We start from the raw sequence: 57,671 nt of genomic DNA on the forward strand, positions 1-57,671 counted from the left end.
GGGCTCTCCGGCTCCGCCGAGCAGCCAGGTGTCCTTCGACCCACCTCCCCGCGACGAGTTGACGATCATGCTGCCGGCCGGCGCGACCCGGGTCAGGGCCACCGGCGCCACCTCCGCAGTCTCGCCGAGGAACACGAAGGCCCGCAGGTCAACGTGGCGAGGCGCGAGAGCCGTACCGTCGAAGGCCGGGTGGGTGGTGAGCGTGACCATCTCCTGGGCGATCCACCGGTGTGGGGCGGCGAGGATCTGCTCCCGGACGGCGTCCAGCTCCTCCGCGTCGGCGCGCGGGCCGATCACCACGCGGTCGCCGCCGTACCCGTCGACCGGCTTGAGCACCAGCTCGCCGAGCCGGCCCAGCACCTCGGCGCGCTGCTCGGGCACCCCGCACAGGTACGTCGGCACGTCGCCGAGCAGCGCCTTCTCCCCGAGGTAGTACTCGATCAGCCGGGGCACGTACGCGTACAGCGCCTTGTCGTCCCCGACGCCGTTGCCGAGCGCGTTGGCCAGCGTGAGCCGCCCGGCGTGCACCGCCGCGAGCAGCGGCCAGCCCAGCGGCACCCCGTCCGCGCCCGGGGCGTGCAGCAGGGCCTCCTCGTCCATCCGCAGGTAGATCACGTCCACCGGGCTGCGGTGGCCCTCCGTGACCATGTGCACCCGGCCGTCCTGGACCAGCAGGTCACCGCTCTCGGTCAGCGGCACACCCATCTCGTCGGCGAGCAGCCGGTGCTCGAACCAGGCCGGGTCACCCGGACCGCTGCTGAGCACCACCACGGCGGGGTCGTCGGCGGCGGCCGGCGCGGCGGCGACCAGCGCCCGGCGCAGCATCGCCGGCGTCTCGTCGGCGGGCAGCAGGTCGTCGGGCACCGGCAGCTCGGGCAGCACCGCCTGGGTGAGCCGGCGGTTCTGCACGGCATAACCGATGCCCGAGGGCACCCGCAGGTTGTCCTCCAGCACGTACCAGCCGCCGTCGGGGTCGCGCACGAGATCGGTTCCGGACACCTGGGCGCGCGTGCCGTGTCGGCCCATGAGCGCGCCGGTCGGGCGCAGCCCCGGTGAGGATTCGACCACCCAGGCCGGTACGACACCGTCGGCCACCACGGCCCGGTCGGCGTAGACGTCGCGCAGGAACGCGTCGAGCGCGCGGGCGCGCTGTACCAGGCCGGCCCGCAGCGTCCGCCAGTCGTCGGCCGGCACCACCCGGGGCACCAGGTCCACCGGGAAGAGGCGGGTGCTGGCCTCGCCGGCCACGCTGAAGGTCACGCCCCGGGCGCGTTGCTCCTCGTCCCGGTCGTGCTCGCGTTGACGCAGGCCGGCGGCACCGAGGGTGCGCAGGGCGGCGAGCAGCGGGCGGTACATGGGCGCCGGCCCCGCCGGACCGAAGACCTCGTCGCCGGCATCGGCGTACGTGGGCAGCGCGGGCGGTGTCGACGAGCCGGGCAGGGTCGGGCGCACCCGACCCCGGGTCTCGTCGAGCAGCAGGTCGACCACGTCGGCGAGGCGGCCCCGTCGCTCGTACGCCCGTCGCTGTCGGGCGGCGGAGCTGCCCCGCTCCAGCGCGTACCGGGTCAGCTCGCTGATCTGTTCCCAGTCGCCGGTCGCCTCCAACTGGGGGCGCAGATCGGTCACGAGGCGACGGACCGCCTCGGCGGCCGGCACCGGCCGGGCCGAGCGGGGCAGGTCGAGCAGGTCACCTTCGAGGCCGGAGCGGGCGGCCCGCCACACGGCGGCGCGCAGCACCGGCGGCCGGACGGCGGTGCGCTCGACACCGGCGCGCAGGGCGGCGACCTCCCGCCGCACGAGCGCCCGGAACAGGCCGGTGAGCAGGACGATCGTCTCGACGTCGGCGTTGGCGTCGGTGATGCGCAGCTCGACGGTGGGCACGTGCGCCGACGGCCGGACGTCGAAGTAGATCATGGCGGGGTCGGTGATGGTCTCGGACGAGATCAGCTCGGCGACCAGGGCCTCGTGGTCGGCCGCGCTGGTCACCTCGCCCGGGTCGCCGGCCGTGGGCCAGCGCTGCCAGACCAGCGAGCGGACGCTGGCGTAGCCGCTGTCCTGGCCCATCCAGTACGGCGAGCTGGTGGAGAGGGCGAGCAGCACCGGCAGCCACGGCTGGACGCGGCGGGTGACGGCCACCGCCAGGTCCCGGTCGGAGACGCCCACGTGCACCTGCGCGCCACAGATCAACTGCTCGCGGGCGAGCAACTGGTACTCGTCGACCATCCGCCGGTACCGCGAGGTGGGGGTGACGCTCGGGTCGCCGTCGGCGCGCAGCGGCACCGTACCGGCCGCCACGATGCCCAGCCCGGCCCGGTCGGCGACCTGGATCGCCGACTGCCGCAGCCGGGTCAGCTCGGCGCGGATCTCGTCCAGGGTGCGACAGACGGCGGTGTTGGTCTCCACCACGCTGCGGTGCAGTTCGGCGGTGAACGACGTGGCCGGTAGCCGGTCGAGCAGTTCGCCGGCCCGGGGCACCAGCTCCCGGGTGTGCAGGTCGACGACGTGGAACTCCTCCTCCACGCCGAGGGTGGCGAGGTCCGCCGGGTCGTCGTGCCCCGGTGGGGCCGGAGCCGGACGGGACGCGGGCACGGCCCGTCCGTTGCCGGACCGGCCCACCGGCCCGTCGAACGTCGCCGCGTTCGTGGTGTTGTCGACCATGGTCACCCCGGTTCGCGTGTCGGTGGTCTCGACTGTCCGACGAGCGTTCCCAGGCTTGGTACCGAGGGTGTTTCCGGCACGTTAAGGTGACGCGCCGTTCCGCCGGCAGGGGGTTCGACTACGCGAATGGCCGCTGATCCTCTTCGGACACCGGGCCGCAAGCCTCAGGCGCGGGCGTATTCGATGGCGGTGGCGACCCCGTCGGCCATGCCGCCGCCGAGTTCCCGTTCGGTGAGCCACAGTCCCAGATCGAGCCCGGCCGTAAGCGCACCCGCCGTGACACGGTCTCCGTCGTCGACGACGCGCTCGTCGAGGACTGTCACGTCGTAGCCGCGCAGTTCGTCGTACGCGTTGCGGTTGGTGGTCGCCCGGCGGCCGGTCAGCAGGCCGGCGGCCGCGAGCAGCAGCGCGCCGGTGCACACCGACGCCATCCACCGCGTCGACGGCGCGAGCGCGGACAGCCTCGCCGGAAGCTCACCGCGCTGCGCCTGCGCCCAGGCACCCTCGGCGGCCCGGTTGAGCCACCCGCCGCCGGGGACGATGACGCCGTCGGCCGGCCCCAGCACGTCCGGGACCCGGAGCTCGACCCCACGCATGCTGGTGACCGGGCCGGGCCGCTCGACGGCGACCAGTCGCACGTCCAACCCGGCGACCGAGAGCACCTCGAAAGGACCGAAGACGTCCAGTTCGTCGAAGCCGTCGAATACCACGATGTCAATTCGCACCCGGTCAGGATCACTCGTTGACCAGGGGCTGACGAGTGGCATCCTTGCCATCATGCGTAAGAGTTCCGCCACGCATCGGGTCGCCGTTCTCGCTCTCCCCCGGGTCGTGGCCTTCGACCTGACCATTGCGACGCACGTTTTCGGCCACGAGGGTCACGGCCGGTACGCGACGACGGTGTGTTCGCTGGACGACGGCCAGGTCGTCACCACCACCGCGGGCCTGAACCTGACGGTCGCGGCGACGCTCGACGCTCTCGGCGACGCCGACACGGTGATCGTGCCCGGGTTCCGTCGCGGCCCGGCACCGGCGCGCGCTCTCCAGGCGCTGCGACTGGCACACCGTCGCGGGGCGCGCATCGCGTCGATCTGCACCGGCGCGTTCGCGCTGGCTCAGGCCGGCCTGCTCGACGGCCGCCGCGCGACGACCCACTGGGTGCACGCCGAGGCGCTCGCCGGCGAACACCCCGAGGTGCTCGTGGACGCCAACGCCCTCTACGTCGACGAGGGCCAGGTGCTCACCAGCGCCGGACTCGCCGCGGGTCTCGACATGTGCCTCTACCTCGTCGGCCGCGACCATGGGCAGGCGGTCGCCATCGAGCGGGCCCGTCACATGGTCACCCCGCTGCACCGAGCGGGCGGCCAGGCGCAGTTCATCCCGGTCGGGGCGACGGGTGAGGGCGACGAACTGGCCGACGTCACCGCCTGGGCGAGCAGCAACCTGCGGCAGCCGATCACCGTCGCGGACCTCGCGCGACAGGCGGTGATGTCCACCCGCACCCTGCACCGGGCGTTCCAGAGCAAGTTCGGCATGGGGCCACGAGCCTGGCTGATCCAGCAACGGCTGCGCGCAGCCTGCACCCTGCTCGAAGTCGGCGGGATCAGCGTCGACGAGATCGCTCGGCGCACCGGGCTGGGCACCGCCACCAACCTCCGTGCGCATTTCCAGCGGGCCTTCGCCACCACCCCTACCGCGTACCGGCGAGCCTTCACATCCTGAACTGACGCTCCGGGGTTGGCTCTGGTGACCTGTAGGAACGCGTGGTGCGGGACAGTCGGCCGGTGGCCAGCGCGGCGAGCAGCTCGCCGCCTTGCGGACCGAAACGACGTCCTCGGCGCGGGCGGCGATGAGTTGCGGACTACTCTGCGGTTTCCTGGCTCAGCTGGCTCAGGACGGAAGGTCCCCACCCGGTCGGGTCGTCGCCCGGCGGCACCATCGCCAGTGCCTGCCAGAGCACAAGGATGTTCAACCAACCCGCCTCGGCCGGGGTCAGCGGATGCTCGGACTGGTAGCTGGTAAGGAATTCCGCGCGAACCTCGGCCGACACCGGCCCCCAGTTGTGGTAGCGGGTGCCGAGCAGGACCGCCGCGCGGGCCAGCTCGACGATTCGGTGATCATGCTGGGCCTCCTCGAAGTCGAGGATCGCAGCGACCTCGCCGTGGGCCCACAGGATGTTGGCGGAGCGGATATCGAAATGGACGAGTTGGCGGGGAAGCCGGTCGGGCGGCGCGCTGACGACCAGCCCGCGCAGCGTGTCACAAGCGGCCGTCGGCAGATGGTCCGCGTGGAAGTCCAGCCAGTCGGTGACCCGGGCCGTCAACGGCTTGAACGGAACGGCGGAGGCGAAAACCTGATCAGCGTCCGGGTATGCGGCCAGCGCGTCCTGCAGTTGGGCGAGTATGACTCCGGCCGCCCGCACCTGGTTGAGATCCGTGGTGTCGAGGAGGTCGCCCACGACCTCGCGCTGCAGGCCCATCGAGACACGGTCAACCTCGACCTGGAGGAGGCCTTCTCGTGCGGGAACCGGCGCCGAAACCGGCATTCCTCGACCGTGGAGCCAGTCCGTGAGACGCGCCGTCTCCATCAAACGCGGGAATCGCTCGAGCAATACCGACCATTTCGCGAGCAGTCGGCCGGACGGCACACCGACCCAAGCTATCGCGTTGCCCCCGCTCATGACTATTCGCTCGCAGGAGTCGATGCGAATGCCCCAGTGCTCCTTCAGCATTGCGGCGACCCAGCGGCCGGCCGACTCTGCATCACCGAAGCCGAACCGTTCGTCGAGCGCGTGGCGAGGGTCGTGCGGCTCCCACAGCATCTCCAACATCGGCGCCTGCGATTCGATCATGTGTCGTATCCGATCACGGGGCCGCGCGTGGGTGATCGACACGTGATCGCCGATGTCGGGGCATCCCACTGGCCCGGATACCCCGACATCGGCGATCTGGAGTTGATCAAGCGCGCGGCGGGGTCAGCGCATGTTGGCCACCACGAACGGCGCGTGACCGTGCAGGTAGTTGTTCCATCCGCCGGTCACCGGCGCGCCGGGGCTGAGCAGGTTGGTGGTGTCGGTGCCGACGTCGAGCTTCCAGGCGGTCCAGGAGATGCCGTTCGCCCTCATCCAGTCGATCCAGGACTGCGCCTCCGGCAGGCAGGCCCGGCCGTCGAGGCCACCGTCGGCGTTGCTGGCGCCCCACTCGGTGACGAACAGCGCCAGGCCGGCCCGGATCGCCGCGTCGCCCTTGGCGCGCAGCGACGCGCCGTGGGTGCAGGAGTAGAAGTGCAATGTGTACATGAGGTTGGCGCCGGAGAGCGGGCTGGCCGCCGCGACGTCCACGTCCTGCGACCACGTCGGCGTTCCGAGCACCACGATGTTGTCCGGGTCGGCCGCGCGGATCGCGGAGACGACCGCCTGGTGGTACGGCTTGATGACGCCGGTCCAGCTGAATTGCAGCGGCTCGTTCCACGTCTCCCAGATGACGTTGGGCAGGTGACCGTAGCGGCGTGCCAGGTCACCGAAGAACGCCACCGCCTGGGACTGGTTGTTCTGCGCCTCGTGGGCGTGCCAGTCGACGATCACGTAGACCCCGGCGCTGACGGCGTTGTTGATGATCGTCTCCACCTGCGCCCGTGCCCTGCCCGGATCGCTCAGGTACGCCCCGGCCGGCTCGACGCCCATCGCCGCGCGGATCACCTGGAGGTTCCAGTTGTCCCGCATCCAGCGCAGCGCGGACAGGTTCTCGGCGTAGGGGGCGGTCTCCCAGTTGAGCCACATGCTGCTGACGCCGCGCAGTTGCACCCGGGCGCCGGACCTGTCGCACATCGTCGTGCCGCAGACCCGGAGCTGCCCGTACCGCTCGACCGGCGTACCGGTGGTCGGTGGCGGGGTGGTCGGCGGCGGCGTGGTCGGCGGCGGCGTGGTCGGGGGCGGGGTGGTGGGTGGCGGGGTGGTGGAGGGTGGGGTCGTCGGGGGTGTGCCGCCGGAGCAGGACACACTGTTGCCGTTGACGGTGCAGTTCACCGGCGTGCCGGAGCCCTCGACGAGGAAGCCGAACGAGGTCGACGCGCCGGCACCGAGCGCGCCGTTCCACGACACGTTGCTGAACGTGTAGTGGCTGCCGGAGGTCGTCTGCTGGGCGTTCCACGACTGGCTGATGCGCGACCCGGCCGGCAGGTCGAACTCGACCCGCCAGCCGCTGATCGGCGCGGAGGTGTCGTTGGTGACCGTGACCTGGCCCTGATAGCCACTGCCCCAGCTGTTGGTCACGGAGAACGCGGCGGTCGCCGCGCTGGCCGGCGTGGCGATCGTCGCCACCGCGCCGGCGAGCAGGCCGGCGACGGCCAGCGACGTGACAAGTCTCAGTGTGCGCATGCGGAACCCGCTTCGGATCGACGGTGGTGGTCTGCGGCGGGGCGGCGCCTTCGCGCACAGTATCGATGGTTGACGATGCCATGCAAGCCGGGTCGGACGGCTCAGCGCCGCCAGCCCCAGCGACGCGAACCGGCCGCGCCCCGCGACCCACCCTTCTCCCGGGCCAGCATCTCGGCCGCGACGCGTAACTTCTGGGCCGGCTCGGCGGCGGCCGGACCCAGCGTCTCGACGAACCGGTTGCCCATCGCCAGCACCATGGCCGCCCGGTCCAGGTCCCCGATCAGGACCAGGCACTGGGCGTACACCCCGTAGGTGTTGGCCATCTCCCAGAACGACAGCGGACGCGCCATGTCCAGCAGACCCTGGCGCAGCTCACAGGCCCGCGACGCCGCCAGCGCCGCCTCCTGGGCGCCCTCGGTCGGCGACGGCCGGGTGAGGTGCCGGTGCAGCAGCGCCACCGCCTGGTTGTGGTAGGCCGTCCCCATCGCCTCCCGGGTCCGCGGCCCGGCGGACGAGGGCTCCCCGGCGCGGGTCAGGCCCACCGTCACGGCACGCTCCAACAGGTCCCGTCGGGTGGCGGGCTGACCGGCGGCGAACGAGACCTCGGCCAGATCCACGAGCGCGGTGATCAGTTCGGCCAGGGCCTCGTCCCGGGGCGTGGCGAGCACGCTCGCGAACTCGGCCGCCACGGCGTCGTACACCCGCTCGAAGACGACGATTGCCTCACCGCCGGGCGCCATCGCGTCGGCGGCCAAGCCCCGCGCGGACATCAGCATGCTGTACCGCCACAGCGCCCGGGCCAACTGCTGCTGGTCCTCCCGCGCCGCCCGGCCCGGCTCCCGCACGGCCTCCCGGTACGCCTCGACCACCCGGACCCACAGCTGGTCGGCCTCCGCCCACGTTCGCTGTCGCGTCGAGCGCTCCCGCGCCAGCTCGAACAACCGTCGCCGCTCGTCCGGTCCCATGCCGCTCACCGCCCTTCGCACCAGCCCCCAGCCCACACCGACAAAAGCAGTGAGCACTGTCGATTCTAGGTCAGCCGATGGTTTCCACCCGCGCCCACGCCGACGGTACGGGCGGCACCGCCTCTCTGGGGCGCGGTAACGATGCCGCGCCGCCGGCCAGGACGGCGAGTGGCGGGCAACGGTCGTAGCGTGGGGTCATGCGAACCACCACGCTGGGCAGTGCGGGGCCCGAGGTCGGCGTCATCGGTCTCGGGTGCATGGGCATGAGCCACGGATACGACATCACCGGTCCTCGCGACGACGACACCTCGATCTCCGTGATCCGGCAGGCGCTGGATCTGGGCGCCACGCTGATCGACACGTCCGATGTGTACGGGCCGTACACCAACGAGGAGCTGGTCGGGCGGGCGCTGGCCGGGGGCCACCGGGAGCGGGCCGTCCTGGCGACGAAGGTCGGGCTGGTCGCGACGTCCCGGACCGGCGGCACCGGCAACTCACCGAAGCTCGGCAACAACGGCCGGCCGGAGCACATCCGCGCGGCGATCGACGACAGTCTGCGCCGCCTCGGCACCGACCACGTCGACCTCTACCAACTGCACCGCGTCGACCCCGAGGTGCCCATCGAGGAGTCCTGGGGCGCGATGGCGGAGGTCGTCGCGGCGGGCAAGGCGCGACAGATCGGCCTGTCCGAGGTGACGGTGGCCCAGATCGTACGGGCGCAGGCGGTGCATCAGGTGGCGTCGGTGCAGTCCGAGCTGTCGCTGTGGACCCGGGACCCGCTCACCGAGGTGCTGCCGTACTGCGCCACGCAGGGCATCGCCTTCCTGCCGTTCTCCCCGCTTGGTCGTGGTTTCCTCACCGGACGGTTCGCGTCGTTCGACGACCTGCCGGCCGACGACTTCCGTCGTGGCCTGCCGCGCTTCCAGCAGGACGCGCTGCGCGCCAACCTCGCCATCGTCGGCCGGGTCCGGGAGATCGCCGATCGGGCCGGCGTCAGCCCCGCGCAGGTCGCCCTCGCGTGGGTCGTCGCACAGGGGGACCAGGTCATTCCGATCCCCGGTACGAAGACCCCGAAGTACCTGGTGGACAACTGCGCGGCGGGCGACGTGCGACTCGCCGCCGCGGAGCTGGCCGATCTGGATGCCCTGCCCGCCCCCGAGGGCGGCCGCTACTGAGCGACCGGCGGCCCGGCGTCGCGTCGCTCGGGCCGCCGTGCCGCGACGGGCGGCCCGAACCGCACCCCGACGCCGGGCGAGTAGAGCACGCTGGCCGGCGGTCCGGCCGGTGCCGGCAGTCCGGCGGCGGCGACCAGTTCGTCGTCCAGGCGCAGCAGCTCCGCCCGGTACAACGGCCAGCGGGGATGCCAGTTCGGCAGGTGCAGCGTGCGCCCGTACGCCCGGGTGTGCAGGCCCCAGCGGGCGGTGAGGAAGTGGTCGACCGGGGTCGGGTCGGCGATGCGCTCCCCCACCCGGACCTCCATCCGGCTCGTCGTACCCGCCGGCCCGGGCCAGCGTCGCCGGCACCGGTAGGTGAGTCGGTCACCGTCGCGGTCCAGCCGCATCGAGGACCAGAGGTACGGCAGCCCAAGCGTCGCCCGCGCGACGAGCACCGGCACCAGGCGGGAGGCGTCGAGCGACCGGAACACGACGGCCCGCCGCCCGGTGTCGTCCACCGAGTAGAGCCGGACGTTCGTCTCGGCGAAGGTGCCGAGATACGGCACGCCCGGGCCGCGGCCGAGGCCCAGCCCGACCATCCGGAAGCCGATCAGCCCGACGTAGCTGACCCCGCCGACGGTGTCCGGCCGGGTGCCGGCCGGCAGCAGGGGCGCGACAAGCTCCGGCGCGACGGCCCAGTGCAGGAAGGTGAGGTCCTCCCAGCGCTGACGCAGGAGCGCCCAGCGGAACGCCTGCCGGGGTGCGTTGTCGACCGGTCCGATGTCCACGCCCCTCATCCTGACGCAGTCGCGCGGAACGACCCCACGGCCCGCCGCCGGGCCGGGTAGCTGCGGCGGATCGGCGCGGGCCGCCGGCCCTGCGCTCCGCACCGCCTGCGGTAGCGGCCCGCCGGTCCGCCGTACGCTTGAAGAGCAGACATGTTCAGAACAGGCGGTTCGGGGAGGAACTGGGCATGACGCTGGGTGACGTCGAACTGGTGACGCTCGCGCAGGCGGGCGACGCGGGGGCACTCGGCGTGCTGCTGAACCGCCACGAGGCGGGCATGCGGGCGGTCGCGGTGAGCCTGCTCGGCTACGGACCGGACGCCGAGGACGCCGTGCAGGACGCGATGGTGACGGCGCTGCGGCGCGTCGGCGAGATCCGCGACTCGGCAGCCGTCGGGCCGTGGCTGCGCACGGTCGTCCGCAACAACGCCCGGATGACACTGCGCGCGCCGCGTCCGACGCCGGTCGCCGACCCGGAGTGGTTCGCCCGCCCTGCCACCGAACCCACCCCGGAGGAGTCCCTGGACTCCGGCGCGCTGCGCGACTGGGTGTGGCACGCCATCGGGGAGTTGTCCGAGCCCGACCGCCTGGTCACCATGCTGCGCTACTTCAGCGACGCCTCCTCGTACGACCAGATCGCGGCCGTGTGCGGCGTGCCGGTCGGCACCGTCCGCAGCCGCCTCAGCCACGCCCGGCGGACCCTCGCCGGCGGCCTGCGCGCGGCGGCGACCTCGACCCACGCCGACGTCCGCGCGGCCGGCGACGCGCGGTGGCGCGAGGGCGTCGACATGATCGCCACGGCGATGCGGGGCGACTTCGACCAGGTGATCCACGACACCTGGTGGCCGGACGCTCAGATGGTCGTTCCCGGTGGGCCACGCGGTGGCCGCGAGCTGGCGCTGCGTGGCATGACCAGCGACCTGGACGCCGGGGTACGACAACGGCTGCGCACCGTCGTGGCCAGCGGCGACGTGCTCATCTGGGAGACCGACCTGCTGAGCCCACCGGACAACCCGGACCACTGCCCACCGGCGGCGCTGTGGTTGCAGGTGCTGCGCGAGGGGCGGGTACGTCAGCTCACGCTGTTCCACCCCGTTCCGGCGCGGCTCTGAGAAAACTCTTCCCGCCGAGCGAACTTTCCCGACGACCCGCGCATCTGGTCGGTGTCCAGCCAGTTGCCGTCGCGGCACACGCCGCACGGGTCAGGAGATCGGGAGACAGTTCATGGGTTCCACCCACCACGACACCGGCGCGCTCGCGCCCGGCGCCCACTCGTTCACCGTCGACGGGGTGCGACAGGTCTACCACGTCGCCGGCACCGGCCCGGTCTGTGTGGCGCACTCGGGCGGCCCCGGCATCGAGTGGTCCTACCTGCGGACGCCGAGCCTCGAAGAGCACTACACGATGGTGTACGTCGAGCCGGTCGGCACCGGCGCGTCGGGACGACTCGACAGTGCCGACGACTACCGAATGGACACCTATGTCCGTTTCCTGGACGCGGTCGTCGCGCATCTCGGGGCGCCCCGGGTATACCTGCTCGGGCACTCGTACGGCGGTTTCGTCATCCAGCGCTACGCCCTGGAGCACCCGGACCGGGTGGCCGGGCTCATCCTGTACGACACCTCACCGCTCACCGGCGCCGACTTCTGGGCCGAGGCGATGACCAACCTCGCCGCCTACCCGCAGCGGCACCCGGACCGGCCGGAGGCGGCGGAGATCCCGGCCGCTCTCCAACGGGCCCTCACCGCCACCGACGACGAGACGCTGAGCGCCGCCCTGGGTGCCGCGCTGCCGGTCTACTTCGCGGACTTCTGGGCACGGCAGGCCGAGTTCGCCCCGTTGCAGGCGGGTCTGCGGGCCTGGGCGGCGCCGGCCGGCGCGCAGGACCCGGCTCCCTTCGACGTACGCGACCGGCTCGGGGAGATCACCGCCCCGGCCGTGGTGATCGTCGGGGCGTACGACTTCATCTGCGGCCCGCGTTACGCCGAGGAACTGCACGCCGGCCTGAAGGACTCGCGGCTGGCCGTCCTAGACCAAAGCGGTCATTTCGGTCACATCGAGCAGCCGGAGGAGTTCACCGAGGCCGTGGTTAGGTTGCTGAAGCGGTGATTCCCGCCGCCCCCGAGGCCTGTTCGTCACAGCGGGCAGGCCTCGGGAGCCGGCCGCGTTGCACGGTCATAGGCTTGGCACTTCGCTGCGCCGTGACGAAGGAGAGATCGCCGTGAGCCAGACGGATTCCGTCGACGAGTGGAACGTGGCCGAGGACGACGGGGTGCTGGACGCCTCCGACACCCTGGACGACGATCGGGTCGGCGACCCCCTCGACACCGGCATCGTCGCCGCGGACCACTGGACGGCGGCGAACCGGTTCGGCACCACCCCCGCCGAGGAGCGGGCGGGCGAGTCGTTGGATCAGTACCTCGCCCAGGAGGAGCCGGACGTCGACCCGTACGCCGAGGGTGGCGACGACGAGGACGAGCTGACCCGCCGGGGGTACGAGACCGAGGCGCGCGCGGGCCGGCTCGTCGAGTACGACGAGGGCGTCCGCGAGGACGACGAGGCCGAGTCGGTGGCGTGGGACGCCGGGATCGACGCGGGTGGCGCGAGCGCCGAGGAGGCCGCGGTGCACGTGGTCGACGACCCGAACGGGCCGGGCGACGGTCCGCTGCGCTGACCCCGTACACACCGCCGCGCTCGACACCGCAACGGGCGTCGAGCGCGGCGGGCGCGTCGGTCAGTGGATGACGACCGGCGTCTTCGGCTGCTCGGTCTGCTCGTCACCGAGCGGCTGCGCGGGCGTACGCCGACGCGGCAGCAGGGCGGCCGGGATGAAGGTGGCCAGCACCAGCGCGAACCCCACCCAGAACGTGTGGGCGAACGACTTCGCGGCGAAGTCGAGACCGCGCTCGATGATCGAGGGGTCCACCGGCATCTGCGCGAGCAGCTCCGGTCGTTGCTGGGAGGCGATGGCCAGCCCGGCCTCGGTGATCGGCTTGCCGCTCTCGTCGACCAGGCCGGGGATCGGCCGGGAGCCGTTCAGCTCGTTGGTGAGGATCACCGACATCACGGCGGCGCCGACCGAGCCGCCGATCTGCTGCAGGATGTTGACGAGCGTCGAGCCGCGCGCGACCTCCTGCGCCTGCAACGTCCGCAGCGCCGACGTCATGATGGGCATCATCGTGCCGCCCATGCCAAGGCCCATCACGAACAGCGACCCACCGAGCAGCCAGTACGACGTCTGCGGGTCGACCTGGGTGAAACCGAAGAACCCGACGACGATCAGGGCGAGCGCGAACGGGACGGTACGGCCGATGGGCACCCGGTCGGCGAGCGTTCCGGCGATCGGCATGGTGATCATCGCGCCGATGCCCTGCGGGGCCATCAGCAGGCCGGCGGCAAGCGTGGACTCACCGCGCACCTGCAGGAAGTAGCTCGGGAACAGCAGGCCGGCGCCCATGAACGCGATGATGAACACGAACAGCGTGGCCGCCGCGATGGTGAGGTTGCGGTTGCGGAACAGCCGCAGGTCGAGCAGCGGGTGCCGGGGCTTGAAGGAGTAGAGCACGAACGCCACCACCAGCGCGCCGCCGACCAGCATCGGGGCCCACACCTTGGTCGCGCTGAACGTGCCCGCCTCCGGCAGCGACGAGACGCCGTACAGGAAGAGCGCGAGACCCGGGGAGAGCATCAGCATGCCGAGGAAGTCGAAGGACTCCGACGGTTCGGGAGCGTCCTTCGGGAGCGCCATCTGCGCGTAGATCAGGGCGACGACACCGATCGGCAGGTTGATCAGGAAGATCCAGTGCCAGCTCGCGGTGTCGATCAGCCAGCCACCGAGGATCGGGCCACCGATCGGGCCGAGGAGCATCGGGATGCCGAGGACGGCCATCAGCCGGCCGATCCGGTGCGGCCCGGCCGCCCGCGTCATGATCGTCATGCCGAGCGGCATGAGCATGCCGCCGCCGAGGCCCTGCAGGACGCGGAAGCCGATCAACTGGCCGATCGAGTCGGCGGTCGCGCAGAGCCCCGACCCGATCGTGAACAGGGCGAGCGCCACCATGTAGAGACGCTTCGTGCCGAACCGGTCGGCCGCCCACCCGCTGAGCGGGATCACCGTGGCCAGGGCCAGCGTGTAGCCCGTCATCGTCCAGGCCACCCGGGCGTAGGAGGCGTCGAACTCGGTCTGGAACGTGGGCAGCGCGACGCTGACCACCGTCACGTCGAGGATCGACATGATCGCGCCAAGGACGACGACACCCGCCACCTTGAGCACCGCGGCGTCGAGCTTGTCCGATGTCGCGACGGATTGCTGTGTCACTAACTCTCCTGAGGTCGGTTGATCCGGACCGATGGTGGGCGGTGGCGGCGATCGCCGCGCCGACCAGGCGCGGGACGCGACGTGCCGGGGTGACGACGCGCGGAGGCAGACTAACCGGGGACTGTGACGCTCTGCCTCCGGATTTCGTGACGGCCGTGTGGCGTAAACCGATCAGCTGTCCGATTGCAACCGGTCGGCGGAGTGGCCCGCGCCGCCGACCAGCCAGCGTCCGGCGCGGAACATCCTGCGCCGGCCCGTCTGTTGCACCCAGCGTGCCGGTGCACCCGCCGGCGCCCACCCCGATCGGAGTCACCGTGAACCGCGCCCACCTCGCCAGCTTCCTGCGCACCCGACGCGAGGCGCTGCGCCCCGAGGACGTGGGGTTGCCGCGCGGCCCGCGCCGACGTACCGGTGGGCTGCGGCGCGAGGAGGTCGCCGCGCTGAGCGGAATGTCCACCGACTACTACACGCGGTTGGAGCAGCAGCGCGGGCCGCACCCCTCCGAGCAGATGCTCGCCGCCCTGGCCCGCGGCCTGCGCCTGTCCCTGGCCGAACGGGACCACCTGTTCCAGCTCGCCGGGCACGCCGTGCCCCACCGCGCGGTACGCGCCGACCACGTCAACCCCGGAATGATGCGCATCCTCGACCGGCTGCACGACACCCCGGCCCAGGTGGTGAACCACCTCGGCGAGACCCTGGCGCAGACCGCGCCGGCCGTCGCCCTGCTCGGCGACGAGACCCGGCACACCGGGCTGGCGCGCAGCGCGCACCACCGCTGGTTCACCGACCCCGCGGCCCGGGATCGGCATCCGGCGCCGGATCACCCGCTGCTGAGCCGACTGTTCGTGGCGCACCTGCACGATGCGTACACCCGTGATGGTGGCGGCTCGCGCACTGCGGCGATCGTCGACGACCTGTTGGCCGCGAGCGGGGAGTTCGCCCAGTTGTGGCGCGAGCACCCGGTGCCGGGCGGCCAGTGCCCACCGAAGCACCTCCTGCACCCGGAGGTCGGGCCTTTGGAGCTGCACTGCCAGACGCTGGTCGATCCGGACCGGTCCCAGACCCTGCTGGTCTTCACGGCCGTGCCGGGCTCCGAGAGCGACGAGAGGTTGCGCCTACTGTCCGTAATCGGAGGCCAGCTCGTCTGAGCGTCGAGGCCGGTGCGGCGGCAATTGTGGCGAAGACATTGATATCGATGCCTGCGGCTGTAATGATTAACACACTTTACAGTTGTTTCCGCCGCCCCGGAAGGACCCCGCCATGGCGCGACGAACGGTCGGGCACCCGCCCCGCCGCACCAGGTTGGCCGCCGCGCTCGCCGCGGCCCTGCTCGCCGTACCGACCGGCCTTGTCGTCGGCGTCTCCCCCGCGTCCGCCGCCGCCACAGGCGCCATCACCGGGTACGGCGGCAAGTGCGTAGACGTGGCCGCCGCGAACTCGGCCAACTCCACCCCGGTGCAGCTCTACGCCTGCAACGGCTCCACCGCGCAGCAGTGGACCGTGGCCGACGACGGCACGATCAGGGCCCTGGGCAAGTGCCTCGACATCGCGGCCGCCAGCACCGCCAACGGCGCCCGGGTGCAGATCTACGACTGCAACGGCACCGGGGCGCAACAGTGGTCGTCCAGCGCGGGGCAGGTGGTCAACCCGGCCTCGGGCAAGTGCCTCGACGCGACCGGCACCAGTTCCGCAGACGGCACGCCGCTACAGATCTGGAGTTGCACCGGCACCGCCAACCAGCTCTGGACGCTGCCCACCGGCGGCACCACCCCACCGCCCTCGAGCGGCTTCACCCACCCCGGAGTGCTGGTCAGCAGGGGTCAGCTCGACTTCGTACGCGGACGGGTCCAGGCGGGCGCGCAGCCGTGGGCGGCGGCCTACAACCAGATGTTGTCCAGCCGGTACGCCTCACTGTCCCGCACCCCGGCACCGCGCGCGGTCGTCGAGTGCGGCTCCTACTCCAACCCCAACAACGGCTGCACCGAAGAGCGCGAGGACGCGATCGCCGCGTACACCGACGCGCTCGCCTGGTACCTCACCGGCGACGCCCGGTACGCGCAGAAGGCGATCCAGATCATGGACGCCTGGTCGGCGACGATCACCTCCCACACCGGCAGCAACGCGCCCCTGCAGACCGGCTGGGCGGCCTCGACCTGGCCCCGGGCCGCCGAGATCATCAAGTACACGTACAGCAGCTGGCCCAACGCCAACCGGTTCGCCACCATGCTGCGCACCGTCTACCTGCCGGTGGTCCGCAACGGCTCGAACAGCAACGGCAACTGGGAACTGACCATGATGGAGGCCGCCATCGGGATCGCCGTCCACCTGGACGACCGGACGGCCTACGACGCGGCGGTGACCCGCTTCCTCAACCGCGCCCGCGCCTTCATCTACCTGCCCAGTGACGGCGCGCTGCCGTACACCGTGCCCGGCAGCGGCCTGGACACCAGCGGCGAGATCATCGGCTACTGGCAGGGCCAGTCCACCTTCGTCGCCGGCCTCGCGCAGGAGACCTGCCGGGACTTCGTCCACACCGGGTACGGCATCTCCGCCATCTCACACGTCGCGGAGACCTCCCGGATCCAGGAGCGCGACCTGTACCCGCAGGTCGGGGAGCGGCTGCGGCAGGCCCTCGGCTTCCACTCGCGCTACCAACTCGGCGAGGCGGCGCCCTCCTGGCTCTGCGGCGGCACCCTCACCCGGGGCCTCGGCCCGATCACCGAGGTCGGTTTCAACGCGATGAGCAACCGGCTGGGCAACGTCATGACCAACACGCAGACCCTCACGCTGCAACAGCGCCCCGCCGGCAGCAACAACCTCTTTGTCGCCTGGGAGACGCTGACCCACGCCAGCAACCCCAACTGACCGCGCGGCGGGCCGGCGCCTGCTTCATCAGACGCCGGCCCGCCCCCGTACCTATCCCTCGACGCCCAGTGCCACCACCGGGCTGACCCGTGCGGCCCGCCGCGCCGGCAGCACCCCGGCCAGCGCGGTCAGCGCGACGAGCGCCACGAAGAGCCCGACCAGGGGCAGCACCGGCAGCGTCAGCGGCGCGTTGAGCCCCAGCGCCCGCACCGCCAACCAGGCGTACGGGACGCCGAGCAGCAGACCGAAGGTCGCCCCGATCACCCCGTAGAGGCCGGACTCGACGGTCAGCATGGTGCGCAGCCCGGCCCGGGACAGGCCGACGGCGCGCAGCAGCCCGGATTCGCGTACCCGCTCCACGACCGACAGGGCGGTCGTCGACCCCACCCCGACCACGGCGATCAGCACGGTGAGACTGACCAGGCCGGCGGTGATCCAGACCAGCGCGGTCAGCACCGCGTCGTTGCGGTCCCGATCGTCGGCGAGCACGCTGATGTACAGCCCGGGGGCGTTCCCGACCGCCTGCCGCAGCGCACGCGCCCCGGCGGTGCGGCCGTCCTCACCCGCGCGGGCGGCGTCGGCCAGCAGGCCGCTGTACGCCGTCGGCCCACCGATCCGGTCCAGGTCGGCACGGTCGGCGAGGATGCCCGCGTACAGGGGGCCACGGTCGGGCAGGACGGCCGCGACCCGCACGTCGACCGTCGAGGCGGCACGGCCGAGGGTGACCGTGTCGCCGGCCCGCAGCCCGGTGACGCTGGCGACCGCTTGACCGAGCACGATCCGGCCGGGTCCCCGGTCGGTGAGGCTGCCCTGCGCCACGGGCAGGTCGGCGAGGGTCGGCAACGCCGACAGGTCCAGGTCGGTCGTCGAGTACCCGGCCTCGGTGCCCCCGAGGCGCGCACCGCCCCGCGACAGCGTGACGTCGTGGAGCATCCGGTACGGCACGACCCGGGTCAGCGCGGCGCTGGCCGCCCGCGCCCGCCCCAGGACGGCGACCGGCAGGGCCGTACCCTCAGCGGAGGCCACCTCGAAGTCGGCCGGCGCGGAGAGGGCCATGTCGCGATCGGCGACGACCCGCATGGACGCTCCGCCGATGACCACGCCGGAGATCAGCGTCACGCCGAGCGCCACCACCACGGAGACGGCCGCGGCGCGGCGCGGTGTTCCACCGATCCCGCCGACCGCCAGGCGTCCGAGGGCGCCGAGCTGGCGCAGCGGCCAGCCCACGACCGCCAGCACCGGACGCACCAGCAGCGGCCCGAGGGCCACCAGGGCGAAGAACGCCAACGCGCCCGAGGCGACCAGCAGGAGCAGGCCGAGCGTCGGGTCGTACGACTCCGCGCCCGGGGTCGGCATGCGGCGCACCGCCGCGACGCCGGCCAGCAACGCGCCGAGGGCCAGCAGCGCCCCGGACACCAGGCGGGCCGCTCCGATGCCACGCCGGCCGGCGGTGACGCTTGCCGCGCGCAACGCCTCCAGCGGCGAGACCCGAGCGGCGGAGAACGCCGGGGCGAGGACCGCCAGCACGGTGATCACGACCGCCCCGGCCACCACCGCGACCGCCTCCCTCAGCGGCAGCCCCGGCGACGACACCACCGTGCCGAAGGCGCGCAGGACCGGCGGAAGCGCCTGCCCGACGGCGAGCGCGGCGGCCACTCCGACGACACCGGCGACCAACCCGGTCAGGGCACCCTCGGCGGTGAGCGCGCCCACCAACGCTGCCCGGCCCGCGCCGACCGCCCGCAGCAGCGCGAGGTGCTGCATCCGCTGGGCGAAGACGATGCGGAACGTGGAGGTGACCACCAGGGCCGCGGCGGCCACCGCGATCCCGACGAACATCCCGACCAGCGCGAACAGCCTGCCGACCTGCTCGGCCGCCGCGTCGGCCTCGGCGGCGCGTACCTCGGCGCCCGAGCGGACCGGCTGCTCGGCGGGGACCGCCGCGGCCAGGCGCTGGCGGACCGCCTGCGTCGCGCCCGGGGCCGCCCGCAGGTCGATCCGCTCCACGAAGCTCAGGTGACCCCACGCGGCCACGACGTCGTCCGGCGCGTACGCGTTGGCCCCGTCGTCGACGGGGGTGTCGACCACTCCCGTGACGGTGAGCGGCGACTCGGCCGTGCGGTCGCCGCCCGTCCCGGTGGTCACCGTGCCGACCGTCAGCCCCAGCCGCTCGACGGTACGTGGGCTCACCGCGATCTCGCCGGGCTGGTCGGGATAGCTGCCCTGAACCAGGCGGACCGTGGCCAGTGGGCCCCGACCCGGATCCGCCTGGAGGTTGACGTATCCCCCGCCGACCGAGACACCGATGGTCACCCGACCCACCGCCTCGACGACGCCGGGCACGGCGCGGACGTCCCGCAACTCCGTCAGGGCGGGAGGCCGCTCGGGGTCACCGACCGTCAGGTCGGTGGCCGCCGGTGTGCCGCTGAGGGTGTCCCGGGCGGTCCGTTCGGTGATGTCCCGCGCCAGCACGGTGCCGAAGACCACGAACGACGCGACGAGGATCGCCAGGCCCGTGAGGATGAGCCGGCCCGGCCGTCGGGCCGCGGCGATCACCTGGGTACGCAGCACGGTCGCCCTCATGCGGCCACCGCCAGGGCGCGCAGCGCGTCGGTGATCGAGCCCTGGTCCGGCTCGTGGATCTCGCCGGCGATCCGACCGTCGGCGAGCAGCACCACCCGGTCGGCGTACGCGGCGGCGATCGGGTCGTGGGTGACCATGACGACCGTCTGGCCCAGGTCGCGTACCGAGTCGCGCAGGATGGCGAGCACCTCCGCGCCGGAGCGGGAGTCGAGGTTGCCCGTCGGCTCGTCGGCGAAGACGACCTCGGGCCGCGACACCAGGGCCCGGGCCAGCGCTACCCGCTGCTGCTGGCCGCCTGAGAGCTCGCTGGGTCGGTGCCCGAGCCGCTGCCCGAGGCCCAGCACGTCGACGAGGTGCGCGAACAGGTCACGGTCGGGTTCTCGGCCGGCGAGGTCCAGCGGCAGGGTGATGTTCTGCGCGGCGGTGAGCTGCGGGAGCAGATTGAACGACTGGAACACGAAGCCGATCCGGTCGCGGCGGGCCCGGGTCAGCGTGCGGTCGGACCGTCCGGTCAGCTCCGTGCCGCCGAGCAGGACCCGCCCGGACGTGGGGGTGTCCAGCCCCGCCAGGCAGTGCATCAGCGTCGACTTGCCGGACCCGGACGAGCCCATGATCGCGGTGAACCCGGCCCGGCCGAAGGCGACCGAGACGTTGTCCAGGGCGCGGACGGCGGTGTCGCCGCTGCCGTACACCTTGACGAGGTCGACGGCCGCGACGGCCGCCGGCCCGGTCTGCGGTGGGGCGTGGGTTGTCATGGGTTCCTCCAGTGGTTGCGATGTGACCGCCGGAAGCCTCGCCCGCGCCGGGCGGCGGCCGCATCGGTCCGCGGTCGGGGAACGCGGCCGAGGGGTCTGTCTTTCGGCCGATCTGGGCCGGCCCTCCGTGTGGCTACGCTGGGTCACGATGAACGCGCCGATCTCCTCGACCTGGTGGGTACGCCTGGGTCAGCTCGCCGGTCTGACGGCGCTGGCCCTGCTCTGTGCCTTCGACCTGCGGTACAGCCTCTACAGCGGGATGGGCCTGGTCGAAGCGCTGCGGGCCCTGCTCCAGGTGGGGTTGGCGGCGGCGACCGCCGTGGTCTGGCTGCCCGTGCACCGACAGGGTTCCCGGGCGCTGCCGGTCGCGGCGCTCACGCTCGGCGTCGTCTCACTCACCGTCACCGCAGGTTTTCTGTTGATCAGCAGGAGCGGGATCTATCCGCTGGGCGGCACCTGGGGGCTGGCCGAGTCCGCCGGGATGATCGCGGTGGTGTTCGTGGTGACCCGCTTTGGCGCGGTCCGGCTCGCCCCCTGGGCGGCGGTGGTCGCCGCTCTCGCCGCCGCCGCGCTGCCGCTACGCTCAGACGCCGGCCTCGTCTACGTGATCTTCGGGCTGCTCCAGGCGCTCGGCGCGGTCGGCGCCGCCGCCGCCGGGATCTACCTGCGCGTCGTCGCCAGTGGCCGGGAGCGGGCCATCGCGCTGGTCCGCGCCGAGCAGCGCGCCGAGTTCGCCCGCGACCTGCACGACTTCATCGCCCATCACGTGACCGGCATCGTGGTGCAGGCGCAGGGCGCCCGGTTCGTGGCGGAACAGGACCCACAACGGGTGATCGTCGCCCTGGAGCAGATCGAGCGGGCCGGCGCCGAGACGATGGCCTCGATGCGGCGGATGGTCGGCGTGCTGCGCAATCCGGACGCCCCGCCGGACGCGCCGCTGGCCCCGCTGGCCGGTGTGGCCGATCTCGCGCCGCTGCTGGAGGGCCACAACGGCACGACCAACGCGCCGGCCCGGCTGTACGTCGACGGTCCGCTCGACGGACTGCCGGTGGAGGTCTCCACCTCGGCGTACCGGGTGGTGATGGAGGGGCTGACCAACGCCCGCCAACACGCGTCGGACGCCCGGTCGGTGGCGGTCTCCGTGCGCCGTACACCGGACTGGCTGCTGGTCCGGGTCGCCGACGACGGCGCGGGCCCGCGCTCGACGCCGGCCCGGGGGCACGGCTTCGGCCTGGTCGGCCTCACCGAGCGGGTACGCGCCCTGAACGGCACGGTCACCGCCGGACCGGGCGTCTCCGGCGGCTGGGTGCTCGACGCCGCGTTTCCCCTGCGCGCGGCGGTGACCCGATGATCCGGGTGCTGATCGCCGACGACCAGGCGATGGTCCGCACCGGCTTCGGCATGATCATCGGGGCGCAGCCGGACATGACGGTGGTCGGTGAGGCCGCCGACGGGATCGCGGCCGTCGAGATGACCCGGCGGCTCCGTCCGGACGTGGTGCTGCTGGACATCCGGATGCCCCGCCTCGACGGCCTGGAGGCGCTCCGGCTGCTCGCCGGGCCGGGCGTCGCGGACCCGGTGCGGGTGGTCGTGGTGACGACCTTCGACCTCGACGAGTACGTGCACACCGCGCTCTCCAACGGCGCCTGCGGATTTCTCCTGAAGGACTCCGGCCCGACGCTGCTCGTCGAGGCGGTCCGCGCCGCCGTCTCCGGTGACGCGCTGATCAGCCCGTCCATCACCGTACGGCTGCTGGAGCACCTCAGCTCGCCCACCGCGCCGCGCGACGACGCGGGCCTGTCCCCGCGGGAACTCGACGTCGTGAAGCTCGTTGCCCGGGGCCTGACCAACGCCGAGATCGCCGGCCAACTCTTCATCGCCGTCGGCACGGTCAAGACACACCTGGCGAGCGTGCAGGCGAAGCTCCCGGCCCGCAACCGCGTCGAGATCGCCGCCTGGGCCTGGGAACGACGCCTGGTCAGCTAGGGGCATCCTCGAACCTCCCGCTGCCGTAAGATCGACGGCAGTGAATCGCCGGCCCGCTGCGGACAACCGGAGGCGAGGGATTCATCGTGCACCCAATCCGACCATGGCCACGCTCGCGGGCCGTCACCCTGGCGGTCGCCGCGCTGGTGGCCGCCACCGCCGCGCTGGCCCCGAGTCCGGCGTACGCCGCCGACGACACCGAACGCCCCACCGCCCCCGGCCCGATCACGGTCACCGCCATCGACACCACCTGGGTGGAGCTGACCTGGACCGCGTCGACCGACAACGTGGGCGTGGTCGGCTACGCGGTCTCGGCGCTGTTCGAGGACACCGGCCGGGCGTACTCGACCGACACCACGACCATCCGCCTCACCGACCTGCGCCCGTCCCGGACGTACACCCTCAGCGTCGCGGGGCTGGACGCGGCGGGCAACCGGTCGGTGTCCAACCCGACGCTGCGGTTGACCATGCCACCGGGCGACACCCAGCCGCCGAGCACGCCGGGCCAGCCGGTCGCGTACGACGTCGCGGCGACCCTGGTGTGGCTGCGCTGGACCCCGTCGACCGACAACGTCGTGCTCGACCGGTACGAGGTGTACCGGGTCGACGCCGGCGGTCAGCTGACCCTGGTCAGGGAGCTGTACCAGTTCCCGCCGAGTCCCACCATGACCCAGGTCAGCGGGTTGACGCCGAACACGACGTACACCTTCGTGGTGCGCGCCCGCGACGAGGCGGGCAACTGGTCGGCGCTGTCGCCGCCGGTCACCGTGACCACCCTGCCGCCCCCGCCGAGCTGCGCGGTCCGCACGGTCGTCCGGCAGGGGCGGGACGGCTTCGTGGCGTACCTCGCTGTCGAGAACACCGGCACGACGGCGGTGAACGGCTGGACGATGACGTGGCGGTTCTGGGCCAGCCAGCAGGTGCGGGCCCTCTGGGGCGCGCAGGTCGTCGACCGGCCGAACAACAGCTACCTACGGGTCCGCAACACCAGCCACAACGCGCTGATCAGGCCCGGCGGGACGGTGTCGCTGGGCATCGTCGCCACCGGCACCCAACTGCCGGAGGAGGTCACCCTCAACGGTGGCGTCTGCGTGGTGGCAGACGAGTAACGCTCGCGTCCGGGGTCTGGTGTCGACGGCGACATCTTGCGACGCTAACGCTCGTGTATGACTACGACCTGTTGGTGCTGGGCTCCGGACCCAGCGGTCAGAAGGCCGCGATCGCCGCCGCCAAGCTCGGCCGGCGGGTTGCCATCGTGGACCGCCGCGACATGCTCGGTGGGGTGTGCATCAACACCGGCACCGTTCCGTCCAAGACGCTGCGCGAGGCCGTGCTCTATCTGACCGGCCTGAGCCAGCGCGACCTGTACGGCAGCAGCTACCGGGTCAAGGAGGAGATCACGGTCAGCGACCTGGCCGCCCGCACCCAGCACGTCATCACCCGGCAGACCGACGTCATCCGCAACCAACTCGCCCGCAACCGGGTCGCGATGATCACCGGTACCGGCCGCTTCGCGGATGCCCACTCCATCTGGGTCGACGCGGGCTCCGGGCGCGAGTCGAAGGTGACCTTCGACAAGGCCGTCATCGCGGCCGGCACCCGCCCGGCCCGCCCGGACAGCGTCGACTTCGACGAGCGGACCATCGTGGACTCCGACGGCGTCATCAACCTCCAGGCCGTACCGCGCAGCATGGTCGTGGTCGGCGCCGGCGTGATCGGCATGGAGTACGCGTCGATGTTCGCCGCCCTCGGCACCAAGGTGACAGTCGTCGAGCGTCGCGAGCAGATGCTCGACTTCTGCGACGAGGAGATCGTCGAGTCGCTCAAGTACCACCTGCGTGACCTGTCGGTGGCGTTCCGCTTCGGCGAGGAGGTCGCCGCGGTGGAGAAGCACCAGACGGCGGCGCTGTGCATCCTCAAGAGCGGCAAGAAGATCGTCGCGGACACCGTCATGTACTCGGCGGGTCGGCAGGGCCAGACCGACGACCTGGCGTTGGAGGCGGCCGGGCTGACGGCGGACCGACGCGGCCGGATCGCCGTCGACGGCAACTACCGCACCTCGGTCGAGCACATCTACGCGGTGGGTGACGTGATCGGCTTCCCGGCGCTGGCCTCCACCTCCATGGAGCAGGGTCGGCTGGCCGCCCAGCACGCCTGCGGCGAACCGATCCGGGAGATGCACGGCCTGCAACCCATCGGCATCTACACCATCCCGGAGATCAGTTTCGTCGGCCAGACCGAGGCCGAACTGACCGACGCGTCGACGCCGTTCGAGGTGGGCATCGCCCGCTACCGGGAGCTGGCCCGGGGCCAGATCGTCGGCGACTCGTACGGGATGTTGAAGCTGCTCGTCTCCCCCGAGGATGGCCGCCTGCTCGGGGTGCACGTGTTCGGGACCGCAGCCACCGAGATCGTCCACATCGGTCAGGCGGTGATGGGCTGCGGCGGCACGATCGACTATCTGATCGACGCGGTGTTCAACTACCCGACCCTGGCCGAGGCGTACAAGGTGGCCGCCTTGGACGCCTCCAACAAGATCCGCAACATAACCCGAATCGACGGCTAACCCACCCCCCACCCCGGCCCCCGCCCCGGTTGATCATGAAGTTATTGCCGCCTGCGTCGGCGTGTCGTGGCAATAACTTCATGATCAACGCGCTTGGGGCGGGGGTGGGGCCGGGGTGGGGGGTTGGGGTTAGGCGGGGGCGCAGGTGGGGCTGAGGGTGCCGGCGTCGCCGGTGCCCTGGAAGCCGAACTCGGTGGACTGTCCCGCACCGACCTGACCGTTGTAGGAGACGTTCCTCCAGGTCGTCGTGCCGGTGCTACCGCTGTTGGTGGCGCTCCAGGCGTTGGTGACGGTCGCGCCGGACGGCAACGTGATCGTCACGGTCCACCCGTTGAGGGCCGACGAGCCGGCCGTCACCCGTACGTTCGCCACGAAGCCACCGTTCCACTGGTTGACCGTCACGGAGGCGGAGCAGTCACCCTGTCCCGGCGGCGGAGTGGTGGGCGGCGGGGTGGTGGGCGGCGGAGTCGTGGGTGGTGGAGTCGTCGGCGGTGGGGTGGTGGGCGGCGGGGTCGTCGGGGTGGTGCCGTTGTTCAGCGCGGCGAGCACGGCGTCGTACGCGGGCTTCTTCTGGCCGCTGTTGTTGAACAGCAGCGGCGACTGGTAGGACCGCCACGAGTCGCTGTCCCGGATGCCCCACACGGTGATGCCGTTGCAGCGGGCCACCGCGAGGCAGTCCTCGACGACGCTGCGGTACGTGTTGGCCGGAGCGCCCTCGATGTCCAGCTCGGTGATCTGCACGTCCACGCCCAGCGCCGCGAAGCTCGACAGCGTGGTGCGGTAGTTGCTGACGTACGGGGAGTCGCTGTTGAAGTGCGACTGGAAGCCGACGCAGTCGATCGGCACGCCACGGGACTTGAAGTCGCGGACCATGTTGTAGACGCCCTGCGTCTTGGCCCAGGTCCAGTTGTCGATGTTGTAGTCGTTGTAGCAGAGCTTCGCGCCCGGGTCCGCGGCCCGCGCGGCGCGGAACGCCGCCTCGATCCAGTCGTTGCCGGTGCGCTGGAGGTTCGAGTCGCGCCGACCGCCGGAGTTGCCGTCGGCGAACGCCTCGTTCACCACGTCCCAGGAGTAGATCTGCCCCCGGAAGTGCGTGGCCACCTGCGTCACGTGGTTCAGGATCGCCTGCCGCAGGGCGCTTCCGCTCATGCCCTGCATCCAACTCGGCTGCTGGGCGTGCCAGGCCAGCGTGTGACCGCGTACCTGCATGCCACGGCTGCGGGCGTGGTTGACGATCTGCTCGGCCGAGCCGTAGCTGAACCGGTTCTGCTGCGGCTCGGTGGCGTCGATCTTCATCTCGTTCTCGGCCGTCACCATGTTGAACTCACGGTTCAGGATCGTGGTGTACGTGCTGTCCGAGAGCTTGAAACCGGCCACGGCCGTACCGAAGTAGCGGCCCTTCTCGGCGGCGGACGCGCCGAGCGTGGTCCCGGCGGCGGCGGGCGCCGTCAGGACCAGCGTCATGCCGGCGGCGAGCGCGCCCGCCGCGGCCAACGCGACGGCGGCTCTCGACGCCGCCCTCCATCTCGCGTTTCGCATTCGTGCGACTCCTTCTTTCATGAGGGGGTCAGGAGACCGAGCAGGTGGCCCCGTTGAGGGCGAAGGCCGTGGGCTTGCCGGCGTTGCCGGTGTGGGTGGCCTGGAATCCGATGTCGACCGAGGTGTTCGGGGCGATGGTGCCGTTGTAGGAGACGTTGCGGGCCGTCACCGCGCCGCTGGTCGGCGAGTAGGCGGCGTTCCAGCCGCCGGTGATGGTCTGGCCGCCGGGCAGCGTGAAGGCCAACGCCCAGCCGTTCACGGCCGAAGCGCCGGTGTTGGTGATCCGTACGCTCGCGGTGAGCCCGTTGTTCCAGGCGTTGACCGTGTAGGTGACCCCGCAGGCGCCCGCGCTGGGCGGCGGCGTGGTCGGAGGAGGCGTTGTCGGCGGCGGGGTCGTCGGGGGCGGCGTCGTCGGAGGAGGCGTCGTCGGCGGCGGCGTGGTCGGCGGCGGCGTCGTCGGCGGGGTGGTGCCGTCGAGGCCGAAGAAGCGGATCACCTGCGCGGCGTCGACCGGGATGTTGTGCGTGACGCCCTGCATGCTGATCGCCTCGACCGGGGCCATCGGGCCGCTGCTGCCGTACCGGGTGCGGGTGTAGCCCGACTGCGGGGAGTCGGTGTACGTCGGGGTCTGGCTCAGACCGTGCACGTTGGTCCACTGCTTGACCTGCTCACCGAAGTTCGGGTAGCGCAGGGTGTCGTCGCTCGTGCCGTGCCAGATCTGCATCCGCGGCCGCCGGCCGCTGTAGCCGGGGTACGCCCCGCGGACCAGGTCCCCCCACTGCTGGGCCGTCTTGATGGACTGCCCGTTCGCGCACTCGCTGTTCCACTCCGAGGTGCCCCCGGTGGCGAAACAGGCGAACGGCACCCCGGCGAAGGACGCGCCGGCCGCGAACACGTCCGGGTAGTCACCGAGCATGACGTTGGTCATCATCGCGCCCGACGAGGTGCCGGTGGCGAAGACGCGGTCCGGGTCGGCGGAGTACCGCTGCTTGACGTAGTCGATCATCGAGATGAGGCCGACCGGGTCGCTGCCCCCACCTCGGCGCAACGCCTGCGGCGAGGCCACGTCCCAGCACTTGCTGCTGCGGGTCGCCGACGGGTAGATGACGATGAAGCCGTACCGGTCGGCGAGGGAGGCGTACTGCGTGCCGGAGTAGAAGGCGGGACCGGTGCCGGTGCAGTAGTGCAGGGCGAGCAGGATCCCCGGACGGGATGCCACCCGGTCCGGGACGTACAGGTGCATCTGGAGGTTTGTGGGGTTGTTGCCGAAGCCGGTCACCTGCGTGAGCGTCGCGGCCGACGCGGGCGTGGCGAACGCCAGCGCGGCGGCGGCGACCGTCGCGACCGCGGTGAGGACGCCGAGCAGCCTTGTCTTCAGTGTCATGGTTCGCGATTCCTCGGGAGAATGGCGCATGGAAGGGGGTTAGTCGAGGACTGCCCTTCGCCCGACCGTGACCGCGGCTCGCGTGACCGATGTCAGCTTCGATCGAGGTCGCTCGATTGTCAAGGATTCCGGAAACCTTTCGGCGCAAGGGATTGCGCGGTCAACTGCACACGCGACAGGGCCGGCGGAGCCGTTAGTCACCGGTCGATGGCGGGCTATTATCGGCGTGTTCCCGATAACCAGACCGTCCTCGCGTGCACCCCCCTGCGAGCGTCCTCACCCGACTCCCGCGGGCACGAAGGAGATCGAGTGAAGATCGTCGACGCCCGGGTCATCCTGACCTGTCCGGGCCGCAACTTCGTCACCCTCAAGATCGTCACCGACGAGGGCGTCACCGGAGTCGGGGACGCCACCCTCAACGGTCGGGAGCTGGCCGTCGCGTCGTACCTGCGCGACCACGTGGCGCCGCTGCTGATCGGCCGGGACCCGGCGCGGATCGAGGACACCTGGCAGTACCTGTACCAGGGCGCGTACTGGCGGCGCGGCCCGGTCACCATGAGCGCGATCGCCGCGGTGGACACCGCCCTGTGGGACATCAAGGGCAAGGTCGCGGGCCTGCCGGTCTACCAACTGCTCGGCGGCCGGTCCCGCGAGGGCGTCACCGTGTACGGCCACGCCAACGGCGAGACCGTCGAGGAGGTGCTGGTCGAGGTCGCCCGCTACGTCGACCTCGGCTACCGGGCGGTACGGGTGCAGTGCGGTGTGCCGGGCCTGCCCAAGACGTACGGGGTCAGCGCCGACAAGCTCTTCTACGAACCGGCCGACGCGGCCCTGCCCAGCGAGGCGACCTGGTCGACGCAGCGCTACCTGTCACACGTACCGGGGGTGTTCGCGCGGGTCCGTGACGAGTTCGGGCCCGACCTGCGGCTGCTGCACGACGTGCACCACCGGCTCACGCCCATCGAGGCGGCCCGGCTCGGCCGCAGCCTGGAGCCGTACGCGCTGACCTGGATGGAGGATCCGGCCCCCGCCGACCTCCAGGAGGGCTTCCGGCTGATCCGACAGCACACCACCACGCCGATCGCCGTGGGCGAGGTCTTCAACAGCGTCTTCGACGCGGCGCAGCTCATCCGCGAACAGCTCATCGACTACATCCGGGCCACGGTGGTGCACGCCGGAGGGATCACCCACCTGCGGCGCATCTTCGACCTCGCGGCGCTGCACCACGTCCGCAGCGGCTCGCACGGCGCCACCGACCTGTCGCCCGTCTGCATGTCCGCCGCGCTGCAGCTCGACATCTCGATCCCCAACTTCGGGCTTCAGGAGTACATGCGGCACACCGCGCAGACCGACGAGGTGTTCCCGCACGGGTACCACTTCGCCGACGGCTACCTGCACCCCGCCGAGACGCCCGGGTTGGGCGTCGACATCGACGAGGAGGCGGCGGCCCGCTACCCGTACGCGCCCGCGTACCTGCCGGTCAACCGGCTGGAGGACGGGACCGTGCACCCCTGGTGAGCGCGACCGGGCCGGCCCTCCGGCCGGCCCGATCGCGCCGGCCGGATCAGTAGATGCGCCGCCCCCGCGCGTCGGGCACCCCGGACTTGCGGAAGAAGTACGTGTTGATCTGATCCCGCCACTCGGTGGCGCTGCGCACCTGCTCGTCGAGTCGCTCGGCCACCCGCTCGTACACGGCCGGGTCGATCATCCCGTTCATCCTCTGCCACCGGCCTCGCATCACCGCCACCTCCTCGACGCCCGCGAAGTGGGTGTCGTAGATGTGCTGGATGACGGTCGACCCGCTGTGCAGGACGTGGTCGTACGGCACGTGGTGGAAGAAGAGCAGCAGCTCGTCCGGGCAGGTCTGCGGCGACTCGTACACGTCGGCCCAGTACGGCGGGTACTGGCCGGCGAAGCCGGTGCCCGAGGCGCGACTACGGTCCACGCCCACGCCGTCGCGGTCGGCGAAGTGGTAGGTGCCCCACCGCGAGTACTCGTACCCGTCGACGTCGGGGCCGTAGTGGTCGCCGGGATGGACCATGAAGCCGACGCCCAGCGGGGCCGTGTACCGCTCGTAGGTGCGCCACGAGTCGTCCATGATCTCGTGCAGCGTCCGCCGGACCAGCTCCGGGTCGGCGGTCGCCGACGGTGGGAACGTCAGCGTCATCCACTCGTCGAGGATCGCCGTCGGGTCGAGCCGCGGGTCCCAGGCGAGCCGGCCGATCGTGTAGAGGTTGGCCTGTGCCAGCGGATGCCCGGTCCAGAAGGGGTCGTCGCCGGTGTTGGCGACGGCGACCAGGCCGCCACCCTTGCCGGCCTCGCCGGTGACCACGTCGGCGATGGTGCGCCCACCGGGGCCCCACGGCGCGAAGCTCAGCACCTCGCCCCAGCACGGCCCGAGGTGGCAGACGTGTCGCTGCTGGCCGGTGTACTCCTGGGTGACCTGCACCTCCACCGCGACCCGGGTGGCCGGCATGGCGGCGAGCACCGGCGAGACCGGCTCACGCGTCTGGAAGTCCACCGGACCGAACTTCACCTGCAGGACCACGTTGGTGCGGAACCGTCCGTCGAGGGGGGCGAAGTGGTCGTACGCGGCCCGCGCGCGGTCGGTGGACCGGTCCCGCCAGTCCTGGTGGTGGTTGTAGACGAACGCCCGCCAGTGCACCACTCCCCCGTACGGGGCGAGGGCCTCGGCGAGCAGGTTCGCCCCGTCGGCGTGGTCCCGCCCGTAGCTGAACGGGCCGGGTTGCCCCTCGGAGTCGGCCTTCACCAGGTAGCCGCCGAAGTCGTCGATGCGCTCGTACACGCGCCGGGTGGTGGCCGCCCACCAGGCGCGTACCTCCTCGTCGAACGGGTCGGCGGTAGGCAGTCCGCCGAGGACCAGCGGCGCGGCGAAGGTGACCGACAGGTGCACCCGGATGCCGTACGGACGCAACGCGTCCGCGATCTGGGCCACGTCACCGAGCCGGTCGGTGAGCAGCAGCGCCTCGGCACGACCCACGTTGACGTTGTTCACCGAGATGGCGTTGATCCCGCTGGCCGCCAGCAGCCGCCCGTACTCCCGGATCCGGGCCAGGTCCCCGCGCGGACGGCCGCCGGCCCAGAAGATCGAGCCGCCCGCGTACCCCCGTTCGACCTGGCCCATCACCGGGTGCACGGCCACGTTGTCCCAGTGGTTGAGCATGCGGCGGCGCAGCGCGGGCCGGTGCAGCTCGGGTGGGCGGGCCGGGTCGAAGGCCGCCGCACAGAGCCGTACGACGTGGAACAGCCCGTAGAGGAGGCCGGCGGGCGCGTCGGCCAGCACCACCGTCGTCTCACCGCTGCGGGTCAGCAGGAAACCCTCGTCGCCGAGCGTCTCGCCGATGTCGGCGAGCGCCGCCTCCCCCGCCGCGCGGGCCGCCCGGACCGCCGAGCTGGGCAGCTCGGGCGCCCCGCGCAGGGTGAGCACCAGGTCGACGTCGACGTCCCAGGACGGGGAGTGCCAGACCCGTCCGCCGTAGCGCGTGCAGGCGCGCGTCACCTCGTCGAGAACGGTGTCGACGAGCAGCCCGTCGCCGTGCACGAGGACGCGCCGCGCGCCGAGGGCCCGGAACGCCTCCGGTGGCAGCCAGGCGGGGTGTACGCGCGGATCCTCGACGTCGTGCGGCTCCGCCACGAACACCGGATCCTCCAGGTCGGCGTTCACGCGACTCCCCGCGTGACGATCACCTCGGCGGTCGTGGAGCGGCTCATGCGGTGAACTCCTTCCGGATCAGGTGGACCATCGGGTCGGCGACACGGAGAACTCCGAGGGACAGGACCGAGGCGAGCAGCACCGGCACCGCCTCGGAGAAGACCGCGGTGATACCGGCCGCCGCCGCCAGCAGCAGGGCGTTGCCGGCGGTGACACCGGGGGTACGGACGAGGAAGTGCACGGCCAGGCGCAGGACGTCACGGGTGCGGAACTCGAACAGCGAGGTGATCACCAGCGCGTTGAGCGCGCAGAGGGTCACCCCGACCGCGACCGCGATCAGCGGGACCACCCACCAGCTCGGTAGGCCGATCGCGTCGCGGTAGGCGAGGTTCAGCGCGAGCACCGTCAACCACAGCAGCGTCGGCGTCCAGACCCGCAGCGCGCCCCCGACGTTGCCGCGGTAGCCCCGCCAGAACAGCGCGGCGGGTCGCAGGTCGGTCAGGTCGGGCCGCTGGCGGCGCAGCGTGTACAGGGCGGCGGAGGCCGCTGGTCCGACCGGCGTCAGCAGCAGGGCGACCAGCGGCAGGTTGCTGGGGTCACGGTCGAGCAGCAGCAGCGGGAGCAGGGCGGGCACCGTGGTGAGAAGGAGCAGCGCCTCGACCACGAGCAGGATGTAGACGCGGGACGCGATCCGGGACAGGGGTCCGTCGCCGATCTGCCGCCCGGCCTGCGCCGCGTCGTTCACCGTCGTCCTCCTCCCGGACCGGGCCGGCGGCCCGCGCCGGTCGCGCGAGCCGCCGTGGTCGGCCGGTCCGGGCGCGTCCCCGGACCGGCCGACACCTCAGCGATGGTCCTTCTGGTAGCGGTCGTACGCCTTGTTGACCATGTCCAGGTAGGCGTCCATGTTCTTGCCCTTCAGCTCGGCCAGGTAGGCGTCCCACTGGGCGAGGTCCCGCTGGCCCAGCGCGAACTGCAGGGTCGCCTGGTAGACGGCGTCCTTCAGCGGCGTCTCCCACAGGGACGCCTGTTCCCGCTCCTCGTCGTTCAACGGGTGCGGCGGGGGCACCGCGACCGGCGTCCGGGCGTTCATGACCTTCTGGAACTCCTGCTCCTCCGGGGCGAAGAAGCCCTGCACCAGCTCCGGCTTGCCGCCGTACGCGAAGACGCCGTTGTAGAAGCCGAAGTCCTTCTGCAGGTGCTTGGGGGCCTTGGGGTTGAGCCCGATGACGTTGACGTCGGGTGCGAGCTTGGGCATGCCGGCGCCGTCCCGGACGAAGGTCTTGCCCTCGACGCCCCACTTGGCGAACTCCTGGCCGGCATCGGAGTACCAGAGCCAGTCGATGAACTGCATCATCGCCACGAAGTTCTTGCTGTCGCGGGCCTTCGAGGAGATCATCACGCCGTTCTCCAGCCGGCTGGCCGGGTTGATCTCACCGGCCGGCCCGATCGGCAGCGGAATCTTGGTGATCTTGGCCTTGGGGTTGGTCTTGGCCAGGTCCGGGCGGTAGTCGTTCACCACGGCCTGCGCGTTGGCGCTGATCACGAAGGACTTGCTGTTGGCGAGCTTCTGCCGGGCCTGATCGTCGGTCTGGGTGAAGCTCTCCGGGTCGAGCAGCTTCTCCTTCACCAGCTTGTTGAGGTACTGGAGCATCTGCTTGTACTTGTCGCTCGCGCCGGTGTAGACGAACTTCTTGGTGTCGGCGTCCCAGCTCGTGTGCTGGAAGTTCCAGCCCGCCCCCTGAAGTCCGTACGACACGGCCAGGAGGTTGAGCAGGTTGCCGGCCGGGTTGGGCTTGCTCCACCGGTCCGAGAACGGGTAGACGTCCGGGTACTTGGCCTTCATCGCCTTGAGCACCGTGTACAGCTCGTCCCAGGTCTTCGGGGGGCTGAGCTTCAGCTCGTCGAGGATGTCGGTGCGGATCGCCAGCGAGTAGTCGTGCCAGGGCTTCTCGTGCAGGCCGGGCAGCAGGTAGAACTTGCCGTCCTCCTGACGCCGGGTGTCGATCTCGGGCTTCAGGTTCCACTTCGAGATCTTGTCCTGCAGGTTCGGCATGAGGTCCAGGTAGTCGCTGACCGGCAGGACCGCGCCCGAGGACACGTAGGCGTCCTCCTGCCCCGGGTACGTCTTCGGGATGATCATCGGGGCGTCACCGGCGCCGATCAGCAGGCTGCGCTTCTGCTCGTAGTCGCTCAGCGGCACGGCGACCGGGGTGAGGGTGACGTTGGCGCGGGACTTCAGCTCCGACCAGAAGAGCCAGTCCTCGCGCAGCGGGTAGTTCGGGTGGTTGTTGTACAGGATCGAGAAGGAGACCGGCTCGCTCGCCTTGAACTGCTTGCCGATGCCGTAGTCGGACATCGCACCGGCTTTGTTCTCCGACAGGTCCTTGGCGTCGGACGGGTCATCACTGCAGGCGGCGATGCTGGTCGCCGTGAGCAGCACGGCTACCGCTGTCGCGACGCGGCGCCACGATCGGTGGAGCATGGCGGTCCTTTCGGGTTCGGTGGAGGAAAGGGTGGACGTGCTGGCTAGCCCTTCACGGCGCCGAGCATCACGCCGCGGACGAAGTACCGCTGGACGAAGGGGTAGACCAGGAGGATGGGCAGGGTCGTGAGCACGATCGTCACGGATTTGAGCGTCGCCTCGGCCTGCACCTCGTCGGCCTCGGCGATCGCGCCGACGTTCTCCGCGCCGGTGGCCCCGGCGATCAGGTTGCGCAGATACACGGTCACCGGCCACATCTCCTGCTGGTCCATGTAGAGGAAGGCGGCGAACCAGGAGTTCCAGAAGGCCACGGCGTAGAACAGCACCATCGTGGCGACGATCGCCTTCGACAGGGGCAGCACGATGCGCAGCAGGATGCCGTACGTGTTCAGACCGTCGACGGCGGCGGCCTCCTCCAGGTCGGTGGGCAGCGACTCGAAGAACGCCTTCATCACCAGCAGGTTGAACACGTTGATCGCGTTGGGCACCGCGATGGCCCAGACGGTGTTCTTCATGCCCAGGCTGGTGACGAGAACGTAGTTGGGGATCAGGCCGCCGGTGAAGAACATGGTGAAGACCGCGATGCCGATCAGCGCCGTACGTCCCCTGAGGTGTTTCTTGGACAGCACGTAGGCGTAGCAGGTGGTCAGCACGATCGAGATGGTCGTGGCGACGACGGTGTAGAAGACGGTGTTGCGGTAGTTCGTCCAGAACAGCGAGTCGTGCAGCACGAGCCGGTAGGTGTCCAGGTTGAACCCGCGCGGCACGAGGTTGACCTGGCCGGCGATGATGTATCCCTCGTCGCTGAGCGAGCGGGCCAGGACGTTGACGAACGGAAACAGGGTCACCACCACCACGATGGTGAGCACGATCGCGTTGCACGCCTGGAACACGCGGTAGCCCCGGCTGGGCCGGATACCGCGGGGCCGGACGCGGGCGGGCAGGTCGCTGGCGCGGGCCGGGTCGGTGGCGTCGACGGTCACCACAGGCTCGTCCCCACCGTGCGCCGGGCGATCAGGTTCGCCGTCAGGACCAGCGTGAGCCCGATGACCGCCTCGAACAGCCCGATGGCGGCGGCGTAGCTGAAGTTGCTGGACCCGAAGCCCATCCGGAACAGGTACGTCGAGAGCACGTCGGCGGTCGGGTAGGTCAGCGGGTTGTACAGCAGCAGGATCTTCTCGAACCCGACCGCCATGAACGTGCCGATGTTGAGGATCAGCAACGTGACCATGGTGGGTCGGATGCCCGGGAGCGTGACGTGCCAGGTCTGCCGCCAACGGTTGGCCCCGTCGATCCGGGCGGCCTCGTAGAGGTCGTCGTCGACGGTGGTGAGCGCGGCGAGGTAGAGGATGGTGCCCCAGCCGACCGTCTGCCAGACCTCGGACGACACGTAGATCGTCCGGAACCACTCGGCGCGTTGCAGGAACGGCACCGCCTCGCCGCCGGTGGCCTGCACGATCTGGTTGACGGTCCCGTCGACGGAGGTCAGCTGCATGACCATCGCCGCGACGATCACGATCGACAGGAAGTGCGGCAGGTAGGACACGGACTGCACGAACCGCCGCAGCCGCCGGGCGCGGACCTCGTTGAGCAGCAGCGCGAGAACGATCGGCAGCGGGAAGCAGAACAGCAGGGTCAGCGCCCCGAGCACCAGCGTGTTGGTGAAGACGTCCCAGAACGTCGGGTCGGCGAGGAACATCCGGAAGTACCGCAGCCCGACCCAGTACTCACCGAAGATGCTCCCGCCCGGCTTGAAGCGGCGGAACGCGATGATGTTCCCGATCATCGGGAGGTACCGGAAGACCAGGAAGAACAGCAGCGGCAGGACGGCCAGCGAGTAGAGCTGCCAGTCCCGGCGCAACGCCTGTCGCCAGGTGCGACGCCGACGGGGTGCGCGCGGGGCGGGGACGGTGGCCTCCACCACGTCGCCGGGTGGCGCCGGCGGCGGGGGCCGTAACGTCTCGGATGTCATCCTCGCCTCCTATGCGGAGTGCGGAACGGCCACGAGCGGCTCGATCCGCACCGACGTGAGTAGGTCCCGCTGGTGCCCGACCTCGCGCTCGGCACCGGTGAGCCGCAGCGTCAGGGCGTCCTCGATCTCCGCGCTGGAGCGCCCGAACCGCAGCTCGACCGCGCCGGGCTCGACCACCCGTCGACCGGACCGGCCGGTGAACGACGTGACGTCGGCCGGTACGCCGAAGGTGACGTGCGCCCGCCCTCCGGGCTCCAGCGGCACCCGCGCGAAGCCGACCAGGCGGTGCACCGGGCGGGTGGTCTGTGCCACCGGGTCGTGCAGGTAGAGCTGCACCACCTCGGTGCCGGCCCGGTCACCGGTGTTCCCGACGGTGATCCGCACCTCGACCTCGCCGTCCACGGGCCAGGGAGTCGGATCGTCGTGAACCCCGCCCACGACCACGGCGTCGGACCACTCGAAGGTGGTGTAGCTCAGGCCGTGGCCGAACGGGTACGCCGGGGTCGGGTCGATCGAGGACACCTTGTTGCGACGCCCGAGCGGCGGCGACAGGTAGGTGGCCGGCAGTCCACCCGCGTCACGGGGCACGCTGACCGGCAGCCGCCCGGACGGGTTCACCGCGCCGGTGAGCACCTCCGCGAGCGCCTGTCCGCCGAGTTGGCCGGGGAAGAACGCCTGCACCACGGCCGCCGCCGTGTCGAACTCCGGGCCGAGCGCGTACGGGCGACCGGTCAGCAGCACCAGCACCACCGGGGTGCCGGTGGCGAGAACCGCCCGGACCAGGTCCGCCTGCACGCCGGGCAGCCGCAGGTCGGCGGCGTCGCAGCCCTCGCCGGAGGTGCCCCGGCCGAACATCCCCGCCCGGTCCCCGACGGCGAGCACGCACACGTCCGCGTTGGTCGCCGCGGTGACCGCCGCCGGGATGCCGGACGCATCCTCGCCGGTGACGGTGCAGCCCGGCTCGTGGACCAGCAGCGGGACGCGGCGGGCCAGCTCGTCGCGCAGCGTGGGGATCTCCACCCCGAGGCCGTGGTCGGGGTGGTTGACACCGACGTGGTTGGGGAAGGTGTAGCAGCCGAGCATCGCCATCGGGTCGTCGGCGAGCGGACCCACCAGGGCGACCCGGGCCGCGACGGGCAGCGGCAGCACACCGGTGTTGCGCACCAGCACGACGGACTCCCGGGCCAGGCGTACGGCGACGTCCCGGCTGGCCTCGTCGTCGAGGCGCAGGGCCGCGACGTCGTCGGGCAGGGCCCGCCAGTCCTCGTCGAGCAGGCCGATGTCGATCTTCTGGATGAGCACCCGGCGCACCGCGCGGTCGATCAGCGCCGCGTCGACCTCGCCAGCGTGCACCGCCTGGACCAGCGCGTCGCCGAAGGCGTCCACGGTGGGCAGTTCCACGTCGATGCCGGCGCGCAGGGCGAGGCGGGCGGCGTCGACGGCGTCAGCGGCGACGCCGTGCAGGGTCTCGAGGAACCGTACGGCGAAGTAGTCGGCGACCACGATCCCGGTGAAGCCCCACTCGTCGCGCAGCAGCCCGGTCAGCAGCTGCTCGTCGGCGGCGGCGGGCATGCCGTCGATCTCGGCGTAGGAGTTCATCACCGAGCGGGCGCCACCGAGTCGCAGGGCCATCTCGAACGGCGGCAGGATGTGGTCGGCCAGTTCACGGCGGCCCATCGACACCGGGGCGAGGTTGCGTCCGCCCCGGGAGGCGGAGTAGCCGGCGAAGTGCTTCAGGGTGGCCACGATGCCGGCCTTCTCCAGGCCCCGCACGTACGCCGCGCCGGTCGTTCCGACCAGGTACGGGTCCTCGCCGATCGTCTCCTCGGTCCGGCCCCAGCGGTAGTCGCGGGTGACGTCGAGGACGGGCGAGAGGCCCTGGTGTACGCCGGCGGCCCGCATCGACGCGCCGATCCGGCCGGCCATCTCCTCGACCAGCTCGGGGTGGAACGAGGCGCCCCAGCCCAGCGGGGTCGGGTAGACGGTGGCCTTCCAGGCCGCGAACCCGGTCAGGCACTCCTCGTGCACCTGGGCCGGGATGCCGAACCGGCTGGCGGCCACGATCTGGTCCTGGGAGGCGGCGAGCGAACGGGCGCCGAGCACCGGGTCGACCGGCGCGGTGCCGAACGGGCGGGTGAGCTGACCCAGCCCGTACCGGATGATCGTGTCCCACGACGGGGTGTTGGCGACCATGTCGGACTGGTGCGGCGCGACGCCCTCGCCGGACGCGTCGGCGCCGACCCAGACCCCGAAGAGCTGGGCGACCTTCTCCTCGACGGACATCACCGCGAGCAGCGCCTCGGCCCGGTCGGCCGGCGACAGCCGGGTGTCGCGCCACGGTGCGGCGTCGCGCGACGCCGATTCGCCGTCGACGGGCTGCTGACTTCTCATGCCGAGACCCCTTAGCTCCGGCCACGAACTGCGCCGTCGTGGGACCGGTTGGTGGTGCGCGGTTCCACAATCCGAAACTTTCCGGAAACCAGAGCAACCTTTTCGGCAACCTAAGTCCGCCGCCTGGACCTGTCAAGAGTTTCGATGTGTCGTGGGATGCCTACCAGCGCGCTCAGCTGCATCGACGGGAGTCGTCGGCTGATCGTGTTAGTGTCGTCCGAAACTTTCGGATGCGGTATGAGGCTGCGATGACAGAGCACCACCCGCTCGGCCCACCCGGCTCCACCACCACCATCGCGACGATCGCCCACGACGTCGGCGTGTCGGTCGCGACGGTCTCCAAGGTCCTCAATGGTCGCGAGGACGTCTCCCCCGGCACCAGAGCCCGGGTCGAGGCGAGCCTCGACCGCCACCAGTACCAGCGCCGCACTCGGCGCTCCTCGTCCGCCACCCGTCGGATCGACCTCGTCTTCCACGAGTTCGACACCGGTTGGGCGATGGAGGTGATGCGCGGGGTCGAGGCGGTGACGAGCGTCGCCGGGATCAGTCTCGCCGTATCCCAGCTCGGCGGCGCGCACCGCCCGGCGTCGCGCTGGCTCGACACCCTGCTCGGTCAGCGTCCGCTGGGCGTGCTGTTCGTCCTCTGCCACCTCAGCGACGCGCAACAGCAGCTCCTGCGGCGTCAGGGCGTACCGTTCGTCGTGATCGACACCGACAGCGCGACCTCGGCGTCCGTACCCACGGTCGGCTCGAACAACTTCAACGGCGGCCTGCTCGCCGCCCGGCACCTGATCGAGCTGGGGCACCAGCGGATCGCGGTCATCTCCGGGCCACCCGACATGCTGTGCAGCCGGGCCCGGGCCGCCGGGTTCCAGTCCGCGCACGACGAGGCGGGGTTGACCCTCGACCGCGAGCTGGTCCGCTTCGGCAGCTTCTCCGCCGGCACCGGGCACACCCATGGCCTCCACCTGCTGCAACGACCGGACCGACCCACGGCGATCTTCGCCGGTTCGGACATCCAGGCGATGGGGGTGCTCCGGGCCGCACGCCGGTGCGGCCTGCGCGTCCCCGAGGACCTTTCCGTGATCGGGTACGACAACCTGCCGCTCGCCACCTGGACGGACCCGCCCCTCACGACGATCAACCAGCCGCTGCGCGACATGGCCGGCATCGCCACCCAGATGCTGCTCGACCTGTCCGCCGGCACCGAGCCGGCGACCAGCCGGATCGACCTGGTGACCGAGCTGGTCGTCCGGGAGAGCACCGCGCCCCCCGCCCCACCCCACTGACCCTGCGAGGACCCGTGTCCGACGCCGCTGTCCGCCTCGACGAGCTCGAGCGATACTCCCCCACCGTCACCGAGCCGGAGGACTTCGACCGGTTCTGGGGTGACACCCTCGCCGCGGCCGCCGCCCGGCCAGTACTCGTCGACGTCCGTCCCGAGCCCACCGACCTGCGCGTGCTCGACACCTGGGACGTCACGTTCGCCGGCTTCGACGGCGACGAGGTACGGGCCTGGTTCACCCGCCCGGCGGGCGTTTCCGGACCGCTGCCCGCCGTGGTGGAGTACGCCGGCTACGGGCGCGGCCGTGGTCTGCCGCACGAGCGGCTGGTCTGGCCGGCGGCCGGGTACGCGCACCTGTTGATGGACAACCGGGGCCAGTCCGGGCTGTACGCCGCCGGGCACACCGCCGACCGGCACGGCGCGCCCGGCGGGCCGTGGCCGGCGACCTGGGGAATCCTCGACCCGCACGACTACCACTACCGCCGTCTGATCACGGACGCCGTACGGGCCGTCGAGGCGGTGCGCGCCCTGCCCGGAGTGGACGCGGGTCAGGTCGCCCTGCTCGGCAACAGCCAGGGCGGAGGCGTGGCGCTGGCCGTCGCCGGCCTGGTCGACGATCTCGCGGCGGCGCTGATCACCGCGCCGTTCCTCTGCGACGTCCAGCACGCCATCGAGCTCAGCGACGCCTCGCCGTACGGTGAGATCGCCCGGTTCCTGGCGGTGCACCGGGAGGCCGAGGCCGCGGTCCGGCGCACGCTGTCCTACGTCGACGGGGTGACCTTCGCCCGCCGGGCCACCGCGCCGGCGCACTTCGGCATCGGCCTGCGCGACACCGTGTGCCCGCCGAGCACCGGCTTCGCGGCCTACAACCAGTACGGTGCCGCGACCGGCCGACCCGACGCGCCACGGCGGGAGATGCACGTGTACCCGTTCAATGGTCACGAGAGTGGCGAGGCCCTGCACGTCCGGCGGCAACTGCGCTGGCTCGCCGCGACGCTCGCGAGCTGACCGTACCCATGGTCGCCGATCGATGCATTGCCGGTGTTAGCGATAACAAGCTATGGTGCGTCCGGGCGGGGTGAAGGGCACATCCCGACGTCCGGGTTCCTGGTCGTCGCTCCACCACCCGAGGAAGCCCCATGAGCACTGTGACCCTTGGTAAACCCGTCCCCCCGACACCCGACAGGCCCGCCAAGACCCCGAGGCCCCGCCGGGCCCGGCTGTGGTGGGCCGCGCTGGCCGCCGTCGCGGCCATGACCGCCGCCGTACCGGTGGCGACCGCGCCCGCGAACGCCGAATCCAACGGCGGGGTACGCGTCATGCCCCTCGGCGACTCGATCACCGACGGCTTCAACGTCGCGGGCGGCTACCGGATCGAACTCTGGCAACGGTTCGCGTCCGGCGGCTACCGGATCGACTTCGTCGGCTCGATGTTCAACGGCCCGTCCAGCCTCGGTGACCACGACCACGAGGGCCACTCCGGATGGACCATCGCGCAGATCGACGCCAACATCGTGAACTGGCTGCGCGCCACCAACCCGCGCACCGTGCTGCTGCACATCGGCACGAACGACATGTACGGCGACACGTCCGGAGCGCCGGGCCGACTGGCCACCCTGGTCGACCGCATCACCAACACCGCACCGAACGCGGACGTGTTCGTGGCGACGATCATCCCGAAGTCCGGCGCGGACAACGTGGTACGGGGCTACAACGCGGCGATCCCGGGGATCGTGCAGACCCGCGCCGCAGCCGGCAAGCGCGTCCACCTGGTTGACATGTACAGCGCGCTGACGCTCAGCGACCTGGCCGACGGCGTCCACCCCAACGCCACGGGCTACCGCAAGATGGCCACCGCCTGGTACAACGCCCTGCGCGCGGTTCCCGGCAGCATCGGCGGGGACACGCCGACCACCCCGCCGCCCACGACTCCCCCACCGACCACCCCGCCCCCGACCACGCCGCCGCCGACGACCCCGCCGCCCACGACCCCGCCGCCCACGACCCCGCCGCCGACCACTCCCCCGCCCACCACGCCGCCGCCGTCGGCGGGCTGCCGGGTCACGTACACGGTCAACGCGTGGAACAACGGGCTCACCGCGGCCGTCTCGGTGACCAACACGAGCAGTAGCGCGGTAAACGGGTGGGCCCTGGCATTCACGCTGCCGAGCGGCCAGACCATCACCGGCGGCTGGAACGCCGCCTACTCGCCGACCAGCGGCGCGGTGACCGCCCGCAACGTCTCCTACAACGGCACCATCGCCCCGAACACCTCGGTCGACATCGGCTTCCAGGCCACGCACACCGGCAACGCCGGCAAGCCGACCGCCTTCACACTCAACGGCACCACCTGCGCGGTCGCCTAACGCACCCGCCATGCACGAAAGACGGGGGCGGCGAGGATCTATCCTCGCCGCCCCCGCAGGTACGGGTAATTCAACCGATCTTCTTTGCTTGGGCCACAAAGCTCTGCCAGGCTGCGGTCTCGAACATCAGGGTTCCGCCGTCACGGTCCTTGGTGTCCCGAACGAGGACCACGCCTGACAGGTTGTCGGCCACCTCGACGCAGTCGCCACCGTTGCTGCCGCTCTTGGTGCTCTTGCGCCACTGCGCACCAGTCATGTCCATGATGCTGCCGCTTCTCTCAGGAATTCCGCAGATCGTCCCCGGGGCAGAGCCTCGCTTCGGATGCGCTCCCACCGTCGCTCGAGCGTACCAAGCTCCGACGCCTGCTCGATGATCTGCGCCTGTGCCTGGCTGTCGACGTGGGCCACCCGCGTTCCGTCCGGAAGGTCGGCGATCGTGAACGGTCCGTTGAGTCCGGGGTAGGCCGTTGCCTCGCCGGGTACGACGTGCAGCTCAACGCTCGGCAGTTCGGCGCAGTGCACCAGGTGGTCGAGTTGGGCGGCCATGACCGCTCGGTCCGTGGTGATGGGTCGCTCAAGTACGGCTTGATCGACAACCGCAACGAACAGAGGCCCACGCTCCTTGGTCAGGACGGCTTGCCGGGCGAGGCGAGCCGCGACCAACTCGTCCACCTCGGTTGGGGACAACGCCTCCCACGCGAGCGTCGCTCGCGCGTACGCCTCGGTCTGCAGCAAGCCGGGCACCCATGCGAGCTGGAACGCCCGTAGCGCGACCGCTTCCCGCTCAACGTCCACCCAGCGCCGGAACCACACCGGCTCGCGACGCTTGAGAACGTCCGGCCAAAGGTGCTCTACCTCGCGACCAAGGATCGCTGCGACCTGGCTCCGGTGACGTGTCTGTGGAATCCGTCCTGGGTTGGCCCACTTGGCTGCCGTCTTGGGGTCCACACCGATCTGAGCCGCGAGGCTGTCAGCGGTTTCACCCACCGTCGCCATCGCCTCGACGACTGCGTGATTCATCCGTTGCCCCCTCGGTTCGTCCCCGACGTCCACAGACGATAGTGCAACGCTGTGTATTCGTTCCATAACCGGCGGCAGGGTGAAGTCGAGACGGCGCGGTTGGTGGAGGCAAAGGCCCGGCGACTGCGTACGTACGGGGGTGCCCCGAACATGACGCTCGGGCACCCCTTCCAACCTCGACGGACAGGGATAGCCATGTCGGTACGCAACACGCCTCCAGCGCCCGACCGCTCCACCCGAGCGATTCGCCCGCACCGCCCAATGCGACCCACATGGTTGTGCCGGGTGTGCGCGGCCCCTGGCCGTGCCAGCCCGGCTCGGCTGCTGCTCGGGCTGGAGTATCGGGGTGACCGGATAGGGCTTGCCATCTACATGGCGGGGATGCTGTTCGACGCGACCGGTGACCTGTTGGCGTTGAACCCGAACCCCGGGCCGCAGCCTGCCGACTTGTTCGCCCGGTTCATCTCGTGGACTCGCTAACGGCTACACCCGTCGGACCGCTCAGCGCTCGCCGCGCGGTAGAGGCGCTGTGGCTGATCGCCGTGTCGATGTGCTGTTGAGCGTGATGCCACAGAGGCATCAAGATGACTCTGTGGCATCACGCTCAAGGAGGCATCCGCTCCTACCGAGGTGACCGAGGGTCACCGCCGGCCGCCGGCTGCCTGCTCGACGCGACCGTCGGACGGCCGCTCAGCGGGTTGCCGCGCGGTAGAGGCGACTGACCGTCTCGGCGACGCAGACGGGCTTGTCGCCGCCGTCGCTGTTGACCGTCACCGCCGTGACCAGCTGCACCCCACCGCTGACGGGTGACACCTCGGCGATGACCGCGCTGGCACGTACGGCGGCGCCGACCCGCAGCGGCGCGGGAAAGCGCACCCGGTTCAGCCCGTAGTTGACGCCCATCGCGACGCCCTCCACGCGGTAGAGCTGGCCGGCCAGGGCCGGCACCAGCGACAGGGTGAGGAAGCCGTGCGCGATCGTGGCGCCGAAGGGACCGGCCGCCGCCCGTTCCGGGTCGACGTGGATCCACTGGTGGTCGTCGGTCGCGTCGGCGAACAGGTTCACGCGGTCCTGGTCGATCCGCTGCCAGGGGCCGGGGCCGAGGGTCTCGCCGACCGCGGCGGTCAGCTCGTCGACGGAGGTGAAGACGCGCATGCGGTTGTCCTTAGTGCTGAAGGGTGCCTGACGCACAAACTAGCGGTGATAGTTAACGCCGTCCAGAGCAGACGCCGGCGCTCAGCGTTCGGAGGCGAGGCCGACGTGCTGTTCGGTGGCGAACGCGCGGGCCAGCTCGGTCCGGGAGCGGATGCCCAGCCGGTGGAAGACGTTGCGCAGGTGATGGTCGACCGTCCGGGTGGACAGGAACATCCGGGCGGCGATCTCCCGGTTGGTGGCGCCCTCGGCGACGAGTCGGGCGATCCGGAGCTGCTGACCGGTCAGCAGCCGGGCCGCCGGCAGATCCGGCGGCCCGACCGACTCCCCGGCGGCGCGCAGCTCGGCCGTGGCCAGCTCGGCCCAGCGACCGACCCCGAGCAGGGTGAACGTCTCCCGGGCACGGTGCAGGTGCTCCCGGGCGTCCCGTGGTCGCCGGCTGCGCCGCAGGTCCTGTCCGAAGAGCAGCTCGGTCCGGGCCCGTTCGAACGCGCCGGCCTCCGTCGGGTGCAACCGCAGCGCCGTCCGGAACTCGCGCTCGGACTCGACGCCGCCCCGGGTCGCCAGCAGCGCGTGGCACCGGGCCGACAGCGCCCGGCGCAGCGGGCTCGCGGTGCTGCTCGCCCACCTGTCGAAGGCCGCCAGCGCGGCGGTCGCCGCCGGACGGTGTGGCAGGTGCGCGGCGGCCTCCACCAGGTACGGGGTGGCCATCACCTGGACGAGCACCTGACCCCGACCGGTGCCGAGCCGGGCCAGGGACGCCAGTCGGGTCGCCGCCTCGGCGTGCCGACCGTCGACGAGGTCCAGCACGGCCAGCGCCCATCCGGCGAGCGCGTGCGGTCGACTGCCCGGTGTGCACGTCGTACCGATCTCCCGGATCCGCCGCAGGCTGCTCTCGCGGTCGGCGCGTACGGCGGCCAGCACGGCGAGCATCCCCAGGTGGACGTCGGCGCAGTTGAACTGCCCGGTGGCACGCGCCACCCGCAGCCCCTCGCGGGAGGTCTCGGCCGCCGTCTCGTGCCGGCCCAGCCAGTACTCGGCGACCGCCCGCAGCTCCAACGCGCGGGACAGCATGGACAGTTCGCCGTGCTCGCGCGCCAACCCGACGGCACGCTCGGCGAGGCGGTGCGCGGCGCCGTCCACGGCCACCACCAGCCCGGCCGCCGCCGCACAGGCGAGCGCGGTCGGGGTCAGCTCCGGCCCGGCGAGGCGGCCACCCAGCACGACGGCCCGCCGCAGCGCGGGACCGGCCCGCTCGTGGTCGCCGCGCAGCGTGGCCGCCACCCCGGTGACGAGGCATCCGGTCAACTCCACGGCCGGCGGGTCGTCACGCTGGCGGAGCGCGTCGGCGCGCCGACCGACCTCCGCGTACCGGTACTGGTCGCCGGCGAAGCAGACGGCCTCACCGGCGCGCGCCAGCCCCTGGATGGCTCGGGCTCGGTCGACGCCGGCCACCGTTCGCGCGGCGGACAGCAGGGTGGCCGCAGCTCCGGTGGCATCCTCGCAGCGAAGGTCGATCTCGCCGCGCAACAGCCCGGCCTCGCCCTCGACGACCGGGTCCGCGCAGGTCGCGCGGAGGCGGTCGAGCAGGAGGCGGGCCTGGCCGGGTTGTCCGCCGGCCCAGGCGTAGCGGGCGGCGGCGAGCAGGCGGGCAGCGGCGGCGTCGGGGCGGTCGCTGAGCGCGGCGGCCCGGCACAGCGCCGCCGACGCCACGGCCCAGCCGGTGCGCCCCCCGGCCGCCGCCCGCTCCAGCTCGACGGCGAGGGCCGGATCGGCGCCCGCGGTCGCGTCGGCGAGGTGCATCGCCCGGCGTAACCGCTGGCCGAGCGGATCGAGTACACCGGCGAGCAGCCGGTGCGCGGCCCGTCGCTGCGCGAGTGGGGCAGCGGCCGCCACCATCGCGCGGGCCAGGGGCTGCGCGAACGTGACGCCTCCCGACTCGACGCGGACCAGCCCGGCGGCCTCGGCCGGGGCGAGCGCCTCGATGGCCATCCCAGCGGCGTCGGCCGCACGGACCAGGGTCGCCGCGTCGTCCGACTCGTCGAGCGCCGCGAGCAGCAGCATCCGGCACGTGTCCGGCGGCAGCCGGTCGAGACGGGCCCGGTAGGAGCGCCCCAGCGCGCCGTCGGCCGGCGGCGCGGCCGGAAGCGGTTCCTCCCCGCGCCACTGCGCCGGGGTGAGCACGTCGGCAAGGTCCACGAGCGCCTGCGGGTTGCCGCCGCCGACCTCGGCGAGCGTGGCGGCGACCGGAGCGGCGGGCCGCTCGGACAGTCGGTCGGTGAGGACGGCGATGCTGTCCCGCTCGTTGAGCGGAGCCAGCCGGTGGGTCACGAGTCCGTCGACGGTGGCGGTGGCGTCCGCGGTGAGCAGGGCGACGACCGGCAACCGTCGCAGCCGGCGGGCCACGACCGCGAGCACCTGCATGGTCTGCGGATCGCCCCGGTCGACGTCGTCCATCGTGGCGAGCAGGGGACGCTCCCGGGCGGTCGCGGCGAGCAGCCCGAGGACGGCCACCGACAGGGCCAGTCGGCGCTCGGGCGGGCAGCCCTCCCCGTCCATGACCCGGTACAGCAGGCGGCGGCGCTCCTCGGGCAGGGCGGTCGCGCGGTCGCGCATCGGGTCCAGCAGGCGTTGCAGGCCGGCGTACGGCAGCATCGCCTCTTCCGGCAGCCCGGTCGCGGCCAGGACGGCGCAGTCCCTCGCGTACCGGTGGGCGAAGGAGATCAGCGCGGTCCGACCCGACCCCGGCTCGCCGTGCAGCAGCAGAGCGCCGCCACCGTCGGTGACGCCGTCCAGCAGGCTCCGGACGGCCGCGCACTGGTCGTCCCGGCCGCGTAGCACAGTTATTTGCACTCGTGATGCAGTAACCATGCGTCACAGTGTCACTCATCCATAAGCGGATGGAAAGAGGACAGGCCGGGATCAGTCGGCCGCGACCTCGGCCAACAGCGCACCCACCGTCCGGGTCATCACCGCGCGGGCCGCGTCCACCCCCAGACCGAGGCCGTAGCGCAGCATCGACCAGGCCGGCCACATGCTCGCCGCCACCACCGCGTTGAGCACCTGGCCGCGCTCGCGCCCGGCGCGCGCCAACTCGGTGGCGAAGAGCTGCTCGACCTCGTCGCGAACCCGGTCCACGTGCTTGACGCGGTTGCGGCGCAACTGCTCGGAAACCGGCTCGCGCATCTGCGCGGCCCGCGCCGACGGCGCGATGAGCTGGAGCAGCCGCGCCCGCTGCCGGCAGTACGCGTCGACTCGCTTGGCCAGCGGCAACGTGGTCGAGATCGGCCGGTAGGCGGCGTCCTGCTGTCGCAGCACCTCCGCGCCACTGGCCTCGAAGAGCGTCTCCATGTCCTTGAAGTTGGTCCAGAGCGTCCGCAGCGAGATGCCGGCCCGTTCGGCGATGCGCTCGCCGGTGGGGCGCAGGTCGCCCTCGGTGATGAGCGCCAGGTGCGCCTCGACGATGGCCGCCCGGGTGCGTTCGGCACGGGCCGTCCGTCCGTCGACCCGCGCCGGCGTCTCGACCCTGTTCATCCGCCCCCGCCCCCTCACCGCCACGGTGTCGTCCGGCTCTGCGACGAGTCTAGACAGGCGATGATCGGGACACTGCGCGTACGCGTGGGCGGCGTCATCCGGGCCGGCCGGATTGCATTCACGGTGCAAATAGTATGAGGGCCGTCCGGTATCGGTCAACGCCCGCCAGCGGTGAGTGACGCGCACCCACGCATGGTCGTACGACCCGGACGTGGTCACCCCGGGCCGTACGACCACAAGACGCGGGTCAGGAGGCGGTCGGCACCCCGTTCGCGGGCGGCGCGACCGGCGCGGCCGTGTACTCCTTGACCGGCCCGTCCCGCTCGTCGGTCTCGTACGTGGGCCCGAAGTAGCTCTGGACTCCCCCGCTCACCCGGCTCAACCGCTGCCCGCCGTACCCGGAGTGGTCGTCGGCGGCGAAGCGCAGCGGCGCGAGGCCGGGGCCCTGGAAGCCACCCTTCTCGACCGCGTCGACGACCTTCTCGCGGGTGACGTCCTTGCCGGCGGCGAGCAGCGCCTGCACGAACAGGTACCCGACAGACATGCCGTAGACGGTGTTGCCGTCGAACGGCGCGTCTCCGTTGTGCGACTTGTTAATCTTCGTGAAGAGCTGGATCCACGGGTTCGCCGTGTCGTTCTGCATCGGCAGGTAGTTGGTGCCGACCATGCCCTCCAACAGCGGCGCGGCCGCGCCGAGCTGCTTGGCCAGGGTGGGCTGGTCGGCGCCGACGTTGGACACCAGCCACTGTGGCTTGAAGCCCAGCCGTGCGGCGGTGCCGATGGACAGCGCGGTGAAGCCGGGCACGGTCGCCAGCACGACGACCTGACAACCGCCCGCCTTGAAGGCGCCGATCTGCGGGGCGACGTTGGTGTTGCTGGTGACGTACGTCTGCTTGACCGCGACCGCCCCGGCGCCGAGGACCTTCTCCACGCCGGCCAGGCTGTCACGCCCGAAGTCGTCGTCCTGACCGAGGAAGCAGACCTTCTGGCCAGCCAGGTTCGACTTCGCGTAGTTGGCGAGGATCTTGCCCTCGACCGTGTAGTCGGGGTTGAAGCCGAACGTGCCGGGATAGGTGTCGGGCTGGTCCCAGCTCCGGCTGCCGGAGGCGACGAAGAGGTCCGGCACCCGGTTGCTCTTGAGGAAGTCGAGCACACCACTGTGCGTCGGCGTGCCAAGGCCGTTGAGGATGGCGAAGACCTTGTCCTGCAACACGAGCTGGCGTACCACCTGCTGGGTGTTCGCCGGGTTGTAGCCGTCGTCCATGACCTTGTAGGTGATCTTCCGGCCGTGCACGCCGCCGTTGGCGTTGACGTAGTCGAAGTACGCCTTCGTCGCCGGCGCGATCTTGGAGTAGCCGGCCGAGGCCGGCCCGGTGAGCGGCATGTGGGTGCCGACGACGATCTCGGTGTCGGTGACCCCCGGCACCGACCTCCCGCCGGAGGCGGGACCGTCGTCGCCGCCACAGCCAGCGACGGCGATGAGCAGAACGATGGAGCTGGCGATCGCGAGACCGCGTCGCGCCATAGGGTGCATGGGAGACACCGACCTTTCTCGGTCCGGTTGGGTGGGAGCGGTGTGGTGGGTGGAACGCCCGGCCAAGGCCGGGCCCGGAAAACAGCTCAGGAACGTCGCGCCGGCCACCGGGCCAGCAGCGCCCGACCGAGGCGGGCCAGTAGACCCTGCACGCCGCCGGGCGCGGCGATCATCACGACGATCAACGTGATGCCGAAGATCGCCAGCGGAAGGTTGCCCTCCAGTCGCTGCGCCACCGCCGGTGAGAGGGTGAGCAGCTCGGTCACGGAATGGGTGAGATCGGGCAGGGCGACCAGCAGCACGGCCCCCCAGAGCGCGCCGGCGAGGCGACCGAGACCGCCGATCACCACGGCCATCAGCAGGAACAGCGACAGCGTCAGCGAGAACGCCCCGGGCGACACGCTCTGCGCCAGCACCGCGAGCAGGCCACCGCCGAGCCCCGCGGTCGCGGCGCTGACCACGAACGCGAGAACCTGGGTACGGGCCACGTGGATGCCCGCGAGTCGGGCCGCCACCTCGTCGTCGCGGACGGCCCGGAAGGTCCGCCCGTACCGGCTGCGGACCAGGTTCGCCAGCAGCAGCAGCGCAAGCAGCGTGGCAGCGCCGGAGACCCAGAGCTGCCACCGCTCGTACGGGAAGTAGGGGCCGAGCGCCAGCGGCGGTGGCTCCACCGGCACCGACAGCCCCTGCTCGCCGCCCAGGACGCCGTCGAAGGTGACGGCCAGTGCCGGCACGACGACGGCCACGGCGAGCGTCACTCCGGCCAGGTAGGGGCCGCGCAGCCGGGCCGCCGCCACACCGACCACCGCGCCGACCAGGACCGTGCCCAGCACCGCCGCGAGCAGCGCCAGCGCCAACAACCAGCCGCCGGTCCACCCCCGGTCCAGGAACGCGTTCTGGGACAGCGCCACCGTGTACGCCCCGGTCGCCATCAACGCGCCGTGCCCCAACGAGAGCTGCCCGTTGAGCCCGGTGAGGACGGTCAACCCGGCGGTGGCGCAGAGGTACGCCGCGATCGTGGCGAGCTGGAAGTTGCGGAACGGCTCGACGGCGTTGCTGACCGCCACCAGCAACGCCCCCACGGCGAGCGCCACGGCCAGGTGCCGCAGCAGGGTGGAGCCCCGTCGCGGCTCGGGCGGGCGGCCACCGGTGTCGGCCGGCCGGTGCTTCGGCGGCAGGGCCGCCCGGGTCGCGCTCACACCCGCCTCGCCGCGACCGGGGCGAACAGCCCACCGGGCCGCACCAGCAGCACCGCCAGCAGCAGGACGAGCACCGCCAGCGGGGTGAGGTCGCTGCCGGCGTACCCGCTCACGTAGGAGAGCAGCAGCCCCACCGCGAGGCCGCCGACGACCGCCCCCGGTGGACTGTCCAGCCCACCCACCACCGCCGCGGTGAACGCCGAGACGAACACCAGGTCCATGGCGTGCGGGTGCAGGCCCAGCTCGGTGGGGATGACCAGCATCGCGGCGAGCGCGCCCACGCCCGAGGCCAACGCCCAGCCGAGCGTCAACATGCCGCCGACGTTCACCCCGAGCAGTCGGGAGACCTCCGGCGCGAACGCCGCCGCGCGCATCCGCAACCCGATCGAGGTACGGGCGAACATCCAGCCCAGCCCGCTCACCACCACGGCGATCGTGGCGAAGACGAACAGGTCGTACGGCGACAGCACGGCGATCCCGCCGACGGTGAGGGCGGACCGGCTGAACGGGACCTCGGCGGGGCGGAACTCGTTGCCGTACACCATGCCCAGCACCGCCTGGATCAGCAGCACCAGACCGAGCGCGACGATGACCGGGTTGAGCGGCGACGCGTGGTCGACGTGCCGCATCACGACCCGGTCCACCAGCGCCCCGAGCAGCAGGCCGGCGACGATCGCGACGACGAAGCCGAGCCAGTAGACGCCCGTCGCGGCGGACACCGAGTACGCGACGTACGCGGCGGCGACGGCCATCGCGCCCTGGGCGAAGTTCACGACCCGCGCGGCCCGCCAGATGAGCACCAGCGCGAGCGCGAACGCGGCGTACACCGCGCCCCGGGACAGACCGTCGACGGTGAGGAAGACGAAGCGGTCCAACTGTTCTCCCTCCAGGGACATCCGGTGCTGGTCAGAAACCGAGGTACGCGTGGCGCAGGTCGACGTCGTCCCGCAGCGTCGCCGCCGGGGCGGCGATCACCACCTGGCCGAGGGACATCACGACGCCCTGGTCGGCGACGGCGAGTGCGCTCCGCACGTTCTGCTCGACCAGCAGCACGGTCAGGCCGGTCCGGTCGCGCAACTGGCGCAGCAGGGCCATGATCCGGGCGACCACCCGGGGCGCCAGGCCCAGCGACGGCTCGTCCAGCAGCAGCAGGCGCGGCCGCCCGACCAGCGCCCGGCCGAGCGCGAGCATCTGCCGTTCACCACCGGAGAGCTGGTGGCCGAGGTGACGACGACGCCGCGCGAGGGGCTCGAACAGCTCGTAGACCTCGTCCAGGGCGCGGCCGGCGTCCGCCCGGTCGCGTCGCCACAGCCCACCGAGCCGCAGGTTCTCATCGACCGTCAGCTCGCCGATCACGCCCCGACCCTCCGGGACGTGCGCCATCCCGCGCCGTACGAGCTGTTCCACCGGCGTACCCCGCAGGTCTTCCCCAGCGAGGACGACCTGGCCGGCGGCCGGCCGGATCATGCCGGAGAGCGCCCGCAGCAGCGTCGTCTTGCCGGCGCCGTTGGCGCCGACGACGGCGGCGATGGTGCCGGCCGGCACGGTGAGGTCGACGGCCCGCAGCACCGGTGCGGCCCCGTAACCGGCCACCAGCCCCCGGACCACGAGCAGATCCGACGCGCTTGCTGAGTCTTCTTTCGTTCGCGACTGCGGGGCTCGCAAACCCGGCTCACTCCTCGCGCTCACGGTGCGGGCTCCTCGACGAGGGCGCCCAGGTAGGCGTCGGTGACCGCCGTGTCGTCGCGGATCTCGTCCGGCGGCCCGGTGGCGATCACCCGACCGAAGTCGAGGACCACGATCTCGTCGCAGACGTCCATCACCAGGTCCATGTGGTGCTCGACGAGCAGCACCGCGCACGGGTCGACGTCCCGCCGGGGCAGCCGCCGGATCAGGTCCGCCAGCTCGGCGATGTCGTCGGCGCCGAGACCGCCGGCGGGTTCGTCGAGCAGCAACAGCCGGGGTCGCGCGGCGAGCGCGCGGGCCAGGGCGACCCGCTGGCGTACGGCGAAGGGAAGCGTGCCCGGCGCGGCCTCGGCATGCTCGGCGATGCCCAGATCGTCCAGGACGTCCAGGGCGTGTCGGCGGAGCCGGCGCTCGTCGCGGTCGCTGCGCGGCAACCCGAACAGCGCCGCCGCGAAACCCGCACGGGCGGTGTGGGACGCGCCGGTCATCACGTTCTCCACCACGCTGAGCCCCGCGAAGAGCCCGGTCCCCTGGAGGGTCCGGGCGATGCCGAGCCGGGTCAACCGGTGGGGCTGGGGTCGCAGCGGCCGACCGTCGAGGGTGAGCGAGCCCGTCTGCGGTGTGACGAAGCCGCAGACCACGTTGAACAGGGTGGTCTTGCCGGCGCCGTTGGGCCCGATCACCCCGACCACCCGGGAGGGTGGCACCCGGAGCGAGACGTGGTCGAGGGCGGTGAGGCCGCCGAAACGGACGCCGATGTCGTGCAGTTCGAGGCCGCGCTCCATGCACCCATCCCTCTGCCGTGGCGGGTGTTATTTACACTCGCAGTGTACGTTTCTCGGTGATCGCGTCAAGACCCTTCGATACGCCCGAACGGCCGGGACGGCCGCCGTGGGGCGACCGTCCCGGAGGCGCGCGCTCAGGCGCTCGGGCAGGTGTTGCGGTACTCCTCGATCTGCGACCCGCTGGGGCCTGGGCAGAGGAACTGCTCGTAGCGGGTGTCGTCGTCGACGAACCGCTTGAGCCAGGCCACCATCTGCCGCGCGGTCGGGGTGTTGACCGTCTGCGGGAAGAAGTGGCTCGCCCCGTTCAACTCCAGGTAGGCCTTCTCGGCCGACGACGGGATGCTGTTGTAGAACGGCACCGAGTGCGTGGCGACCGGCGCGACGGTGTCGCTCTCACCGCCGATGATCAGCGTCGGCACGCGCAGCTCGGACCAGCTCTTGTCCGTGTTCCAGGGTGCGAGGGGCACTGCGGCCTGCAACGACGGTCGGGACGAGGCCGCCTCCAGGCTGCCTCCGCCGCCCATCGAGTGGCCGGCCACCGCGAGCCGGCTGCTGTCGATCCGGCTCCGCACCGAGCTGCGCTGGGTGAGGTAGTCCAGCGCGGCGAGCAACTGCCGACCCCGGCTGTCCGGCTGGTCGAGCCGGGTGATGGTCTCGATGCCGATCACCACGAAGCCGTGCGAGGCGATCCTCGGGCCGAGCCAGCTGATGCTGGACCAGGCGGCGGTGTAGCCGGGCGAGATGGCGACGGCGCCGAAGGTGCCCTCGCTGGTACTGGTCGGGTAGTAGATGACCCCGCCGCCGAAGCCGGTGACGCTCAGCGACGACACGCTCTGCGACGCGGTGGCGAAGGGGCCGCGGCTGGCCTCCAGGATCGCGGTGGTCGGGTCGGGACCCCGGTCGTACGGGCCGGCCGCCTGGGCGGCACCCGTCGGTCCGACGAGGACACCGACGACGAGCAGGGTGGCGGCCAGCGCGAGCCGGGCGGCTCGGGCGGGCAGGGAACGGGGACGGGTGGTGGTTGGTGACGGCACGTCGGGCACTCCCTAGAGTCGAGCAATATCGACATTCGTCAGTGTCATTCGCCCGGGTCGGCCGGCGCATCGGTGAAATCACCAGTCCCGGATTTATCGTGCGTTTCGACCCTCAAGGCAGGGGTAGGGGTGCAGGGGCCTGCTCAAACGCTCCAGCGAGAGGTTCGCCCAGTGGATTCCAGCAAGCCCGCCGAGGCGGTCAAGAACGTCGTGAAGACCGCCTCCGAGAAGATCGCCGACGCCCTCACGCCGGACGTACCGGGCGCACCCGGCAGCGCACCGCCCACCGTCGAGGAGCCGACCGCGCCGCACGACCCGCTGCCGCCCAGGCCCGAACAGGGCGCGCCGCAGACGCGCACGCCCACCGGCGCCGAGACCGGCGCGCCGGCGACCGCGAACGGCCAGCAGGGCGCGTACCTGACGACGGCGAACGGGGCCCGGCTGCGCGACACCGACCACTCGCTCAAGGCCGGCCCCCGGGGACCGGTCCTGCTCCAGGACCACCACCTGCGCGAGAAGATCACGCACTTCGACCACGAACGAATCCCCGAGCGCGTGGTGCACGCGCGGGGCGCGGGCGCGCACGGGGTGTTCACCGCCTACGGCACCGCCGAGGCGGTCACCCGAGCCGGCTTCCTCAAGAAGGGACGGGAGACGGAGGTCTTCGTACGGTTCTCCACCGTCCTCGGATCGCGCGGCTCGGCCGACACCGTCCGGGACACCCGGGGCTTCGCCACCAAGTTCTACACCGACGAAGGCACCTTCGACCTGGTCGGCAACAACATGCCGGTCTTCTTCATCCAGGACGCCATCAAGTTCCCGGACATCATCCACGCGGCGAAGCCGCACCCGGACCGGGAGATCCCCCAGGCGCAGAGCGCGCACGACACGTTCTGGGACTTCGTCTCGCTGCACACCGAGGCGCAGCACCACACCATCTGGAACATGTCCGACCGGGGCATCCCGCGCTCGTACCGGACCATGGAGGGCTTCGGTGTGCACACCTTCCGCCTGGTCAACGAGGCCGGGGAGACGGTGCTGGTCAAGTTCCACTGGAAGCCGAAGCTCGGCGTGCACTCCCTGACCTGGGAGGAGGCGCAGATGCTCGGCGGCATCGACCCCGACTTCCACCGCCGGGACCTCTACGACGCGATCGAGGCGGGCGCGTTCCCCGAGTGGGAACTCGGCATCCAGGTCTTCCCCGACACCCCCGAGGAGACCTTCGCCGGCATCGACCTGCTGGACGCCACGAAGATCGTCCCGGAGGAGTTGGCGGAGGTGCAGCCGGTCGGCCGGCTGGTCCTCAACCGGACGCCGACGAACTTCTTCGCCGAGACCGAGCAGGTCGCCTTCCACCTCGGCCACCTGCCGCCGGGCATCGACGTGACGAACGATCCGCTGCTGCAGGGGCGGCTCTTCTCGTACCTCGACACGCAGCTCACCCGCCTCGGCGGGCCGAACTTCACGCAGATCCCGATCAACCGTCCGCACGCGGCCGTCAACGACATGCTGCGCGACGGTTTCCACCAGCACGCCGTGCACGCCGGAGTGGCGCCGTACCGGCCGAACTCCCTCGACGGCGGCAACCCCTTCGAAGCCGGCGACGCCGAGCACGCCTTCGTCGACGTACCGGTGACGGTGGCGCAGGCGCCCAAGGTCCGCGCGAACCCCGCGTCCTTCGACGACCACTACAGCCAGGTACGGCTGTTCTGGCTGAGCATGTCGCCGGTCGAGCGGGAGCACATCATCCGGGCGTACACCTTCGAGCTGGGCAAGTGCTACCACCAGGCGATCAAGGAACGCCAGCTGCAGTGCCTCGCCAACATCGACGCGGTGCTGTGCGAGCAGGTGGCCACCGGGCTGGGGCTGCCCGCGCCGCAGCCCACGGTGACGCCCTCCGACGTCACGCCGAGCCCGGCCCTGTCGCAGGTCGGCGGGGAGTGGCCGGCCGACGGCCGCACTGTCGGGATCGTCGTCGACCCCGACGGTGACCTGGACGACGTCGACGAGGTCCGCCGAGCCGTCTTCGACGCCGGCATGGTGCCGCTGCTGATCGCCCCCCACGGTGGCCTGGTGGGCGACCTGCCCGTCCAGCGGACCTTCGCCACCGGTCGGTCGGTCGAGTTCGACGCGCTCCTGCTGGCCGGGGCGCCGGTACCCGCGCCCGACGCGCTGGCCGCCCGCGACGCCAAGGCGGGCCGGCCGGACGCGTCGACCGTCGACCCGCGTGTGCTGCTCCTCGTCGAGGAGTGCTGGCGGCACGCCAAGGCGATCGGCGCGTGGGGCGCCGGTGTCACCGTGCTGGAGCAGGCCGGGGTGGCCGGCACCCCCGGCATCGTGGCCGCCGGCTCCGGCGCCGAGGCGCTGACCGGGGTGCAGCGGTTGATGGCCGCGCACCGGGTCTGGGAGAGGTTCCCCGCCTCGGTCGGCTGATCCGACATCGACGAGGGCCGTCCCCCACTTCGGCGGGTGGGCGGCCCTCGTCAGTCCATTACCGGATCATGACAATTCGAGGATCAGGCGCGGATATCCCGCTGGCACCTTCTGCTGAGTGATCCAAGAGCTGTCTCGCACCGAGCCACGACCGGGCGGGTACGACCCCAACGCGCGCGTCCGGTTCCGTCACCGGCGGCAGGCCGACACCGGCGGACCGCAGCGTGTGCAGTGGGCCGACGCCGCGAAGGGCGTGTGCATCGTCCTCGTCGTCGGATGGCACGTCGTCGTCAAGGACTACCTGCGGATCGACTGGCACGTGGGCGTACCCGTGCCGGGCCTGTGGGGCACGCTGGGTGAGCAGTTGCTGCCGCTGCGCATGCCGCTCTTCTTCACCATCAGCGGCCTCTTCGCGGCCAACGCCGTACAGCGGCCCTGGCGTGCCGTCGCCCGGGGCCGCATCGCGGGGTTCCTCTACCTGTACGCCCTCTGGCTGCTCATCCACACGGCGGTCCTGGCCGTGGCGCCGGACTTCCCGACCGACCGGGCCACGTCCGCCCTCGGTCTGCTGGCGCAGCTGACCGTCACGCCCTCGAACCTCTGGTACCTGTACGCCCTGGCGCTCTACTTCACGCTCGCCAAGGCGACCCGTCGGCTGCCCCGGTCGCTGGTCGTCGTACCCGCCGCGGTGTTGTCCGCCGTCACCGCCGCCGGCCTGCTGGCCACGCCGGGCAACCGGGCCGGCCTCTATGCGAACCTGATCTTCTTCCTGGCCGGCCTGTACCTGCGGCCCCACATCCAGCGGTGGGCCGCCACCGCCACCCGGCGTCGACTGGCGCTGACCGGCGGGGCGTACGCCCTCGCGCTCGCCGTGATGGCGGCGGCCGGCGCGCAGCGGTGGTTCGGCGTCTGGCCGGCGGTCTCCGTCGTCGCGGTGGCCTTCGGCGTCACCGCCGCCGCCCGGCTGGTCCGGTGGCCCGCTCTCGGCGACCGGCTGGCCGCGCTCGGGCGTATCACGTTGCCCATCTACGTCATCCACATGCCGCTGCTGGCGCTGCTGCACCGCCTGCTGGCCGCCCCGGTCTCCGAGCTGGACGCGGGCGCTCAGGGCCTGATCGTGCTGGGCTACCCGATCCTGCTGACCGCGCTCGTCGCCGGGCTGAGCCTGGCCGTGCACCGCGCGCTGCTGGCG

The 57,671-nt window shown here is 71.7% G+C and carries 45 protein-coding genes (2 of these 45 cut by a window edge); 17 read left to right on the forward strand and 28 right to left on the reverse strand.

The window, feature by feature from the left end; translation table 11 throughout:
• Both ACIA3K_RS02680 and ACIA3K_RS02685 read right to left on the reverse strand, forming a co-directional pair.
• A protein-coding gene (locus ACIA3K_RS02680; protein ID WP_396798814.1) for a glutamate--cysteine ligase crosses the window boundary here: on the reverse strand, positions 1–2,658 show its 5' portion. The gene continues 9 nt to the left of window position 1, outside the view; only the first 2,658 of its 2,667 coding nucleotides appear in the window; the start codon lies at positions 2,656–2,658; its stop codon lies off the left edge, out of view.
• A 164-nt stretch (positions 2,659–2,822) separates the two neighbouring features.
• Complete coding sequence (locus tag ACIA3K_RS02685) at positions 2,823–3,383, reverse strand: DJ-1/PfpI family protein (RefSeq protein ID WP_396798702.1); 561 nt, start codon at positions 3,381–3,383, stop codon at positions 2,823–2,825.
• A gap of 52 nt (positions 3,384–3,435) precedes the next feature.
• Here ACIA3K_RS02685 and ACIA3K_RS02690 point away from each other — a divergent pair, with 52 nt between their 5' ends.
• Positions 3,436–4,380 carry a GlxA family transcriptional regulator gene (locus tag ACIA3K_RS02690; RefSeq protein ID WP_396798704.1) on the forward strand — a complete coding sequence of 315 codons (945 nt, stop codon included), beginning with the start codon at positions 3,436–3,438 and terminating at the stop codon, positions 4,378–4,380.
• A gap of 139 nt (positions 4,381–4,519) precedes the next feature.
• Here ACIA3K_RS02690 and ACIA3K_RS02695 read toward each other — a convergent pair whose 3' ends face one another.
• The 3 genes from ACIA3K_RS02695 to ACIA3K_RS02705 all read right to left on the reverse strand — a co-directional run bounded on the left by ACIA3K_RS02695 (position 4,520) and on the right by ACIA3K_RS02705 (position 7,998).
• Complete coding sequence (locus tag ACIA3K_RS02695; protein WP_396798705.1) at positions 4,520–5,509, reverse strand: phosphotransferase; 990 nt, start codon at positions 5,507–5,509, stop codon at positions 4,520–4,522.
• A gap of 123 nt (positions 5,510–5,632) precedes the next feature.
• Complete coding sequence (locus tag ACIA3K_RS02700; RefSeq protein ID WP_396798706.1) at positions 5,633–7,033, reverse strand: cellulase family glycosylhydrolase; 1,401 nt, start codon at positions 7,031–7,033, stop codon at positions 5,633–5,635.
• A gap of 101 nt (positions 7,034–7,134) precedes the next feature.
• Positions 7,135–7,998, reverse strand: a complete 864-nt coding sequence (locus ACIA3K_RS02705) for a hypothetical protein (protein ID WP_396798707.1) — start codon at positions 7,996–7,998, stop codon at positions 7,135–7,137.
• 197 nt (positions 7,999–8,195) lie between these two features.
• On the opposite strand from ACIA3K_RS02705, the gene ACIA3K_RS02710 reads away from it, so the two are divergent.
• The gene (locus ACIA3K_RS02710) at positions 8,196–9,173 is read left to right on the forward strand and encodes an aldo/keto reductase (protein ID WP_396798709.1); all 978 of its coding nucleotides are present in this window, start codon (positions 8,196–8,198) and stop codon (positions 9,171–9,173) included.
• Here ACIA3K_RS02710 and ACIA3K_RS02715 read toward each other — a convergent pair.
• On the reverse strand, positions 9,167–9,940 hold the full coding sequence (locus ACIA3K_RS02715; RefSeq protein ID WP_396798710.1) for a YqjF family protein: 774 nt from the start codon (positions 9,938–9,940) through the stop codon (positions 9,167–9,169). The two genes, ACIA3K_RS02710 and ACIA3K_RS02715, sit on opposite strands and share 7 nt — an antisense overlap.
• 185 nt (positions 9,941–10,125) lie before the next feature.
• On the opposite strand from ACIA3K_RS02715, the gene ACIA3K_RS02720 reads away from it, so the two are divergent.
• The 3 genes from ACIA3K_RS02720 (at position 10,126) to ACIA3K_RS02730 (ending at position 12,611) form a co-directional block, all read left to right on the forward strand.
• The gene (locus ACIA3K_RS02720; protein ID WP_396798712.1) at positions 10,126–11,049 is read left to right on the forward strand and encodes an RNA polymerase sigma factor; all 924 of its coding nucleotides are present in this window, start codon (positions 10,126–10,128) and stop codon (positions 11,047–11,049) included.
• Positions 11,050–11,161: 112 nt separating this feature from the next.
• Positions 11,162–12,046 carry an alpha/beta fold hydrolase gene (locus ACIA3K_RS02725; RefSeq protein WP_396798713.1) on the forward strand — a complete coding sequence of 295 codons (885 nt, stop codon included), beginning with the start codon at positions 11,162–11,164 and terminating at the stop codon, positions 12,044–12,046.
• A 112-nt stretch (positions 12,047–12,158) separates the two neighbouring features.
• Positions 12,159–12,611 carry a DUF5709 domain-containing protein gene (locus tag ACIA3K_RS02730; RefSeq protein ID WP_396798714.1) on the forward strand — a complete coding sequence of 151 codons (453 nt, stop codon included), beginning with the start codon at positions 12,159–12,161 and terminating at the stop codon, positions 12,609–12,611.
• Between the two features lie 60 nt (positions 12,612–12,671).
• On the opposite strand, the gene ACIA3K_RS02735 is transcribed toward ACIA3K_RS02730, so the two are convergent.
• Entirely contained in the window at positions 12,672–14,255 is a 1,584-nt protein-coding gene (locus ACIA3K_RS02735; RefSeq protein ID WP_396798716.1) for a DHA2 family efflux MFS transporter permease subunit, read from the reverse strand.
• A 314-nt stretch (positions 14,256–14,569) separates the two neighbouring features.
• Here ACIA3K_RS02735 and ACIA3K_RS02740 point away from each other — a divergent pair, with 314 nt between their 5' ends.
• Both ACIA3K_RS02740 and ACIA3K_RS02745 read left to right on the forward strand, forming a co-directional pair.
• Positions 14,570–15,403, forward strand: coding sequence for a helix-turn-helix transcriptional regulator (locus ACIA3K_RS02740; protein ID WP_396798717.1), 834 nt, complete (start codon positions 14,570–14,572; stop codon positions 15,401–15,403).
• A 112-nt stretch (positions 15,404–15,515) separates the two neighbouring features.
• Entirely contained in the window at positions 15,516–17,120 is a 1,605-nt protein-coding gene (locus ACIA3K_RS02745) for a ricin-type beta-trefoil lectin domain protein (protein WP_396798718.1), read from the forward strand.
• Between the two features lie 51 nt (positions 17,121–17,171).
• Here ACIA3K_RS02745 and ACIA3K_RS02750 read toward each other — a convergent pair whose 3' ends face one another.
• Both ACIA3K_RS02750 and ACIA3K_RS02755 read right to left on the reverse strand, forming a co-directional pair.
• Entirely contained in the window at positions 17,172–19,703 is a 2,532-nt protein-coding gene (locus tag ACIA3K_RS02750; protein WP_396798719.1) for an FtsX-like permease family protein, read from the reverse strand.
• Positions 19,700–20,458 carry an ABC transporter ATP-binding protein gene (locus tag ACIA3K_RS02755; protein ID WP_396798721.1) on the reverse strand — a complete coding sequence of 253 codons (759 nt, stop codon included), beginning with the start codon at positions 20,456–20,458 and terminating at the stop codon, positions 19,700–19,702. The genes ACIA3K_RS02750 and ACIA3K_RS02755 overlap by 4 nt, the downstream gene beginning before the upstream one ends.
• Positions 20,459–20,606: 148 nt before the next feature.
• Between ACIA3K_RS02755 and ACIA3K_RS02760 the strand changes: the two genes are divergently transcribed.
• The 4 genes from ACIA3K_RS02760 (at position 20,607) to sthA (ending at position 25,010) form a co-directional block, all read left to right on the forward strand.
• Positions 20,607–21,809 carry a sensor histidine kinase gene (locus tag ACIA3K_RS02760; RefSeq protein WP_396798723.1) on the forward strand — a complete coding sequence of 401 codons (1,203 nt, stop codon included), beginning with the start codon at positions 20,607–20,609 and terminating at the stop codon, positions 21,807–21,809.
• A complete protein-coding gene (locus ACIA3K_RS02765; protein WP_396798725.1) occupies positions 21,806–22,444 on the forward strand; it encodes a response regulator in 639 nt (212 codons plus the stop codon). Before ACIA3K_RS02760 ends, ACIA3K_RS02765 begins: the two co-directional genes overlap by 4 nt.
• A gap of 86 nt (positions 22,445–22,530) precedes the next feature.
• Positions 22,531–23,553, forward strand: a complete 1,023-nt coding sequence (locus ACIA3K_RS02770) for a fibronectin type III domain-containing protein (RefSeq protein ID WP_396798727.1) — start codon at positions 22,531–22,533, stop codon at positions 23,551–23,553.
• A gap of 53 nt (positions 23,554–23,606) precedes the next feature.
• Positions 23,607–25,010, forward strand: a complete 1,404-nt coding sequence (gene sthA / locus ACIA3K_RS02775; RefSeq protein WP_396798729.1) for a Si-specific NAD(P)(+) transhydrogenase — start codon at positions 23,607–23,609, stop codon at positions 25,008–25,010.
• Positions 25,011–25,139: 129 nt separating this feature from the next.
• On the opposite strand, the gene ACIA3K_RS02780 is transcribed toward sthA, so the two are convergent.
• Positions 25,140–26,549, reverse strand: a complete 1,410-nt coding sequence (locus ACIA3K_RS02780) for an endo-1,4-beta-xylanase (RefSeq protein WP_396798730.1) — start codon at positions 26,547–26,549, stop codon at positions 25,140–25,142.
• Positions 26,550–26,577: 28 nt separating this feature from the next.
• Complete coding sequence (locus tag ACIA3K_RS02785) at positions 26,578–27,933, reverse strand: PHB depolymerase family esterase (protein ID WP_396798732.1); 1,356 nt, start codon at positions 27,931–27,933, stop codon at positions 26,578–26,580.
• A gap of 309 nt (positions 27,934–28,242) precedes the next feature.
• Between ACIA3K_RS02785 and manD the strand changes: the two genes are divergently transcribed.
• A complete protein-coding gene (gene manD, locus ACIA3K_RS02790; protein WP_396798733.1) occupies positions 28,243–29,451 on the forward strand; it encodes a D-mannonate dehydratase ManD in 1,209 nt (402 codons plus the stop codon).
• Positions 29,452–29,497: 46 nt separating this feature from the next.
• Here the strand turns inward: manD and ACIA3K_RS02795 are convergent, their stop codons facing one another.
• The 6 genes from ACIA3K_RS02795 to ACIA3K_RS02820 form a co-directional block, all read right to left on the reverse strand.
• Positions 29,498–31,618 carry an alpha-glucuronidase gene (locus ACIA3K_RS02795; protein ID WP_396798735.1) on the reverse strand — a complete coding sequence of 707 codons (2,121 nt, stop codon included), beginning with the start codon at positions 31,616–31,618 and terminating at the stop codon, positions 29,498–29,500.
• A gap of 43 nt (positions 31,619–31,661) precedes the next feature.
• Positions 31,662–32,351 (reverse strand): hypothetical protein, encoded by a 690-nt coding sequence (locus ACIA3K_RS02800; protein ID WP_396798736.1) that lies wholly within the window; start codon positions 32,349–32,351, stop codon positions 31,662–31,664.
• Positions 32,352–32,447: 96 nt separating this feature from the next.
• Positions 32,448–34,088 (reverse strand): extracellular solute-binding protein, encoded by a 1,641-nt coding sequence (locus ACIA3K_RS02805; protein WP_396798738.1) that lies wholly within the window; start codon positions 34,086–34,088, stop codon positions 32,448–32,450.
• A 44-nt stretch (positions 34,089–34,132) separates the two neighbouring features.
• On the reverse strand, positions 34,133–35,071 hold the full coding sequence (locus ACIA3K_RS02810; RefSeq protein ID WP_396798739.1) for a carbohydrate ABC transporter permease: 939 nt from the start codon (positions 35,069–35,071) through the stop codon (positions 34,133–34,135).
• A complete protein-coding gene (locus ACIA3K_RS02815; RefSeq protein WP_396798741.1) occupies positions 35,068–36,060 on the reverse strand; it encodes an ABC transporter permease in 993 nt (330 codons plus the stop codon). Before ACIA3K_RS02815 ends, ACIA3K_RS02810 begins: the two co-directional genes overlap by 4 nt.
• A gap of 9 nt (positions 36,061–36,069) precedes the next feature.
• On the reverse strand, positions 36,070–38,451 hold the full coding sequence (locus ACIA3K_RS02820) for a glycoside hydrolase family 3 N-terminal domain-containing protein (RefSeq protein ID WP_396798743.1): 2,382 nt from the start codon (positions 38,449–38,451) through the stop codon (positions 36,070–36,072).
• Between the two features lie 248 nt (positions 38,452–38,699).
• On the opposite strand from ACIA3K_RS02820, the gene ACIA3K_RS02825 reads away from it, so the two are divergent.
• From ACIA3K_RS02825 to ACIA3K_RS02835, 3 genes are all read left to right on the forward strand, one after another.
• A complete protein-coding gene (locus tag ACIA3K_RS02825) occupies positions 38,700–39,740 on the forward strand; it encodes a LacI family DNA-binding transcriptional regulator (RefSeq protein WP_396798746.1) in 1,041 nt (346 codons plus the stop codon).
• Positions 39,741–39,754: 14 nt separating this feature from the next.
• Positions 39,755–40,744 carry an acetylxylan esterase gene (locus ACIA3K_RS02830; protein WP_396798747.1) on the forward strand — a complete coding sequence of 330 codons (990 nt, stop codon included), beginning with the start codon at positions 39,755–39,757 and terminating at the stop codon, positions 40,742–40,744.
• A gap of 131 nt (positions 40,745–40,875) precedes the next feature.
• On the forward strand, positions 40,876–42,102 hold the full coding sequence (locus ACIA3K_RS02835) for a cellulose binding domain-containing protein (protein ID WP_396798748.1): 1,227 nt from the start codon (positions 40,876–40,878) through the stop codon (positions 42,100–42,102).
• 70 nt (positions 42,103–42,172) lie between these two features.
• Here ACIA3K_RS02835 and ACIA3K_RS02840 read toward each other — a convergent pair whose 3' ends face one another.
• The 11 genes from ACIA3K_RS02840 to ACIA3K_RS02890 form a co-directional block, all read right to left on the reverse strand.
• Positions 42,173–42,358 carry a DUF397 domain-containing protein gene (locus tag ACIA3K_RS02840; protein ID WP_396798749.1) on the reverse strand — a complete coding sequence of 62 codons (186 nt, stop codon included), beginning with the start codon at positions 42,356–42,358 and terminating at the stop codon, positions 42,173–42,175.
• On the reverse strand, positions 42,355–43,122 hold the full coding sequence (locus tag ACIA3K_RS02845) for a DUF5753 domain-containing protein (protein ID WP_396798750.1): 768 nt from the start codon (positions 43,120–43,122) through the stop codon (positions 42,355–42,357). Before ACIA3K_RS02845 ends, ACIA3K_RS02840 begins: the two co-directional genes overlap by 4 nt.
• A gap of 690 nt (positions 43,123–43,812) precedes the next feature.
• The gene (locus ACIA3K_RS02850; RefSeq protein WP_396798752.1) at positions 43,813–44,277 is read right to left on the reverse strand and encodes a MaoC family dehydratase; all 465 of its coding nucleotides are present in this window, start codon (positions 44,275–44,277) and stop codon (positions 43,813–43,815) included.
• Between the two features lie 81 nt (positions 44,278–44,358).
• A complete protein-coding gene (locus ACIA3K_RS02855; RefSeq protein WP_396798753.1) occupies positions 44,359–47,145 on the reverse strand; it encodes an AAA family ATPase in 2,787 nt (928 codons plus the stop codon).
• A 51-nt stretch (positions 47,146–47,196) separates the two neighbouring features.
• Positions 47,197–47,808 carry a TetR/AcrR family transcriptional regulator gene (locus tag ACIA3K_RS02860; RefSeq protein WP_396798755.1) on the reverse strand — a complete coding sequence of 204 codons (612 nt, stop codon included), beginning with the start codon at positions 47,806–47,808 and terminating at the stop codon, positions 47,197–47,199.
• 247 nt (positions 47,809–48,055) lie between these two features.
• The gene (locus ACIA3K_RS02865) at positions 48,056–49,342 is read right to left on the reverse strand and encodes an ABC transporter substrate-binding protein (RefSeq protein ID WP_396798757.1); all 1,287 of its coding nucleotides are present in this window, start codon (positions 49,340–49,342) and stop codon (positions 48,056–48,058) included.
• 86 nt (positions 49,343–49,428) lie between these two features.
• A complete protein-coding gene (locus ACIA3K_RS02870) occupies positions 49,429–50,541 on the reverse strand; it encodes a branched-chain amino acid ABC transporter permease (protein WP_396798758.1) in 1,113 nt (370 codons plus the stop codon).
• Positions 50,538–51,416 carry a branched-chain amino acid ABC transporter permease gene (locus ACIA3K_RS02875; RefSeq protein WP_357392894.1) on the reverse strand — a complete coding sequence of 293 codons (879 nt, stop codon included), beginning with the start codon at positions 51,414–51,416 and terminating at the stop codon, positions 50,538–50,540. Before ACIA3K_RS02875 ends, ACIA3K_RS02870 begins: the two co-directional genes overlap by 4 nt.
• A 31-nt stretch (positions 51,417–51,447) precedes the next feature.
• Complete coding sequence (locus ACIA3K_RS02880; protein WP_396798816.1) at positions 51,448–52,155, reverse strand: ABC transporter ATP-binding protein; 708 nt, start codon at positions 52,153–52,155, stop codon at positions 51,448–51,450.
• A gap of 71 nt (positions 52,156–52,226) precedes the next feature.
• Positions 52,227–53,012, reverse strand: coding sequence for an ABC transporter ATP-binding protein (locus tag ACIA3K_RS02885; protein ID WP_396798760.1), 786 nt, complete (start codon positions 53,010–53,012; stop codon positions 52,227–52,229).
• A gap of 134 nt (positions 53,013–53,146) precedes the next feature.
• Complete coding sequence (locus ACIA3K_RS02890) at positions 53,147–54,046, reverse strand: alpha/beta hydrolase family protein (protein WP_396798761.1); 900 nt, start codon at positions 54,044–54,046, stop codon at positions 53,147–53,149.
• Between the two features lie 171 nt (positions 54,047–54,217).
• Here ACIA3K_RS02890 and ACIA3K_RS02895 point away from each other — a divergent pair, with 171 nt between their 5' ends.
• Together ACIA3K_RS02895 and ACIA3K_RS02900 are read left to right on the forward strand one after the other, a co-directional pair.
• Positions 54,218–56,479: a catalase gene (locus ACIA3K_RS02895; RefSeq protein ID WP_396798763.1), complete on the forward strand. Its 2,262-nt coding sequence runs from the start codon at positions 54,218–54,220 to the stop codon at positions 56,477–56,479.
• Positions 56,480–56,597: 118 nt separating this feature from the next.
• Positions 56,598–57,671, forward strand: the 5' portion of a protein-coding gene (locus ACIA3K_RS02900; protein ID WP_396798764.1) for an acyltransferase family protein. It continues 60 nt past the right edge of the window; the window shows 1,074 of its 1,134 coding nt (coding positions 1–1,074); its start codon is at positions 56,598–56,600; its stop codon lies off the right edge, out of view.

This window comes from Micromonospora sp. NPDC051543 (assembly GCF_044454415.1).
In the GTDB taxonomy this organism is placed as follows: Bacteria; Actinomycetota; Actinomycetes; order Mycobacteriales; family Micromonosporaceae; genus Micromonospora.

Coding starts and splice junctions, on each gene's coding strand:
- ACIA3K_RS02690 (WP_396798704.1), top strand. CDS start 3,436: ATGCGTAAGAGTTCCGCCACGCATCGGGTCGCCGTTCTCGCTCTCCCC.
- ACIA3K_RS02695 (WP_396798705.1), bottom strand. CDS start 5,509: ATGATCGAATCGCAGGCGCCGATGTTGGAGATGCTGTGGGAGCCGCAC.
- ACIA3K_RS02700 (WP_396798706.1), bottom strand. CDS start 7,033: ATGCGCACACTGAGACTTGTCACGTCGCTGGCCGTCGCCGGCCTGCTC.
- ACIA3K_RS02705 (WP_396798707.1), bottom strand. CDS start 7,998: ATGGGACCGGACGAGCGGCGACGGTTGTTCGAGCTGGCGCGGGAGCGC.
- ACIA3K_RS02710 (WP_396798709.1), top strand. CDS start 8,196: ATGCGAACCACCACGCTGGGCAGTGCGGGGCCCGAGGTCGGCGTCATC.
- ACIA3K_RS02720 (WP_396798712.1), top strand. CDS start 10,126: ATGACGCTGGGTGACGTCGAACTGGTGACGCTCGCGCAGGCGGGCGAC.
- ACIA3K_RS02725 (WP_396798713.1), top strand. CDS start 11,162: ATGGGTTCCACCCACCACGACACCGGCGCGCTCGCGCCCGGCGCCCAC.
- ACIA3K_RS02745 (WP_396798718.1), top strand. CDS start 15,516: ATGGCGCGACGAACGGTCGGGCACCCGCCCCGCCGCACCAGGTTGGCC.
- ACIA3K_RS02750 (WP_396798719.1), bottom strand. CDS start 19,703: ATGAGGGCGACCGTGCTGCGTACCCAGGTGATCGCCGCGGCCCGACGG.
- ACIA3K_RS02755 (WP_396798721.1), bottom strand. CDS start 20,458: ATGACAACCCACGCCCCACCGCAGACCGGGCCGGCGGCCGTCGCGGCC.
- ACIA3K_RS02760 (WP_396798723.1), top strand. CDS start 20,607: ATGAACGCGCCGATCTCCTCGACCTGGTGGGTACGCCTGGGTCAGCTC.
- ACIA3K_RS02765 (WP_396798725.1), top strand. CDS start 21,806: ATGATCCGGGTGCTGATCGCCGACGACCAGGCGATGGTCCGCACCGGC.
- ACIA3K_RS02780 (WP_396798730.1), bottom strand. CDS start 26,549: ATGCGAAACGCGAGATGGAGGGCGGCGTCGAGAGCCGCCGTCGCGTTG.
- ACIA3K_RS02785 (WP_396798732.1), bottom strand. CDS start 27,933: ATGACACTGAAGACAAGGCTGCTCGGCGTCCTCACCGCGGTCGCGACG.
- ACIA3K_RS02805 (WP_396798738.1), bottom strand. CDS start 34,088: ATGCTCCACCGATCGTGGCGCCGCGTCGCGACAGCGGTAGCCGTGCTG.
- ACIA3K_RS02815 (WP_396798741.1), bottom strand. CDS start 36,060: ATGACATCCGAGACGTTACGGCCCCCGCCGCCGGCGCCACCCGGCGAC.
- ACIA3K_RS02820 (WP_396798743.1), bottom strand. CDS start 38,451: ATGAGAAGTCAGCAGCCCGTCGACGGCGAATCGGCGTCGCGCGACGCC.
- ACIA3K_RS02825 (WP_396798746.1), top strand. CDS start 38,700: ATGACAGAGCACCACCCGCTCGGCCCACCCGGCTCCACCACCACCATC.
- ACIA3K_RS02835 (WP_396798748.1), top strand. CDS start 40,876: ATGAGCACTGTGACCCTTGGTAAACCCGTCCCCCCGACACCCGACAGG.
- ACIA3K_RS02840 (WP_396798749.1), bottom strand. CDS start 42,358: ATGACTGGTGCGCAGTGGCGCAAGAGCACCAAGAGCGGCAGCAACGGT.
- ACIA3K_RS02845 (WP_396798750.1), bottom strand. CDS start 43,122: ATGAATCACGCAGTCGTCGAGGCGATGGCGACGGTGGGTGAAACCGCT.
- ACIA3K_RS02850 (WP_396798752.1), bottom strand. CDS start 44,277: ATGCGCGTCTTCACCTCCGTCGACGAGCTGACCGCCGCGGTCGGCGAG.
- ACIA3K_RS02855 (WP_396798753.1), bottom strand. CDS start 47,145: ATGGTTACTGCATCACGAGTGCAAATAACTGTGCTACGCGGCCGGGAC.
- ACIA3K_RS02860 (WP_396798755.1), bottom strand. CDS start 47,808: ATGAACAGGGTCGAGACGCCGGCGCGGGTCGACGGACGGACGGCCCGT.
- ACIA3K_RS02865 (WP_396798757.1), bottom strand. CDS start 49,342: ATGCACCCTATGGCGCGACGCGGTCTCGCGATCGCCAGCTCCATCGTT.
- ACIA3K_RS02885 (WP_396798760.1), bottom strand. CDS start 53,012: ATGGAGCGCGGCCTCGAACTGCACGACATCGGCGTCCGTTTCGGCGGC.